Below are 56,944 nucleotides of genomic sequence, written 5' to 3' on the forward strand. Positions count from 1 at the left end.
GGGACCTGGCGTGCGGGGCGGGTGCCGGTGGTGTCCGGGTTCGCGCGATGGCCCGTCGACGGCTCGCCCAAAGCGGAGGGCAAGGCGCTGCGCAAGCGCGTCGCGCGGTCCGCGCACGCCGCGTTCGAGGCGGACGCCGGCCGCCCGGACGCACTCACGGCCGTCGAGGAGTCCAATCAGGACCGCATCCCCGAGCTGACGCCGATCCGGGTCGGCCGGATGGCGGCGACACCGTTCGCGTTCCTGCGCGGTTCGGCGGGCCTGATGGCCTACGACCTCGCGCGCGCCCCCATGACCGGCGTCGGCGCCCAGATCTGCGGTGACGCGCACGCGGCCAACTTCGGTCTGTACGCAGACGCCCGCGGCGGCCTGGTGATCGACCTCAACGACTTCGACGAGACGGTCCACGGTCCCTGGGAGTGGGACCTCAAGCGGCTCGCGGCCTCACTCGTGCTCGCGGGCCGGGAGGCGGGCTGCGACGAGGACAGCTGCCGTGCCGCCGCCCAGGACGCGGTGGGCGCCTACCGGCGCACCATGCGGCTGCTGGCCCGGCTCCCGGTCCTGGACGCCTGGAACGCCATCGCCGACGAGGAACTCGTCTCCCACACCGACGCCCACGACCTGCTCGGCACGCTGGAGCGGGTCTCGGAGAAGGCGCGGGCCAACACCAGCGGGCGCTTCGCGGCCCGCTCGACGGAACGGGCCGCGGACGGCGGGCGCCGTTTCGTGGACGCCCCTCCGGTCCTGCGGCGGGTGCCGGACGCGCAGGCCGCGGCGGTGGCGGCGTCGCTGGAGCAGTACCTGACCACGCTCTCGGAGGACCGGCTCCCCCTGCTGGCCCGCCACGCGGTGCACGACGTCGCGTTCCGGGTGGTCGGCACGGGCAGCGTGGGCACGCGGTCGTACGTCGTGCTGTTGCTGGACCACCGCGGTGAGCCCCTGGTGCTGCAGGTGAAGGAGGCCCGGCTGTCGGCGCTGGTGCCGCACCTGGTGACCGCCGGTTTCGCGACGCCGGAGGTGGACCACGAGGGCCGCCGGGTGGTGCTCGGGCAGAAACGGATGCAGGTGGTCAGCGACATCCTGCTGGGCTGGACGACCGTGGAGGGCCGGCCGTACCAGGTACGGCAGTTCCGCAACCGCAAGGGCAGCGTCGACCCGGCCGCCCTCCCCGCCGACCAGATCGACGACTACGGCCGGATGACCGGCGCGCTCCTGGCCCGGGCACACGCCCACAGCGCGGACCCGCGGCTGATCGCCGGTTACTGCGGCAAGAACGAGGAGCTGGACGAGGCGATGGCCGCGTTCGCCGTCGCCTACGCCGACCGCACCGAGGCGGACCACGCGGACCTGGTGGCTGCGGTGCGGGCGGGGAGGATCGCGGCCGAGATCGGGGTGTAGCCGACTGGGGCGGGCGCGCCTCTCCGAGGCCGGTGCGGCTTCCGGGAGGTGTAACTCCCTGAGGGATACGGAGGTCCGGTCGTCGGCGGGCGCGGCGCTACGCTGGTCGGGTGACGACCCCGGAAGCTGAGCAGGGTGACGTCGCCGGAGCGGATCGGGCGACGTCACAGGGCGCTGCGGCGCGGCCCGAGGCGCGGTTGGAGCGGGCCGTGCGGGCCGCCGAGCAGGCGCTCATCGAGTACGAGATCGCGGTGGAGACCTTCCGGGTGGAGGTGGAGAACTTCTCCCGGCTGCACCAGCAGAGACTCGGCCCCCTCTACGCCCGTCTCGACGAGCTGGAGGCGCAGATCGCCGAGGCCCGGGCCGCGCGCACCGGTGATCCCGAGGACCTGCGCCAGGCACAGGAGGCGCGGGCCCGGCTGCAGCCGATCCCCGGCGTCGAGGAACTGCTGCACGGCTGGATGGACGGGGACGGGCTGTTCCCGGAGGCCGTCGCGATGCTCACCGACCAGCCGGTGCGGCCCCCGCAGCGGGTCCGTCCGAGCGAGGAGGCCCGCAGCCTCTACCGGGAGCTGGCCCGCAAGGCCCACCCCGACCTGGCGCAGGAGGACGACGAGCGCAAGCGGCGCGAGGAGTTCATCACCCGGGTCAACGCCGCCTACGCCCGTGGCGACGAGGAGGAGCTGCGCCGGCTGGCCGAGGAGTGGGCCGCCGGCCCCCGGCCCGCCGAGCAGGGGCCGAGCCACAGCGAGGAGCTCTACGCCCGCCTGGAATGGCTCGCCCAGCGCAAGGAGATGCTCACGCTCGTCGCCAAGCAGCTGGAGGACAGCGCGATCGCCGCGATGCTCCGGCTGGCACCGGACGACCCCGACGGCCTTCTCGACGAGATCGCCGCACAGCTGCGCGACGACGTGGCGAAACGGGAGTCGGAGCTGGCGGAGCTGCTGGCCGGCGGCTGACAGGCTGCCCGGGCTCGACCGGCCCGGGCCCTGCCCGGCGCCCATAGCCGCGTGGTGATCGCCCCGGCTCGCGCTTCGGGTGCTCCGTGCGCTTCGGGTAGCGTCGGAGCATGCATTTCGGAGCTGGTGTACCCACGGTCGAGGTCCAGGACCTCAAGGACGGCGACTTCCTGCTGGACGTCCGCGAGGACGACGAGTGGCAGGCCGGCCACGCCGAGGGGGCACTGCACATCCCCATCAGCGAGTTCGTGGCCCGCTACGGCGAGCTGACGCAGGCGGCTCCCCAGGACGGGCGGGTTCATGTGATCTGCCGCTCCGGCGGTCGTTCGGCCCAGGTCGCGATGTACCTGGTCCAGCAGGGCGTCGACGCGGTGAACGTCGACGGCGGCATGCAGGTGTGGGCGGCCGTGGGCCGGCCCGTCGTGACCGACGAGGGAAAGCCCGGCCACGTGCTCTGACACGGCCCGGTCCATGCGTCCCCGGACCTCGCGCGGGTGGCGAGTTCGGTGTCGTGCACGGCTGAGCAACCCGCCGCTGCCTTCGCCGTTCCAGCGCGAAGCCGCGGCTCGTCACCGGCACCGACGTTGATCCTCTGCCTGCGTGCGGGCCGTGTGCACCGCCTCACCGTCATTCGGGCGAAGGCGGACATCGCGGTACCGAACGTGGTGCGGGTCCGATCGTCGACCGAAGTCGGGGCTGTGCCCGGCGGACGGGTCTGAGTACCGTTCCGTGCGGCGCCGGGGAGTGGCGCGTGTGGGCAGAGCGGGATCGGGAAACGGGGCGGCGGAATGGACGCGCACGACGAGGACTCGAACGCCCCGCACGGGCCGGGCGGGCGGCACGGGCCGGGTGGGGCTGGCCGGACCGGTGAGCCCGATGCGCCCGGAAGGGCTGATGGGAACGATGAGCTTCGCGGGACCGACGAGCCCCACAGGACCGACGGGGCCGGTGATCTGCTCAACAGGTCCGACAGGGCCGGTGCGCTGCCCCACGGGACTGACCAGACCGGTGATCTGCCCCCCAGGACGCAGGTGACCGGCCGGGCCGAGGCGACCGACGTGATGGCCGCCGGCTTCCAGGACACGGACGTCGAACCGCAGGACGGTCCCGAGACACTCGCCGGTACCCGCCTCGGTGTCGCTGCGCTCTCCCCGCGCTACCAGGTGGGCGTCGCGCTGGCGCTCGCGGCGGTGGCGGCGGTCACCTGTGTGCACCTCGGCATGGTGTTCCTGCACGTCGCACCCTCGAACACGGTGACGAAGCAGCACGGCAAGGCCATCGACGACTGGATATACCCGGAGTTCGAGCAGAACTGGAAGCTGTTCGCGCCGAACCCGTTGCAGCAGAACGTCACGGTCCAGGTGCGCGCCGAAACCCGCGCCGCGGACGGCGGCACCGCCACCACCGGCTGGTACGACCTGTCCGCGGAGGACGGCCGGGCCATACGCGGCAACCTGCTGCCCAGCCACACCCAGCAGAACCAGCTGCGCCGCGCCTTCGACTACTACGCCGGCACGCACGACAAGGACAACCGCCCGGTGGGCCTGCGCGGCGCCCTGTCCGAGGAGTACATGCGCCGCATCGTCGTGATGCGTCTGGACCGCGACCACGCGGCCGGCCGGGGCGGCACCCTCGAGCGTGTCCAGGTCCGCATCCGCACCGCCGCCGTGCCACCGCCCGGGTGGAGCGGGGAGAAGGTGTCGTCCGCGCCCGTGGACCGGGTGCTGCCGTGGTGGACGGTCTCGGCCGGTGAGGCCGGGGGAGGTGTGCGGTGAACCAGCTAGCCCTCTCCGTCTCCCGGGGGATCGCCCGGATCACCGAGGCGGCCCTGGGTCCCTTCCAGACGGCCGTCATACGCGTCGGCTTCTCCGCGACCTGGCTGCTGTTCCTGCTGCGTGAGTATCCGCACCGCCAGGAGCTGTACGGCCCCGACGGCCCGTGGAACTGGGACCTCGGCCGGCAGCTGACGGGGGACAACGGCGCGTTCACCGCCCTGTTGTGGTTCAGGGGCCAGTTCTGGTTCGAGACCGCCTATGCGCTGGCCGTGCTCGCGAGCCTGCTGCTGATGCTGGGCTGGCGCACCCGCACGATGTCCGTGCTGTTCATGCTGGGCGTGCTCTCGCTGCAGAACCGCAGCGTGTTGGTGGGCGACGGCGGCGACAACGTCCTGCACCTGATGTCGCTGTACCTGGTCTTCACCCGCTGCGGCCGGGCGTGGTCGCTCGACGCACGGCGGGCCGGGCGGATCCGGGCGGCCCGCGCGCGAGGGGAGCGGGTGCCGCCCGACCGGGCGGGTCCCCTGCTGTGGGGCGTCCTCGGAGCGGTCCTCGTCGGGGTCACGGCGGCGGGCAGGATGCAGGGCGAGTGGCTGGTGCCCGTGCTCCTGTGGGGCGTGTGGGTGGCGCAGGCCCTGCGGTGGGTCGTCGAGCGGCGCGCGAGGTCGGCCGAGCCGAGGGTCCTGCTCGACGTGATCGCCAACATCATGCACAACGCCGCCCTGTTGGTGATCATGACCGAGGCGTGCCTGATCTACGCGACGGCCGGCTGGTACAAGATCCAGGGTTCGCGCTGGCAGGACGGCACCGCCGTGTACTACCCGCTCCACCTGGACTACTTCTCGCCCTGGCCGGCCCTGGGCGACCTGCTGTCCTCCAGCGGGACGATGCTGATGCTCGTCACCTACGGGACGGTGATCGTGCAGGTCGCCTTCCCCTTCACGCTGTTCAACCGGCGAGTGAAGAACGTCCTGCTGGTGGCCATGATGACCGAGCACGCCGTGATCGCGGTCGTCCTGGGCCTGCCCTTCTTCTCGCTGGCGATGATCGCGGCGGACTCGGTGTTCCTGCCGACGTCGTTCCTGCGCCGGCTGGGCGAGGGGGCGGCACGCGCGCGTGCCCGGCTGCCGCGGGGCGGTGGCGGCCGTCCCTCCCCGGAGGAGCCGCGCTCGCCCGGGGACAGCGAGCCGGCGCGCGTAGGCTTCCCGGCATGACGGACCCCGCACCCGACCCCGTGCGCGCCTGGCGCCGGCTCGCCGACGCCGCCGCGCCCACCGTGCTGCTCGACGGCTTCCATGCCCTCAAGCACGCGCTGCGCTTCGGGGCCGAGGTGCCGGTGGCGGTCACCGCCGACCGGCGGGCGGCGCTCGCCCTCGCCGAAGAGCTGGCCCCGGACGTGCGGGACACCCTGGACGCCCTGCTCGCCGAGGTGCCGCGGGACACGTACGCGTCGCTCGTGCCGCGTCCGCATCCCACCGCCGTGGCCGCGCTCGCCCTGCGGCCCTCCCGCGAGGCGAATCTGCGGACGCTGGCGCGCACGCCCCGCAGCGCGCCGGTCCTCGTCCTGGACCAGCCGCGCAACCTGGGCAACGCGGGTGCGGTGATCCGGCTGGCCGCCGGTTTCGGAGTGACCGGGGTGGTCACCACCGGCACCCTCGACCCCTGGCACCCGACGGTGGTGCGCGGCGGGGCGGGGCTGCACTTCGCGACCGCCGTGGAGCGGCTGGCCGTGGACGAGCTCCCGCGCGGGCCGCTGTTCGCGCTCGACCCGGAGGGCGAGGACATCCGCGGGCTGAAGCTGCCCGACGACGCGGTGCTCGCCTTCGGCTCCGAGCGCAGTGGTCTGTCCGCCGAGCTGCGGAAGCGCACCGACCATCTGGTGGCCCTGCCGATGCGCCCCCAGGTCTCCAGCTACAACCTCGCCACCAGCGTGGCGATGACGCTCTACCACTGGAGTGCGACCGGGGGCGCACCCTGACGGGCGGCCGAGACGGTCGGTGACAGGCCCTACGCCTCGCGGCGGACCTCCACGACGCGGAAGCGGTTCGCCACGAACGCGCCGTCGCACAGGGCCGCGTTGGCCGCCGGGTTGCCGCCGGAGCCGTGGAAGTCGGAGAAGGCGGCCGTCTGGTTGACGTACACCCCGCCGATGAGGTTCAGCGACAGCTGGGCGGCCTCCTCCAGGCACACCTCCTGCACCGCCCGCTCGACCTCCTCGTCGGTCGTGTAGGCGCCCACCGTCATGGCGCCCTTGTCGCGGATCGTGCGCCGCAGCAGCTCCACCGCGTCGGCGGCCGAGTCGACGGCGACGGCGAAGGAGACGGGGCCGAAGCACTCGCTCATGTAGGCGGCCTCGTCGTCCGGCTTGGCGCCGTCCAGCTTCACGATCACCGGCGTACGGACGACCGCGCCCGGGAAGTCGGGGTTGGCGACCTCGCGGGATGCGAGGGCGACCTCACCGAGGGCCGCCGCGGCCTCCAGACGGGCCTTGACGTCCGGGTTGACGATCGCGCCGAGCAGGGCGTTCGCCCGTGCGTCGTCGCCGAGCAGGCCCTCGACCGCCTTCGCGAGGTCGGCCGCCACCTCGTCGAAGGACTTGGGTCCCTCGTCGGTGCGGATGCCCGCCCGGGGGATCAGCAGGTTCTGCGGGGTGGTGCACATCTGGCCGCTGTACAGGGACAGCGAGAAGGCCAGGTTGGAGAGCATCCCCTTGTAGTTGCCGGTGGACTCCACGAGCACCGTGTTGACGCCGGCCTTCTCGGTGTAGACCTGAGCCTGGCGGGCGTTGGCCTCCAGCCAGTCGCCGAAGGCCGTCGAGCCCGTGTAGTCGATGATCCTGATCTCCGGGCGGGTGGCGAGCGTCTTGGCGATGCCCTCGCCCTGGCGCTCGGCGGCGAGCGCGACCAGGTTCGCGTCGAAGCCCGCCTCGGTCAGCACCTCGCGGGCGATCTTCACCGTGAGCGCGAGCGGCAGCACCGCGCGCGGGTGCGGCTTGACCAGGACCGCGTTGCCGGTGGCCAGGGAGGCGAACAGGCCCGGGTAGCCGTTCCACGTCGGGAAGGTGTTGCATCCGATGACCAGGGCGACGCCCCGGGGGACCGGCGTGAAGTTCTTGGTGAGGACGAGCGGGTCGCGCTTGCCCTGCGGCTTGGTCCACTCGGCGGTCTCGGGCGTGCGGACCTGCTCCACGTACGCGTACGCCACCGCCTCCAGGCCGCGGTCCTGGGCGTGCGGGCCGCCCGCCTGGAACGCCATCATGAAGGCCTGGCCGGAGGTGTGCATGACCGCGTGCGCGAACTCGTGCGCCCGGTCGCTGATCCGCTTGAGGATCTCCAGGCAGACCACGGCGCGGATCTCCGCGCCCGCGTCGCGCCACGCGCCCTGGCCGGCCTTCATGGCGGGCAGCAGCACGTCGATGTCCGCGTGCGGGTACGTCACGCCCAGCTCGATGCCGTACGGCGAGATCTCGCCGCCCACCCAGTCGTCCGTGCCGGGCTGGCCGAGGTCCAGGCGAGTGCCCAGGAGGGCGTCGAAGGCCGCCTTGCCGGCGGCCGCGTCCAGGCTGCCGTGCTCCCCGTAGGCCTTGGGGTGCTCGGGGTGGGGCGACCAGTACGCGCGCGTGCGGATCGCTTCCAGGGCCTGGTCGAGAGTGGGCCGGTGGCGGGCGATCAGCTCGTGCGTGGTCAGTTCGGCGGCCATGCGGGACCAACTCCTTGTCTCAAGAGCTCCTCGTCGAGCTCATGACCTGGCAGAAACATGGGCAGGGACAGCCGGTCAGAGTTAGAGTAACCGAACGATCGGTCGGGGCAAGTGGTCCGCCGCGTCTGTGGAAAAGTCGGACCAGAGGGGGTCCGCCGCATCTGTGGGAAACGCCGTGCGGGAGGATCGCGCACATGACAGCACTCGACCTCAGCAGCCCCGTGGCCGTCGTCGGCACCGGCACCATGGGCCAGGGCATAGCCCAGGTCGCGCTGGTCGCCGGCCACTCCGTGATCCTGTACGACGCCGCGACCGGGCGGGCCCGTCAGGCGGCCGCCGCGATCGGGGCCCGGCTCGACCGGCTCGTCGAGAAGGACCGGCTCACCGGCGCCGACCGGGACGCCGCCCGTGCCCGGCTGAAGCCCGCCGAGAGCCTCACCGAGCTCGCGGACTGCGCCCTGGTCGTGGAGGCCGTCCTGGAGCGGCTGGACGTCAAGCAGGAGCTGCTGAAGGAACTGGAGGGCATCGTCACCGACGACTGCCTGCTCGCCACCAACACCTCGTCCCTCTCGGTGACCGCCATCGGCGGGGCGCTGCGCAACCCGGGCCGCTTCGTGGGCCTGCACTTCTTCAACCCGGCCCCGCTGATGCCGCTGGTGGAGGTCGTCTCCGGGTTCGCCACCGACGTCACGTCGGCCACGCGCGCGTACGAGACGGCCCGCGCCTGGGGCAAGACCCCGGTCGCCTGTGCCGACACCCCCGGCTTCATCGTCAACCGCATCGCGCGCCCCTTCTACGCCGAGGCCTTCGCCGTCCTGGAGTCCCAGGCCGCCGATCCCGCCACGATCGACGCGGTCCTGCGCGAGTCCGGCGGCTTCAAGATGGGTGCCTTCGAACTGACCGACCTCATCGGCCAGGACGTCAACGAGTCCGTGACGCACTCCGTGTGGCAGTCCTTCTTCCAGGACGTGCGTTTCACGCCGTCGCTCGCCCAGCGCCGCCTGGTCGAGTCCGGCCGGCTCGGCCGCAAGAGCGGCCACGGCTGGTACGACTACGGCGACGGCGCCGAGCGCCCCGAGCCGCACACCGCCGAGCGGGCACGGCCGCCCGCGTACGTCGTCGCGGAAGGCGACCTGGGACCGGCCTCGGAGCTGCTCTCACTGATCCGCGAGGCGGGCATCCCGGTCCGCGAGGAGGACGAGGACAACGGCACCCGACTGGTGCTGCCGGGCGGAGGCCAGCTGGTCCTCGCCGACGGGCAGACCTCCGTCGAGTTCCGGGACGTCGTCTACTTCGACCTCGCGCTCGACTACCGCCGGGCCACGCGGATCGCCCTGTCCGCCTCCCAGGACACCGCCCCGCAGACCCTCGCGGAGTCCACCGGCCTCTTCCAGGCACTCGGCAAGGACGTCAGCGTCATCGGCGACGTCCCCGGAATGATCGTCGCCCGGACGGTCGCACGGATCGTCGACCTGGCGCACGACGCCGTTGCCAAGGGCGTGGCTACCGAGGAGGACATCGACACGGCGATGCGCCTGGGCGTCAACTACCCCCTCGGCCCCTTCGAGTGGAGCCGCCGGCTCGGCCGGACCTGGGCCTACGGGCTGCTGGACGACCTGCACCTGCGTGACCCGTCCGGACGCTACGCCCCCTCCCTCGCGCTGTACCGCCACGCCTACGCCTCCGAGAAGCGGGAGGGCACCTCATGACCACCGCACGGCGCGACACGTACACGCCCGAGACGCTGCTGTCCGTGGCGGTGCGGGTCTTCAACGAGCGCGGCTACGACGGCACCTCCATGGAGCACCTGTCCAAGGCCGCCGGCATCTCCAAGTCGTCGATCTACCACCACGTCACCGGCAAGGAGGAGCTGCTGCGCCGGGCCGTCAGCAGGGCGCTGGACGGGCTCTTCGCGATCCTCGACGAGGAGCACGCGCGCGTGGGGCGCGCCGCCCAGCGCCTGGAGTACGTCGTGCGGCGCATGGTCGAGGTGCTCATCGCCGAACTGCCCTACGTGACGCTGCTGCTGCGCGTGCGCGGCAACACCGCGACCGAGCGCTGGGCGCTGGAGCGCCGCCGCGAGTTCGACCACCGGGTGGCCGAACTGCTGAAGGCGGCGGCCGCGGACGGGGACGTGCGCGGTGACGTGGAGGTGCGGCTGGCGACCCGCCTCGTCTTCGGGATGATCAACTCGATCGTGGAGTGGTACCGGCCCGACAGCCGGGGGATGAGCGAGCAGGACGTGGCGGACGCGGTGGCGCAGCTGGTCTTCGGCGGTCTGCGCAAGGACGGCTGATCACGCACGCGTTCACCGCTGCGGTTCCAGGTCCTCCTCCTCGAACACCAGCAGCGTGCGGGTGCTGAGCACTTCGGGGATCGCCTGGAGCCGGGTCAGCACCAGCTCGCGCAGCGCCCGGTTGTCCGGCGTGTGCACCAGCAGCAGGACGTCGAAGTCGCCGCCGACCAGGGCGATGTGGGAGGCGCCGGGCAGCCGGCGCAGCTGCTCGCGCACCGTGCGCCAGGAGTTCTGCACGATCTTGAGCGTGATGTACGCGGACGTGCCGTGCCCGGCGCGTTCGTGGTCGACGCGGGCCCCGAAACCGCGGATGACACCGTCCTCGACGAGGCGGTTGATCCGGGCGTAGGCGTTGGCGCGCGAGACGTGGACCCGTTCGGCCACCGACCGTATCGAGGCGCGGCCGTCGGCCTGGAGCATCTGCAGGATGTCCTGGTCCACGGCGTCCAGCGGGCGGGGCGGCGGCTGGGCGGCGCTGTCCGGGCTCTCGGCCATTTGTTCAGGAGCCATGTCCCCCCGCCTCTCTGCCATGGACGTACTGCGTCCATACCATGCTGTGGAGAACCGTTTGTCCACAGCCCGGGGCCGCCTGTAGCCAAAATGTGCCGACGACCGAACAATCGGTAGGTGAGGCGGGTCACGGCCGACGCGCCTCCCGTAGCCGCTCCCACGAGGAGGTCCGTCATGACGGTCATGGAGCAGCGGGGTGCCTACCGGCCATCGCCGCCGCCCGCCTGGCAGCCCCGTACCGACCCCGCGCCGCTGCTGCCCGACGCGGAGCCCCACCGCGTCCTGGGGACGGAGGCGGCCGCGAAGGCCGACCCGGAGCTGCTGCGCCGCCTGTACGCGCAGGCGGTGCTCGGCCGTCGGTACAACACACAGGCCACCGCCCTGACCAAGCAGGGCCGGCTCGCCGTCTACCCGTCCAGCACCGGCCAGGAGGCCTGCGAGATCGCCGCCGCGCTCGCCCTCCAGGAGCAGGACTGGCTCTTCCCCAGCTACCGCGACACGCTCGCCGTCGTGGCACGCGGTGTGGACCCCGTCGAAACCCTCACGCTGCTGCGCGGTGACTGGCACACCGGCTACGACCCCTACGAGCACCGGGTCGCCCCGCTGTCCACCCCGCTCGCCACCCAGCTGCCGCACGCCGTCGGCCTCGCCCACGCCGCCCGCCTCAAGGGCGACGACGTGGTGGCGCTGGCCATGGTCGGCGACGGCGGCACCAGCGAGGGCGACTTCCACGAGGCGCTGAACTTCGCCGCCGTCTGGCACGCCCCGGTCGTCTTCCTGGTGCAGAACAACGGCTTCGCCATCTCCGTCCCGCTCGCCAAGCAGACCGCAGCGCCCTCCCTGGCCCACAAGGCCGTCGGGTACGGCATGCCGGGCCGCCTGGTCGACGGCAACGACGCCGCCGCCGTCCACGAGGTGCTCACCGACGCGGTACGGCACGCGCGCGAGGGAGGCGGCCCCACCCTGGTCGAGGCGGTGACCTACCGCATCGACGCCCACACCAACGCCGACGACGCCACCCGCTACCGCGGTGCGGCCGAGGTCGAGGCCTGGCGCGACCACGACCCGGTCCAGCTGCTGGAACGGGAGCTGACCGGCCGCGGACTGATCGGCGAGGACGAGATTGCGGCCGTCCGCGAGGAGGCCGAGACGATGGCCGCGCGGCTGCGCGAGCGCATGAACCAGGACCCGGTGCTCGACCCGATGGACCTGTTCGCCCACGTCTACGCGGAGCCCACCTCCCAACTGCGCGAGCAGCAGGCCCTGTTGCGGGCCGAACTGGAGGCCGAGGCGGAGGAGGGCACCGCCCGATGAGCACCGTCGCACTCAAGCCGGCCACCATGGCCCAGGCCCTCACGCGCGCCCTGCGCGACGCCATGGCCGCCGACCCCGCCGTGCACGTCATGGGCGAGGACGTCGGCACCCTCGGCGGTGTCTTCCGCGTCACCGACGGACTCGCCAAGGAGTTCGGCGAGGACCGCTGCACCGACACCCCGCTGGCCGAGGCCGGCATCCTCGGCACCGCCGTCGGCATGGCGATGTACGGCCTGCGCCCGGTCGTCGAAATGCAGTTCGACGCCTTCGCCTACCCCGCGTTCGAACAGCTCGTCAGCCATGTGGCGAAGATGCGCAACCGTACGCGCGGGAAGATGCCCCTGCCCCTGACCATCCGCATCCCCTACGGCGGCGGCATCGGCGGGGTCGAGCACCACAGCGACTCCTCCGAGGCCTACTACATGGCGACTCCGGGGCTCCATGTCGTCACGCCCGCGACCGTCGCCGACGCCTACGGGCTGCTGCGCGCCGCCATCGCCTCCGACGACCCGGTCGTCTTCCTCGAGCCCAAGCGGCTGTACTGGTCGAAGGACTCATGGAACCCGGACGAACCGCAGACCGTTGAACCGATCGGCCGCGCGGTGGTGCGGCGCACCGGCAGGAGCGCCACGCTCATCACCTACGGCCCGTCCGTGCCCGTCTGCCTCGAAGCCGCCGAGGCGGCCCGGGCCGAGGGCTGGGACCTGGAAGTCGTCGACCTGCGCTCGCTGGTGCCGTTCGACGACGAGACGGTGTGCGCGTCGGTCCGGCGTACCGGACGCGCGGTCGTCGTTCACGAGTCGGGCGGGTTCGGCGGCCCGGGCGGAGAGATCGCCGCCCGTGTCACGGAGCGCTGCTTCCACTATCTGGAGGCGCCGGTGCTGCGCGTGGCCGGGTTCGACGTCCCCTACCCGCCGCCGATGCTGGAGCGCCACCACCTGCCCGGCGTCGACCGGATCCTGGACGCCGTGGCGCGTCTGCAGTGGGAGGCCGAAAGCCGATGACACAGGTGCTGGAGTTCAAGCTCCCCGACCTCGGGGAGGGGCTGACCGAGGCGGAGATCGTCCGCTGGCTCGTCGACGTGGGCGACGTCGTCGCCGTCGACCAGCCGGTCGTCGAGGTCGAGACGGCCAAGGCGATGGTCGAGGTGCCCTGCCCGTACGGCGGCGTGGTCACGGCCCGCTTCGGCGAGGAGGGCACGGAACTGCCCGTGGGCGCCCCGCTGCTGACGGTCGCCGTCGGGGAGGCCGCCGAACCGCCCGCCGAGGGCGAGACCGGCGGCTCCGGCAACGTCCTGGTCGGCTACGGCACAGGGGCGCCACCGGCGCGCCGTCGCAGGGTGAGGCCCGCCCCGGACACGTCGGGACCGGACGGTGGAGCAAGCGGCTCGGCCCCCGGCGTGGACCAGCGCCCCGTGCTCGTGCCGGCGGCGGTGGCCGAGCGCGCCGCCCGGCCCGCCGACGGCCCCGTCCCCGTGATCTCCCCGCTGGTGCGCCGGCTCGCCCGGGAGCACGGCGTGGACCTGCGGCAGCTGTCCGGCTCCGGACCCGACGGGCTGATCCTGCGCGCGGACGTCGAGGACGCGTTCACGGCCGGGACGGCACCGAGCCGCGCGGCGAAGACGCCCGTCACACCCGCCGCGACCGCCGCCTCGGGTGCGTCCGCGCCCGCCCCGGCGAACACCCCGGCCGCCGCCGGCACCCGGATCCCCCTCAAGGGTGTCCGAGGCGCCGTCGCCGACAAGCTCTCCCGGAGCCGTCGCGAGATCCCGGACGCGACGTGCTGGGTGGACGCCGACGCGACGGAACTGATGCGCGCCCGGGCGGCCATGAACGCGGCAGCCGGGCCGAAGGTCTCGCTGCTCGCGCTCCTCGCCCGGATCTGCACCGCCGCGCTCGCCCGCCACCCCGAGCTCAACTCCACGGTCGACACCGAGGCCAGGGAGATCGTCCGGCTCGACCAGGTGCACCTGGGCTTCGCCGCGCAGACCGAACGCGGGCTCGTCGTCCCCGTCGTACGGGACGCGCACGAGCGGGACGCCGAGTCGCTGACCGCCGAGTTCGCCCGGCTGACCGAGGCGGCCCGCGCGGGCACGCTGACGCCCGGCGAACTCACCGGCGGCACCTTCACGTTGAACAACTACGGGGTGTTCGGCGTCGACGGCTCCACGCCGATCATCAACCACCCCGAGGCCGCCATGCTCGGCGTCGGCCGTATCGTCCCCAAGCCGTGGGTGCACGAGGGCGAGCTGGCGGTGCGGCAGGTCGTCCAGCTCTCGCTCACCTTCGACCACCGGGTGTGCGACGGCGGCACGGCCGGCGGATTCCTGCGCTACGTGGCCGACTGCGTGGAGCAGCCGGCGGTCTTGCTGCGCACACTCTGAGGCCGGAACAGGTCCTGAGGCCCCGCCCACGTTCCCTGTGATCGTGGGTGGGACGCATACTCGGGGGGTGAGCGCCTACGAGCCCCCCGTCTACGACGCCGTCGTGCTCGCCGGAGGCGCCGCCCGGCGGCTCGGCGGCGCGGACAAGCCCGGTGTGCGGGTCGGTGGCCGTGCCCTGCTCGACCGTGTCCTCACCGCCTGCGCCGACGCGCGCACGACCGTCGTCGTCGCCGACCCCAGACCCACCGCCCGGCCCGTGTGCTGGACGCGCGAGGAACCGCCCGGCGGCGGCCCGCTCGCCGCGCTCGGCGCCGGGCTGCGCCCCACCACGGCGGAACACGTCGTCGTCCTCTCCGCCGACCTGCCGTTCCTCGAACCGGCCACCGTAGCGCGGCTCTTGGGCGCCCTGCGCACGGGCCGTGCGGACGGTGTGCTGCTCACCGACGCCGACGGCCGTGACCAGCCGCTCGTGGCGGCCTACCGTGCCCAGGCGCTGCGCCGTGAACTGACGGCACTCACCCAGGAACACGGCGCCCTCACCGGGCTGCCGCTGCGCCGGCTCACCGCCGCGCTCGACCTCACCCACGTCCCCGACCACGTCGCGTCCTTCGACTGCGACACCTGGGACGACATCGCCACCGCCAGAGCACGCATCAGGGAGCATGGGCACGTGTTGGATGAATGGATCTCCGCAGTCAAGGACGAACTGGGCATCGACCTGGACGTCGACACCCGTGTGCTGCTCGACCTCGCCCGTGACGCCGCCCATGGCGTGGCCCGGCCCGCGGCACCCCTGACCACCTTCCTCGTCGGCTACGCCGCCGCACAGGGCAAGGGCGGCCCCGAAGCGGTCGCCGAGACCGCCCGTAAGGCCGCCGCCCTCGCCCTGCGCTGGGCGGAGGAGGACACCGCCGCGGCCAAGCCCGACGTGGCTCCCGACGCCACTCCCGACACCCGGCCGGACGCAGGATGACCGCCCGCGGTGTGCATGCCGGCGAGGACGCCGAGGATTTCGACGTCGAGGAGGCCCTCGCTCTCGTGAAGGGATCCGGCAACGGCATCGGTCCGGCCCACGGCGGCTTCCCCGGCCCCGGACCCGCCTCTCCGCAGGGGCAGGGCTTCGAGCACGGGCTGCCGGCGAACGGCCACGGCACCACGCACCACCCACACCCCGGACACTCCTCGGACGTCCACCACCAGGCCGCTCCCTGGCCCCAGGCCCGCGATACCGCCGCCCGCGCCGCCCGCGCCGGCGCCCGTCGTGCTCCCGTCTCCGTCCCCCTGGAAGCCGCCCTGGGCCTGGTCCTGGCCGAGCCCCTGGCCGCACTCACCGACCTGCCCTCCTTCGACACCTCCGCGATGGACGGCTGGGCGGTCGCCGGCCCCGGCCCCTGGGACGTGCGCGAGGAGGGTGCCCTGGCCGGACACGCGCAACCCGAGCCGCTGACCGACGGCGAGGCCGTACGGATCGCGACCGGCGCCCGCATCCCGCAGGACACCACCGCCGTGCTGCGCACCGAGCACGGCCGCACGGACGCCAAGGGCAGGCTGCACGCCACGCGCGAGGTGAACCACGGCCAGGACATCCGCCCACGCGCACAGGAGTGCCGTGGCGGGGAGCAGTTGCTGCCCGTCGGGACCCTGGTCACCCCCGCGGTGCTGGGTCTCGCCGCGGCCGCCGGGTACGACACCCTCACAGCCGTTCCCCGGCCCCGCGTCGACGTCCTCGTCCTCGGCGACGAACTGCTCACCGAGGGCCTGCCGCACGGCGGCCGGATCCGCGACGCGCTCGGCCCGATGCTGCCGCCCTGGCTGCGGGCACTCGGCGCGGAGACGGCCACCGTGCGCCGGATCGGCGACGACGAGAGGGCCCTGCACAGGGCGATCAGCAGATCCGAGGCCGACCTGATCGTCACCACCGGGGGAACCGCATCCGGCCCCGTCGACCATGTTCACCCCACGCTGAGCCGGCTCGGCGCCGAACTGCTGGTCAACGGCGTCAAGGTACGCCCCGGCCACCCCATGCTGCTGGCCCGCCTCAAGGAGAACCAGCACCTCGTCGGTCTGCCCGGCAACCCCCTCGCCGCCGTCTCGGCCCTGCTCACGCTCGCCGAGCCCCTGCTGCGCACGCTGGCCGCGCGCCCGGCCCTCGAGCCGTACACGCTGCCACTGAAGGACACGGTGCACGGGCACCCCTACGACACCCGGCTCGTGCCCGTCGTGCTGCGCGGCGACCACGCGGTCCCGCTGCACTACAACGGCCCCGCGATGCTGCGTGGGGTCGCGGCGGCCGACGCCCTGGCCGTCGTACCGCCGGGCGGCGCCCGTGCGGGCCAGGAGGCGGAACTGCTCGATCTGCCCTGGGCCGCCGCCGGGATCGGGGTGTGTTTCACGTGAAACTTCCGGGCCATGACGCGATCGCCCGCCAGGCGGGCGAACATCTCGTGACCCATCGGGTGAAACTCCCGAAGAAACTGGTGGAACGCCCGATACGCCAGGTCGGCAAGCGGCTGGCCATGGCCCTGCTGGTGCTGGTCGTGACGGTCGTCGTCGTCTACGCCGACCACGACGGCTACCACGACAACGCCGACAGTTCGGTCGATCTCCTCGACGCGGCCTACTACGCCACGGTGACCCTCTCCACCACCGGGTACGGCGACATCACCCCGGTCAGCGACAGCGCCCGGCTCACCAACATCCTCGTCATCACGCCACTGCGCGTGCTGTTCCTGATCATCCTCGTCGGCACCACACTCGAAGTCCTCACCGAACGCACCCGTGAGGAGTGGCGCCTGAGCCGCTGGAGGTCCGCCTTGCGCGATCACACCGTCGTCGTCGGCTTCGGCACCAAGGGGCGGTCCGCGATCCAGACCGTCTGCGCGACGGGACTGAAGAAGCAGCAGGTCGTCGTGGTCGACCCGAGCGCCAAGGTGATCGATGCGGCCACGGCGGACGGGTACGCGGGAGTGATCGGGGACGCGACCCGCAGCGAGGTGCTGAAACGGGCGGAGGTGCAGCGGGCGCGGCAGATCATCATCGCCACCCAGCGGGACGACACGGCCGTGCTGGTGACGCTGACGGCCCGGCAGCTCAACCGGGCGGTCAAGATCGTCGCCGCGGTCCGGGAGGAGGAGAACGCGCCGCTGCTCAGGCAGTCCGGCGCCGACGCCGTGATCACCAGCGCCAGCGCGGCGGGACGGCTGCTGGGGCTGTCCGTGCTCAGCCCGGCCGCCGGCATGGTCATGGAGGACCTCATCCAGCAGGGCAGCGGGCTGGACATCGTCGAACGGCCCGTCATACGGGCCGAGGCGGGCAGGAGCCCGCGGGACATCGACGACCTGGTGGTGAGCGTCGTACGCGGACACCGCGTCCTCGGCTACGACGATCCCGCCGTCGCCACACTTCAGTTGACGGACCGTCTGATCACGATCGTCCGCGCCACCCCGGCCACGCAGATCACCCCGGACACCAGGCCGCTGCCCCAGGACTGACCGCTCGGACCGGCCTCCGGCACCGGCCTCGGAGGCCCGCTGTCCGACATGCGTGTGGACGCGTGCCGCGACCCGATGCGGGCCGGACGGTGAGGAGTAGCGTCGCTTCCATGCATGCGATCACGATTCCCGAACCCGGTGGACCCGAGGCGTTGGTGTGGGACGAGGTGCCGGACCCGGCACCCGGCGAGGGGGAGGTGCTGGTCGACGTGGTGGCCAGCGCCGTCAACCGCGCCGACATCCTGCAGCGGCAGGGCTTCTACAACCCGCCTCCCGGTGCCTCCCGGTACCCCGGCCTGGAGTGCTCCGGGCGGATCGCCGCGCTCGGGCCGGGGGTGTCCGGCTGGGCGGTCGGCGACCAGGTGTGCGCGCTGCTCGCGGGCGGCGGCTACGCCGAGAAGGTCGCCGTCCCGGCAGGTCAGCTGCTGCCCGTGCCCGAGGGCGTCGACCTTCGGCAGGCCGCGGCACTGCCCGAGGTGACCTGCACCGTCTGGTCCAACGTCTTCATGGTCGCCCACCTGCGCCCCGGTGAGACCTTCCTCGTGCACGGCGGTTCCAGCGGCATCGGCACCATGGCGATCCAGCTCGCCAAGGCCGTCGGAGCGAAGGTCGCCGTCACGGCGGGCACCAAGGAGAAGCTCGACTACTGCGCCGAGCTGGGCGCCGACATCCTGATCAACTACCGCGAGCAGGACTTCGTCGAAGAGGTCAAGCGGGCCACGGACGGAGCCGGCGCCGACGTCATCCTGGACAACATGGGCGCCAAGTACCTGGATCGCAACGTCCAGACCCTCGCGGTCAACGGCCGGCTCGCGATCATCGGCATGCAGGGTGGCGTCAAGGGCGAGCTGAACATCGGCGCCCTGCTGAACAAGCGGGCCGCGATCAGCGCCACTTCGCTGCGCGCCCGTCCGCTCGGCGAGAAGGCGGCGATCGTCGCGGCCGTACGCGAGCACGTCTGGCCGCTGCTCGCCGACGGGAACGTCCGGCCGGTGGTCGACCGGGAGATGCCGATGAGCGACGCCGCGGCGGCCCACCGGGTCGTGGAGGAGAGCGGCCACATCGGCAAGGTGCTGCTGGTGACGAACTGACCCGGACGTCTCGCCGGGAAGGACCGCACCTCAGGTTCTGGCGGGCGGAGGGCGATGCCCCAGGTCCTGGGCAGGAAGAGGGCCTGGCCTGACCCCTGGGCCGTGGGCAGGTGGAGGACCTGGCCTCTGGACCCTGGGCCCATGGAGGGCGACGAGCGGCCCCTAGGCCCTCGGCAGGCGGAGGGCGATGAACGCGGTCCCCAGGCCGAGACCTATCAGGACCAGTCCGCTGCCCAGAGGCAGGAGCCGCCGGGCGGGCCCGGACTCGGCGACCGGCCGGGTGGCGGGCGGGTCAGGAGATTCGGACGCCGGCTGAACGGCTGCCTCGGACGACTCCGAGGCAGCCGTCGTCGGTATGCCGGTCATTTCATCGGCGTCCGAGTTCCCGTCCCCGTTCCCGTTCCCGTCCGCCTCGGGCCCGTCGCTTTCCGGTCCGTCAGAGTCGTCGCCCTCCACCTCCGCCTCATGCCGGTGCGGACGCCCGGGCCGCTCCCGCCCCTCACCCGCCGGACTCCCGGCCCGCGACGGCTCTGTGGAGGACGGGGACGGCGACGTGGGCGGGGCCGAGGACTCCGACACGGGGAAGGATGAGACGAACGCCACAGAGGATGCGGAGGCCGAGGACGCGGAGCCCGAAGAGGTGGAAGCCAGGGACGCGGAGCCCGAGGACGCGGAGCCCGAAGAGGTGGAAGCCGAGGGCGCGGAGCCCGAGGACGCGGAGCCCGAGGGCGAAGAAGGCGAGGTGGGCGGCCGGGACGGACCGGACGGCCGAGAGGGCTTCGACGGCTTGGGCGGCTTGGGCGGCTTGGACGAACGCCCAGGGGCCGGACGGGAGGCGGTACCGGCGGTTGGAGCCGACGCGGTGTCCGAGGCCGCCGAAGCGTTGCCGGGGGCGGAGGCGGAGGTGGAAGCAGAGGCCGGGGCCGAGACGGGGGCGAAAGCGGTGGCGGAGGTGGTCGCTGCGGCGGTGGACGGCCTGGACGCCGGGCCGCACGCCGAGGCGTGGCCATCGGGCAGGGCTATCGCGCCCAGCCCTATGAGCAGTCCCGTCGCGCGCAGTGTGGTGACGCGCAGCCATGGAGTCACGTCGGAGTCCCTCACGATGCCCGGTTGGTGGAGGAGCACTGATTCACAGGAGCACTGATCCAGTGGAACAACACTCACATCGCTGAGCCAATCCGGCATTTCCTGTTGACCCGCCAGGTCGAATCGGGCGAAGTGGCTGCACAATCCGGATATGTCGATACGCCACGGGCTGCTGGCGCTTCTGGAGGCCGGTCCCCGCCACGGATCCCGGTTGCGGGCCGAGTTCGAGGAGCACACGGGAGGCGCGTGGCCGTTGAGCATCGGTCTGGTCTGTTCCACGCTCGGCCTTCTGGAGCGGGACGGCCTGGTCGCCCGGGAGGGCGTGGACGAGGCAGGACGGGTGACGTACGCGCTGACCGAGGCGGGCCGCGGCGAGCTGTGGTCCTGGTACACGCGGCCCGTGGAGCGGGCGGGGCCACCGCGTGAGGAGCTGGCCCTCAAGCTGGTGCTGTCGGTGGCGGCGCCCGGCGTCGACGTGCGCGAGGTCGTCGACGTACAGCGCCGGCATCTGTCCGAGGCGCTGCACGGCTACGTACGCCAACGCGCCGAGATCCTGGCCGGCCGGCCCGAGCGTCCCGAAGAGGTGGCCCGGCTGCTGGTCCTGGAGCAGCTGATCTGCGACGCGGAGGCCGAGTCCCGCTGGCTGGAGCACTGCGCCGCCCGTCTGCTGCGCCTGCGCCCTCCGCAGGAACACGGCCGGCTTCCGCACGACGCGGACAGCGCGCGCACGGTGGATCACCTTCCGCAGGGGGCACCAAGGAGGTGAGATGTATGGGTGCGAGAGAATGGCGACATGGAGATGCCGAGGAACGAACGATCGCCGGAGAATCCGCAGATCCTGGTCGTGGGCCAGGACGGCATGGCGCTCGGCGGCGGTGACGACGACTCCCGTGAGACCCCGGTGACGGAGCAGGTGGAGCAGCCTGCGAAGGTCATGCGGATCGGCAGCATGATCAAGCAGCTGCTCGAGGAGGTGCGCGTCGCTCCTCTCGACGAGGCCAGCCGGGTCCGGCTCAAGGAGATCCACGCGAGCTCGGTGAAGGAGCTCGAGGACGGCCTGGCTCCGGAGCTCGTCGAGGAGCTGGAGCGGCTCTCCCTGCCGTTCACGGACGAGGGGACCCCCAGCGACGCGGAACTGCGGATCGCGCAGGCTCAGTTGGTGGGCTGGCTGGAAGGTCTCTTCCACGGGATCCAGACGACGCTGTTCGCCCAGCAGATGGCCGCTCGCGCCCAGCTGGAGCAGATGCGCCGCGCCCTCCCGCCGGGCGTCGGCCGCGAGGGCGAGGACGGCCACCCGGGCCCCCGCTCGGGCGGCCCGTACCTGTAGGACGGCCCGTACCTGCCGGAGACGACAGGGGACGACTGGGACGACCGGGACGACCGGACGTCAGAACGACACAAGGGCGTGGGAAGCGCATCGCGCGCGACCCACGCCCTTCTACCGTTCCGGGACGGTCGACAGACCGATCGTTTCGGCGTTGCTAGGACGGATTCCCGGTGGAGATGTCGAACTGGATGTCCGGCGGGTTGTTCGGGTCGAAGTCGGTGTCCGCCTCGGGCGACTGCCGCATGACCGTGTCCTTGCCGTAGGTGTTCTCGTCCACCGGTCGCTTCTTGTAGTGCCATCCCGCGGCCTGGAGGCAGGCGAGGACCGAGTCCCAGTTCTTGAAGGTGAAGTCGGGCATCTTCACCTGCTTCGGGTCGTCGTAGGACTCCTGCGGCTCGGTGCACTCGGTCTTCTCGATCGTCTTCGACGTGTCCGGCCCGCGGAAGCCCGCCGGGTGGCTCGACACCGAGGCGCTGGTGCTGCCGCCGCCGCCCTTGGCGTCGTCACCGCCGCCGCCGTTCGCCAGCAGCGCTGCGATCAGACCGACGACCGCGATGACCGCCACGGCCACCGATCCCATGATCACCGGCCTGTTGCTCTTGCCGCCGCTCCCCGGGCCGCCTGCCGTGGCCTGGGGCGGGTGGGTGTACGGCGGCGGGGTCGACGCCTGCTGCGGGGCGTACGGCGAGGCGGCGGGCGCCGGGTAGCCGGCCGCCGGCTGGGCGGTCTGCTGTGGGTAGCCGTACGCGGGCGAGGGCATCGCGGGCGGCGGCGTGCCGTACGGGTTCGGCGTGGCCGGAGCCGGCTGGTACGGAGTCTGGACGTTGCCCACGGGCGGCGGGGTCGCGTCGACCGGCGGGAAGACCGCGGAGCCCACGCCCGCGCCGCTCGACGTATGGGCGCCCGGCACGATGCTGGGCGGGGCCGCATGGAAGGAGGCCGCCACCCGCAGGCACTCGTCCCGCATGGCCACGGCGCTGGGGAAGCGCTCGTTCGGGTTCTTCTTCAGCGCACGGGCGACCAGCGCGTCCACCGCGGGCGGCAGGGAGCGGTTGACCGACGAAGGAGCCACCGGCTCCTCCTGTACATGCGCGTACGCGATGGCCAGCGGTGAGTCCGCGTCGAACGGCAGCCGTCCGGTGACGAGCTGGAACAGCATGATGCCGACCGAGTACAGGTCGGAGCGCGCGTCCACGCCCCGGCCCAGGGCCTGCTCCGGGGAGAGGTACTGCGGGGTGCCGACGACCATGCCGGTCTGGGTCATCGAGGTGACGCCGGACTGCATCGCGCGGGCGATGCCGAAGTCCATCACCTTGACCACGCCGCGCTTGGTCATCATCACGTTGCCCGGCTTGATGTCCCGGTGGACCAGGCCCATCTCATGGCTGATCTCCAGGGCCGCCAGCACGTCCGCGGTGACCTTCAGGGCCTTGTCGGCGGGCATGGCGCCGTGCCCGCGTATGTCCTCGTCGAGCACCGAGCCCAGCGGTCGGCCCTCGACGTACTCCATGACGATGTACGGCGTGGTCATGCCGTCCACATCGTCCTCGCCGGTGTCGAAGACCGAGACGATGTTCGTGTGCGTGAGCTTCGCCACTGCCTGGGCCTCGCGGCGGAACCGCTCCCGGAAGGCCTGTTCCCGGCCGAGCTCGGTGTGCAGCGTCTTGATCGCGACCTGCCGGTCGAGCACGGAGTCGTAGGCGAGGTGCACCGAGGCCATGCCGCCCTGGCCGAGCAAGTCACGCAGCTGGTAGCGGCCACCGGCCAGTGCCCGCCCCGCGAACCGGCCCCGTGCGCCGTCCTGGCTCATCTTCTGCGTCCCCCATAGGCCCGCGCCGAGCAACGGCTGCTGTGCTCGCGCGATCGGCTGTCCGTCGACCGGTCCCGGGATCGGACTGACCTGACCTCATGTCCGGATCTCGTTGATCGATTGTGTTATTCCCGGCCAAGTCTGCCCGAGGGCACTGACACGTCAAGCTCGGTGCCCGTTCCGTGACCGTACGCGAAAGAAGCGTCGCGGAAGCGTTACAGCGGGAGTGCGACCGGTACACGGAATTTGCACGACGGCGGCCGTACCGGGTTTGATGGCCGGTCCGGTCCCGGACCGGTCCCCGCGGCGAACCTGGACCGGCGTCTTGCGCCGAGCCTGTAGCGTGGCCGAGGGAGACCGTGACAACACCGCACACCGCGGGCAGAAACGACGGCGAGGACTGATGGCACAGACGCAGAGCGCCCAGGGCCCGTCCGACCCCGAGGCGACTGGCGGCGGCATGTCGGACGCGCCGGAGACGTGGGGCAACGGCGGCCTGGTCGGCGACGGCCGGTACCGGCTGACCCGCAGGCTCGGCCGGGGCGGCATGGCCGAGGTGTTCGCGGCCGAGGACGTGCGCCTGGGCCGTACGGTCGCGGTCAAGCTGCTCCGCGCCGACCTGGCCGAGGACCCCGTCTCCAAGGCCCGTTTCACGCGCGAGGCCCAGTCCGTGGCCGGCCTCAACCACCACGCGATCGTCGCCGTGTACGACTCCGGCGAGGACATGGTGGGCGGTCAGTCCGTGCCGTACATCGTGATGGAGCTGGTCGAGGGCCGCACCATCCGCGACCTGCTGCTCAACGCCGAGGCGCCGGGCCCCGAGCAGGCGCTGATCATCGTCTCCGGAGTCCTGGAGGCGCTGGCCTACTCGCACCAGCACGGCATCGTGCACCGTGACATCAAGCCGGCCAACGTCATCATCACGGACAACGGTGCCGTGAAGGTGATGGACTTCGGCATCGCCCGCGCTCTGCACGGGGCGTCCACGACGATGACGCAGACCGGCATGGTGATGGGCACGCCGCAGTACCTCTCCCCGGAGCAGGCCCTCGGCAAGGCCGTCGACCACCGCTCCGACCTGTACGCGACGGGCTGCCTGCTCTACGAACTCCTCTCGCTGCGGCCGCCGTTCATCGGCGAGACCCCGCTGTCGGTGGTCTACCAGCACGTCCAGGACGCACCGGTGGCGCCGTCCCAGGTCTCCGAGGCCGGCTGCCCGCCGGAACTCGACGGCCTGGTCATGCGCTCGCTCGCCAAGGAGCCCGACGACCGTTTCCAGACGGCCGAGGAGATGCGCGGCCTGGTCCAGTACGCGCTGCAGATGCTGTACGAGCAGGGTGGCCACACCGGTACCTGGAACACCGGCCCGGTGGACGCGCACGAGGGCCGGCACACCCCGGCGGCCGGTTTCGCCGGCACGACGGTGATGCCGCACCCGGGCGACTCCGGCTCCGGCACCACGCAGATCCCGCAGCCGATCCTGCCCTCCGGGTACGGCAACCGCGACGACGGCGGCTTCGAGGGCCACGGCAACCAGGGCAACGGCCGCGGCAAGCTGTGGATCCTCGCGGTGCTCGCGGTGATCGCCATCGCGGCGGGTGTCGCGCTGGCGCTGCACAACACCGGCGACGAGGGCGGCGGTGGAGACACCGGCACCACCAAGTCGCCGTCGGTCTCGCAGTCCAGCAAGGACGACCAGCCCAGCTCCACTCCGAGCCAGTCGTCGCAGAGCCGGCCGTCGGACAGGTCGACGGACAACGGCAGCAATACGAGCGGCGGCTCCGGCTACGACTCCCCGCCGTCGCAGGAGCCGTCGCACACGCAGTCCGAGACGGCGTCGAACGAGCCGTCCAACGAGCCGTCGAACCCGCCGAGTTCCAACCCGCAGACGACCCCGTCGGGCCCCGCGTCCCCTCCGGACACCAGCGGCGGGGGTACGACCGACGGCGGCACGAGCGGCGGCAACGCCGGCACGGGCAACGGGGGCACGGACACCGGCGGCACCGGCGACACGGCCGGTACGGCCGCCGGGGCGGCCAACACCGGAGTCACCGGCGGCTGAGCACTCTTCACGCGCGCGTGGAGCCCGATCACGGCTCCACGCGCGCTTCGCATGCACCGCGCCCCGCTCGGGCCGCTCACTCCGCGAGCGCCCCGCACACCGCGTCGTACTCCTCGGTCCACCACACCACGAGCGCCGAGGCGGCCGGGAACTGCGGGTCGGCGCGGGTGTCGCCGCGCTCGTAGTGCCAGCGCAGCATCCAGAAGTCGTTCAGGCGCCGAGGCGCCTGCACTGGCCGGTGGTGAGCTGGCCGCCGTGGCGGTGCCGGCCGTCGATCCAGGGGTGCAGGGCGTAGGCGTGGCCGCCGATCACAGCGACGGTGCGTCCGTCGCGGCCCGCGAGCGCGGGGGCCACCGGGACACCCAGGTCGGCCAGGCGCTGGGTGGCTCGGTGCTGCCGGGCGATCGCCGCGGGGTCGGCGGTGTCGGGGTCGAAGTGGTGTTTGAGGAAGTAGCGGCCGCGGGTCGTGCACAGTCGGTAGCCGCGGTTCAGCAGGCCCTGGTCGACGGGCTCACAGGTGAGGGCGGAACCGGCGGCGTACTGGCGCAGCAGGGCGCTCAGAGGGGGCGCGTGGGGTGCGGGGGGTGGTACACATGGGCGCGGCACGCGCCAGATGCTAGGGCAATGGCCGAGGCTGTGAGCTGGGGCTTGTCACAGACTGTCTTCATCAGTCGCTTTCGGTCACATGAGGTCATCGTGCCGGGCGGTCTCCCGGGCGCGCCCCCCGGGCCGTCGCCCACAGGGTGGCGTCATCCATCAAGAGCAGTTCCGGCCACTCTTCAGCCCTTCCCGACCCAGGGGTGAGCGGGATACCGTGCCGGTGTTCCGGCCCCCTGCAAGGCTGTGACCAGCGGCTGCCCCGCGGCCCGCGCAAGTACTTGGACGTCCAAGCGGAAAATACTTGGAAATCCAAGGAAACACGCAGGTCAGGAGGGGTTTCCCAGAAATGTGGAGCACTGGGTAACGTGGCTGTTGCAGGGCGCTCGCCGGGGCACCTGTCACGCCTGTTCCCGGCCGAGTGGCACCCACCCCGTGCCTCGGTGGTCGGTTTCAGGTGAGCCGCACTGGCCTACCGGCAACCCCGGGGGCCGGACCGACGGAGGAGCACACGTGACCGTGGAGAGCACTGCCGCGCACACACCGCGACGCAGCGCCGGAAGCAAGGCCGGCGCCACCGGCGCCAAGAGCAAGAGGAGCACCGGCGCGAACGCCAGGAAGAGCGCCGACCCCGAACTCGTGCAGTTGCTGACCCCCGAGGGGAAGCGCGTCAAGAACGCCGAGTACGACAAGTACGTCGCCGGCATCACTTCGGAGGAGCTCCGCGGTCTGTACCGCGACATGGTGCTCACCCGCCGCTTCGACGCCGAGGCCACCGCCCTGCAGCGCCAGGGCGAACTGGGACTGTGGGCCTCGCTGCTCGGCCAGGAGGCCGCCCAGATCGGCTCGGGCCGGGCCCTGAACGACGACGACTACGTCTTCCCGACCTACCGCGAGCACGGCGTCGCCTGGTGCCGCGGGGTCGACCCCACCAACCTGCTCGGCATGTTCCGCGGCGTGAACAACGGCGGCTGGGACCCGAACAGCAACAACTTCCACCTCTACACGATCGTCATCGGCTCCCAGACGCTGCACGCCACCGGCTACGCGATGGGCATCGCCAAGGACGGCGCGGACTCGGCGGTCATCGCCTACTTCGGCGACGGCGCCTCCAGCCAGGGCGACGTGGCGGAGTCCTTCACCTTCTCCGCGGTCTACAACGCCCCCGTCGTGTTCTTCTGCCAGAACAACCAGTGGGCGATCTCCGAGCCCACCGAGAAGCAGACCCGGGTCCCGCTCTACCAGCGCGCGCAAGGCTTCGGCTTCCCCGGCGTCCGCGTCGACGGCAACGACGTACTGGCCTGCCTCGCGGTCACCAAGTGGGCGCTGGAGCGCGCCCGCGGCGGCGAGGGCCCCACCCTGGTCGAGGCGTTCACCTACCGCATGGGCGCCCACACCACCTCCGACGACCCCACCCGCTACCGGGGCGACGAGGAGCGCCTGGCCTGGGAGGCGAAGGACCCGATCCTGCGCCTTCGCCGCTACCTGGAGGCCGCGAACCACGCGGACGAGGGATTCTTCGCGGAACTCGAGGCCGAGAGCGAGACGTTGGGCAAACGAGTGCGCGAAGCCGTCCGGGCCATGCCCGACCCGGACCACTACGCCATCTTCGAGAACGTGTACGCGGACGGGCATGCGCTCGTCGACGAGGAACGCGCCCAGTTCGCCGCCTACCAGGCGTCGTTCGCGGACGTAGAGGGGGTCTGAGCATGGCTGCGGAGAAGATGGCCCTGGCCAAGGCGATCAACGAGTCGCTGCGCCGCGCCCTGGAAACCGACCCCAAGGTCCTGATCATGGGCGAGGACGTCGGCAAGCTCGGCGGTGTGTTCCGGGTGACGGACGGCCTGCAGAAGGACTTCGGCGAGAGCCGCGTCATCGACACCCCGCTCGCCGAGTCCGGCATCGTCGGCACGGCGATCGGCCTCGCCCTGCGCGGCTACCGCCCGGTGGTCGAGATCCAGTTCGACGGCTTCGTCTTCCCGGCGTACGACCAGATCGTCACGCAGCTGGCGAAGATGCACGCCCGCTCCCTGGGCAAGGTCAAGCTCCCGGTCGTGGTCCGCATCCCCTACGGCGGCGGCATCGGCGCGGTCGAGCACCACTCGGAGTCCCCCGAGGCACTGTTCGCGCACGTCGCGGGACTGAAGGTCGTCAGCCCGTCCAACGCGTCGGACGCGTACTGGATGATGCAGCAGGCCATCCAGAGCGACGACCCGGTGATCTACTTCGAGCCCAAGCGGCGCTACTGGGACAAGGCCGAGGTCAGCACGGAGGCCATCCCTGACCCGTTGCACAAGGCGAAGGTCGCCCGGGAGGGCACGGACCTGACGCTGGCGGCCTACGGCCCGATGGTGAAGCTCTGCCACGAGGTCGCCGCCGCGGCCGCCGAGGAGGGCAAGTCCCTGGAGGTCCTGGACCTGCGCTCGGTCTCCCCGATCGACTTCGACTCCATCCAGGCGTCGGTGGAGAAGACCCGCCGCCTGGTGGTCGTCCACGAGGCCCCGGTCTTCCTCGGCTCCGGCGCGGAGATCGCCGCCCGGATCACCGAGCGCTGCTTCTACCACCTGGAGGCCCCCGTCCTGCGGGTCGGCGGCTACCACGCGCCGTATCCGCCGGCGCGCCTGGAGGAGGCATACCTGCCGGACCTGGATCGCGTGCTCGACGCCGTCGACCGCTCGCTGGCGTACTGAGGGAGAGGTTCGTGACGACGATGACCGAAGCGTCCGTGCGTGAGTTCAAGATGCCGGATGTCGGCGAGGGTCTGACCGAGGCCGAGATCCTCAAGTGGTACGTCCAGCCGGGTGACACGGTCACCGACGGCCAGGTGGTCTGCGAGGTGGAGACGGCCAAGGCCGCCGTCGAGCTGCCGATCCCCTACGACGGCGTGGTCCGCGAGCTGCACTTCCCCGAGGGCACCACCGTCGACGTGGGCACGTCCATCATCGCGGTGGACGTGGCGGGCGGAGCCGCGCCCGAGGTCCCCGCGCAGGCCCCGGCGGCCGAGCCGGCGCAGGAGGAGCCGAAGCCGGAGGGCCGCCAGCCGGTCCTGGTGGGGTACGGCGTCTCGACGTCCGCCACCAAGCGCCGTCCGCGCAAGGGCCCGGAGGTCGCGACGCCCCAGGCGTCGACGGCACTCCAGGCAGAGCTGAACGGCCACAGCGCACAGGCTGTGGCCGCCCCCGCCACTGCCGCGGTCAAGGACCGTCCGCTGGCGAAGCCGCCGGTGCGCAAGCTGGCGAAGGACCTGGGCGTGGACCTGGCGACGGTGGTCCCGTCCGGTCCGGACGGCATCATCACGCGCGAGGACGTCCACGCGGCGGTGCCGGCGACGGCCGCTCCGCAGGCGCCGGAACCGGTGCCCGCACAGGCCCCGGCGGCCGCGGCCCCGGCTCCCGCGGTGACCTACGACGGAGCGCGGGAGACCCGCGTCCCGGTGAAGGGCGTCCGCAAGGCGACGGCGGCGGCGATGGTCGGCTCGGCCTTCACGGCGCCGCACGTCACGGAGTTCGTGACGGTCGACGTGACGCGCACGATGAAGCTGGTCGAGGAGCTCAAGCAGGACAAGGAGATGCAGGGCCTGCGGGTCAACCCGCTCCTGCTGATCGCCAAGGCCCTGCTGGTGGCGATCAAGCGCAACCCGGACATCAACGCGTCCTGGGACGAGGCCAATCAGGAGATCGTGCTCAAGCACTACGTCAACCTGGGCATCGCCGCGGCCACCCCGCGCGGCCTGATCGTCCCGAACATCAAGGACGCCCACGCCAAGACGCTCCCGCAGCTCGCCCAGGCACTCGGCGAGCTGGTGTCGACGGCCCGCGAGGGCAAGACGTCCCCGGCGGCCATGCAGGGCGGCACGGTGACGATCACCAACGTCGGCGTCTTCGGCGTCGACACGGGCACGCCGATCCTCAACCCCGGTGAGTCCGCGATCCTCGCGGTCGGCGCGATCAAGCTCCAGCCGTGGGTCCACAAGGGAAAGGTCAAGCCCCGCCAGGTCACCACCCTGGCCCTGAGCTTCGACCACCGCCTCGTGGACGGCGAGCTGGGCTCCAAGGTCCTGGCGGACGTCGCCGCGATCCTGGAGGAGCCGAAGCGACTGATCACCTGGGCCTGACGCCCTTCGGGCAGGCCGGGGCCGAGCACAGAACGGGCGTCGCAAGGTCGAGTTGCGGCGCCCGTTCTGCGTTTCCCGCAGCTGTGCTCCGGGGCGGGCCCGGTCACATCGCCGGGAACCTTTCCGTGCCACCCCGACTCCTGGGAGGCCGATGCGGGACCGACAGGGGACCGCGCCGGTTCGAGAGGGGGCGCGCATGGCGCCGCACGCAGTGGTGGGACCCGAGCGGCCGATGCCGGGGGACGCGACGGCCGGGCACCGATGGGCGGAGGTGCGGGACACCCGCCTGCACGTCGCCGAGTTCGGCTCGGGTGAGGCCGTGCTCATGCTGCACGGATTCCCGCAGCACTGGTTCGCCTGGCACAAGGTCGCCGAGCTGGTCGGTGGCGGACACCGGCTGATCTGCCCCGATCTGCGCGGCTTCGGCTGGTCCGGGCAGACGCGGCGCGGCTACGACACGGACGGCCTCGCCGAGGACATGCTCGCGCTGCTCGACGCGCTGGGCCTGGAGAAGGCGTGGCTCGTCGGGCACGACTGGGGGGCTCATCTGGGGTTCCGGCTGTGCCTGCGGGCGCCGGAGAGATTCTCCGGGTACCTGGCGCTCAACATGTCCCATCCGTGGCCGCGGCACCGGGCCGTACTGCCGAATCTGTGGCGGATGTGGTTCACCGCCCTCGTCGAGTACCCGGTCCTCGGGCGGGCCGTGCTGCGTCACTGGCCCGCCTTCACCCGCTTCCTGCTCCGGCACCAGGCCGCCGACGCCTCCGTCTGGCAGGAGGCGGAACTCGCCGAGTACTCCGCCGCCGCCTCGGCCTGCGCCCATGCCGGGCAGGCCCTGTTCTGGCAGTACGTGCTGAGGGACATCCCGGCCCTGGTACGCGGTTCCGCACGGCGGCAGCGACTCACCGTGCCGACTCTGCTGCTCGGCGGCGAGCGCGACAACGTGATCCCGCCCTCGCTGCTGGCCGGTGCCGAGCCGTACGCGGACGACCTGACCGTGCGGATCGTGGCCGGCGCCGGTCACTTCCTGCCCCAGGAGCGGCCGCAAGCCGTCGCCGACGCCATGAAGGAGTTGTTCGGAGCCGACGCCTAGCGCAGCTGCGCCCGCTCGGCGACCCTGCGGACGAAGGCCCGGCCGCGCCGCTCGCCGAGCAGGTGCCCGTACAGCCACTGAGCCGGACGCAGGGCGATGGGCCGCGTCGCACCGAGGACCGCGAACCGCGTCCCATCGCCCTCCGGCACGGCCGCCATGCCGCCCACCACCAGGCGCGACTGCATCAGGCACCAGCCCGGGGCAAGCCGTACCGTGAAGTTCTCGCGGAGCCCGGGCATCCCGACGGCCAGGGCCGCGACGCGATCGCCGTCGCCCGGCGGGACGCGGAACTCCCGCAGGAACGGCACCAGGTGCGGCAGTTCGGCCCGCAGGTCCGAGGCGACCGCCCATACCCGGTCGTACGGCAGGTCGATGCGCTGCTCCGCGTACATGCCCGCACGCAGGCCCGCAGCCATCACCCGGAGGCGGAGCACCGGGTCCCCGGGCCCGTAGGCCGTCGACGTCGAGTTCATCGCGACCACGCCTTCCGGAAGGACGCGCGGGCCCGGTGCAGTCGGGACTTGACCGTGCCGGGGGCGACGCCGAGCAGGTCGGCGACCGTGCGTTCGTCGAGGCCCTCCAGTTCCCGGAGGACCAGGACCGCGCGATGACGGACCGGCAGGCGGGCGAGGGCGTCCCGTATGTCGGCGGACAGCTCCCCGTCCCGGTCGGCTCGCAGGCCGGCCGGCCGTACGAGGTCCTCCGGAGCGGCCGGCTGTTCGACCGCCGTACGCCGCGCCATCCTGACCGCCTCACGGACCGTCACGGTGCGCATCCAGCCGTAGAGGGCCTGTGGGTCGCGCAGTCCCCGAAGTCCCTTGAAGATCGCCACCAGTGACTCCTGCACCGCGTCGGCCGTGTCCGTGACGGCGATCGGCCGGCACAGGCGCGTCACATACGGCGTCACCAGCGTCAACAGCTCGTCCATGGCCAGGGCGTCCCCGTCCTGGGCGGCCCGGACCAGCGGGGCCGCCACCTCCCACGGCTCGGCGCCGCCGCTCTCACCCTCCCCCTGGATGCGCATGTCGCGATCAGCCTATGCTCCCCCGACGTGCCGAAGGGCCTGCCGCGGATCCATCGCGGCAGGCCCCTCGGGCGGTTGCCGGCGTCAGCCCAGGCGGGCGAAGCCGTAGTTCAGGATCTTCGTGGCGTCCGTGGCGCGCTGGCTGATCGACGACGAGGCGAGGACCGTGCCGATGACGGTCTTGGTGCCCCGGGTCGCGGCGAAGACCAGGCAGTACTTGGCCTCCGGGCCCGAGCCGGTCTTCACGCCGATGGCGCCGCTGTAGCTGCCCAGCAGCGTGTTGGTGTTCGTCCACGTCGCCATCGTGCGGGTGCTGCCCGTCTTGGTGATGGTCTTGGCCGTGTACGACTTCGTCTTCACGACCGTGCGGAACGTGGAGCTCTTCATCGCGCTGCTCGCGATCTTCGTCAGGTCACGCGGCGTCGAGTAGTTGCTGCCGTTGCCGATGCCGTCGAACGAGTCGAAGTGCGTGTTCTTCAGGTTGAGGGCCTTCGCGGCGCTGTTCATCTTGCCGATGAAGGACTTCACGCGCGCGTCCCGGGTCGAGCCCGAGCCGAACTTGTCGGCCAGCGCGTAAGCGGCGTCGCAGCCGGAGGGCAGCATCAGCCCGTACAGCAGCTGACGGACGGTCACCTTGTCGCCCACGATGAGGTGAGCCTGGGAGGCGTTGTTCCTGACGACGTAGTCGCTGTACGCCTTCTGGATGGTGACCTTGGCGTCGAGGTTGAGGTTCGACTGGGCGAGCACCACCTTCGCGGTCATGATCTTCGTGGTGGAGCCGGTGGACAGCCGTGTGTCCGCGCTCTTCGTGAACAGAGTCGAGCTGTTGGCGTTGTTCATCGCGTAGCCGCCCTTGGCCACGATCGACGGCGCGCTGACCGCCTGCGCGGGTACCGCGGTGAGAGCTCCGGTGGCGAGCACGGCTCCGGCGGTCAAGGCGACGGCGGTGGCTCTGCGAAGGCGGCCGGCCTGGATGCGGGTTTTCAAGTGATGTACCCCGATTACGTTGAATGCCCCTAGGGTGCGGCCGAGTTGAGTCTCCACAGAGTGGGGCCGCACCTATGTGACTTGTGACGGGCGCAGATGGTTGTGCGGTTGCCAGGGTGAATTTCCGCGGGCCGTCGCGAGGCCCGTGTGCCGGGGGTCGTCATGGTCCGCATGCTGGACGGCGCGCGTCATGCGTACGTGTTGTATCTATGCTGTGGGCATGAGCCTGGCCGTGAAGCAGCCCCCCGCCGCCGACCGCGTGTACACCCACGTCAAGCAAGCCGTACTGGAGCGCCGCTACGAAGGCGGAACGCTGCTGACCGAGGGTGAGCTGGCCGAGGCCGTCGGCGTCTCCCGCACACCGGTGCGCGAGGCGCTGCTGCGACTCGAGGTCGAGGGGCTGCTCAAGCTCTACCCGAAAAAGGGAGCGCTCGTGCTGCCGGTCTCCGCGCAGGAGATCGCCGACGTCGTCGAGACCCGGCTGCTCGTCGAGGAGCACGCGGCCAGAAAGGCCGTACCCGCGCCGCCCGGACTCATCGAGCGCCTGGAGCAGCTGCTGGCGAAGCAGAAGCAGCAGGCCGCCGAAGGGGACTTCGCCGCCGCCGCCGTCACCGACCGCTGCTTCCACGCCGAGATCGTCCGCAGCGGAGGCAACGAGATCCTCTCCCGTCTCTACGACCAACTGCGCGACCGGCAGCTGCGCATGGGCGTCGCCGTCATGCACTCCCACCCCGACCGGATCGCCAAGACGCTCGCCGAGCACGAGGAGATCCTGAACGCACTGCGCTCCGGGGACGCGGAGGCGGCCGTCGGCCTCGTCAACCGGCACATCGGCTGGTTCTCCCACCTGGCGCGGGGTGAGGTGCGATGAGTTCCGGGTCCGGCTCCCCATCCGGTTCACCCGCCGCCGTCCTGCCCGGTGATCCGCCCGGCGGGCGCCGCGCCGTCGCCGTCTGGAGCATCGGCGTCGCCGTCTACTTCGTGGCCGTCATCTTCCGCACGTCGCTGGGCGTCGCCGGCCTCGACGCCGCCGCCCGCTTCCACGTGGGCGCCTCCGCGCTGTCCACCTTCTCCATCCTCCAGCTGCTCGTCTACGCGGGCATGCAGATACCCGTCGGCCTGCTGGTCGACCGGCTCGGCACCAAGAAGGTCCTGGGCCTGGGGGTCGTCCTCTTCACGGCGGGGCAGCTGGGGTTCGCCCTGTCGTCGTCGTACGGCACCGCACTCGCCTCCCGTGCGCTGCTCGGCTGCGGCGACGCCATGACGTTCATCAGCGTGCTGCGGCTGGGCACCCGGTGGTTCCCCGCCCGGCGCGGGCCGCTGGTCGCCCAGCTCGCCGGACTGGTCGGCATGGCGGGCAACCTGGTCTCCACGCTGGTGCTGGCCCGGCTGCTGCACGGCTTCGGCTGGACCCCCGCCTTCGCGGGCAGCGCGCTGGCCGGTGTTCTGGTGCTGGTCCTGCTGGTGTTCTTCCTCAAGGACCACCCCGAGGGCCACGAGCCCGAACCGCTGCCGCACCAGGGCGCCGCTTACGTGCGCCGGCAGATCGCCGCATCCTGGCGGGAGCCCGGCACCCGGCTGGGCATGTGGGTGCACTTCACCACCCAGTTCCCGGCGATGGTGTTCCTGCTGCTGTGGGGGCTGCCGTTCCTGGTGGAGGCCCAGGGGCTGTCGCGGGCGACGGCCGGGGAACTGCTCACCCTCGTCGTGCTGTCGAACATGGGCATCGGCCTCGTCTACGGGCAGATCGTCGCCCGGCACCACGCGGCGCGGCTCCCGCTGGCGCTCGGCACCGTGGCGGCGACGGCGGCCATGTGGGCGGCCACCCTGGTCTACCCCGGTGAGCGGGCCCCGATGTGGCTGCTGGTCGTGCTGTGCCTGGTGCTCGGCGCGTGCGGGCCCGCCTCGATGCTCGGGTTCGACTTCGCACGGCCGGCGAATCCGCCGGAGCGTCAGGGAACGGCGTCGGGGATCACCAACATGGGCGGTTTCATCGCCTCGATGACGACGCTGTTCGCCATCGGCGTGCTGCTGGACGCGACCGGGGACAACTACACCGCCGCCTTCTCCGCCGTGTTCGTGCTGCAGGCACTCGGCGTCAGCCAGATCCTGCGCCTGCGGAGACGGGCGGCCCGCAGGGAGCGGGAGCGGCTCGTGGCGAGCCGGGTGGAGACGGTGCACGTTCCCGCCTGAGGCGCCTCGCGCCGCTGCGGGCGGGTGCGTGCGCCCGCCCCGCCACGCGGGTCATCCGGGCGCTCAGCGCCGCGGGAGGCACGACCGCCCGCGACCACGCACGCGTCCCCTACTGCGTCACCGTGAAGTTGCGCAGGATCGCCGCCGTCAGGTCCGGCTCGCCCTCCGTCTTCACCCGGTCCGCCACCGCCTCCGGCGCCACGCGGCCGCAGGCCAGACGGACATAGGTCTCCCAGTCGAGGGTGAGGGCCGCCGCCGGGCCCAGCGCGGGAGCCGTCTCCAGGGTGCCGCGGCCCTGGATGTCGACGCGGATCGTACGGAGGAACTCCACGGGGCCGTGGACGTCGAAGACGATCGCCGAACTGCGCGGCGCGTCCGTCTTCTCGGCGACCACACCCGGGAGGGCGTCGAGCAGATAGTCCCGGGCGACATGGGCGCCGGGCGAGTCCAGGTTGCCGGGGCGGCCGAGGGCGGCGCGCAGGTCCTGCTCGTGCACCCAGATGTCGAACGCGCGGTAGCGCATGGACTCTTCGAGGGTCTGCTCGGCACCGAGCGGGCCGCGCACCTTGGTGCCGGGGTCACGGGACTCGTTCCGCAGCTGGCGATTGCGGCGGATGACCGTGTACTCCAGCTCGGACGTCATCTCCGGCGCCGTGTGATGGCGGCGGACGTCGACCTGCATCTCCATGTAGCGCTGGTGCTCGTTGGTGACGTGGAACAGGTCACGCGGCAGCGAGTGGATGGGACGCGGGTCGCCGAGCGCCTCGCAGTCCATGCCGATGACGTGCGAGACCACGTCACGGACCGACCAGCCCGGGCACGGGGTCCGCCGGTTCCACTCGCCCTCCACGAGGGGCTGCACCAGCTCGGATATCGCCTCGACGGAGTGGGTCCAGGCGTCGGCGTAGGGCTGGAGGGTGGGATGCAGACTCACGGAACGGGACCCCTCGGCGGTCGATACATGGGCAGGTTGTGACGTTGTGGCGGCATTGCCGGTGGGAGGTGGCGGCGGTCGGCGGGCGTTTTCGGCACCCCCCGAGCTCTCGCTCCGCTTCGAGCAGGGGGGACCCCCAAGTTACGCTGCTGTGAGGCACCCCGGCAGTGCTTTCGTGTGACGATCGTAGGCCCGTGTGGACAACTCCAATGCCAGGACGGTGGTAGTGTGCGCGCCTCGCTGATCCAGATCGCCGTGGACGAGGGCGAATCGGTCGAAACCCGGCGGCGGCGTGCGGCCGCGCTGGTACGCGAGCAGACCGGCGCCGACCTCGTCGTGCTGCCCGAACTGTGGACCACCGGCGCCTTCGCCTTCGAGGACTTCGGACGCGAGGCCGAGCCACTGGAAGGGCCGACGTACGAGGCGATGGCCAAGGCGGCGAGCGACGCGGGCGTATGGCTGCACGCCGGCTCGATCCCCGAACGGGACCCGGACGGCCCCCTCTACAACACCTCCCTCGTCTTCACTCCCACCGGCGACCTGGCCGCCGCCTACCGCAAGGTCCACCGCTTCGGCTTCGACAAGGGCGAGGCCGTGCTGATGGGCGCGGGGCGGGACCTGGTGACGGTCCGTCTGCCGGACACCACCCTGGGACTGGCCACCTGCTACGACCTCCGTTTCCCCGAGCTCTTCCGCGGACTCGTCGACGCCGGGGCCCAGACCCTGGTGGTCCCGGCGGGCTGGCCCGAGCGCCGGCGGGCGCACTGGACGCTGCTGGCCCGGGCGCGGGCGGTGGAGGACCAGGCGTTCGTGCTCGCGTGTGGAACGGCCGGCACGCACGCCGGGGTTCCCCAGGCGGGTCACTCGATCGTGGTCGATCCCTGGGGCGAGGTCCTGGCCGAGGCCGGACACGACGAGGAGATCCTCACCGTCGACTTCGATCCGGGGAAGGTCGCGACCACACGGGAGCAGTTCCCGGCCCTGAAGGACCGGGTGCTGGGCCTGGAGCCGCCGCGCCGCTGAGCCGGCCCGGTCCCTCCGGGCGGCTACTCGGCGGCCCCGGCGTGGCGCTCCTCCCGCTCCTTCTCCGCCAGGTGGATCACGCACACCGCCACCGCGATCAGCAGCGCCGGGTCCGCGTCCTCCCGTACGACGTCGACACCGTAGGTGTCCACGACGCTGAGCCGGCGCCGGGAGATCACCGCCAGCAGCTCCCCGTCGTACTCGACGGCGAACTCCCGGTCGAGGATCTTGCCGCTGACGTCGAGCTCGGTGCCGTCCACCAGGGATACCCGGTAGTGGTTGCGCAGCAGGGACAGCCGCTTGCGCCGGATCTTCGCCAGCGCCTCCCCACCCCGCTCGATCACCATCGTGTCCCGTAGGGAGAACATCTTCTGGTGGATGTCGATCAGGACCCTGCCCTGGTCGTCCTTCAGCTCGAAGGTGTCGCGCAGCCGCATGGCCTTGCCGTCGACGAGGAAGACCTTGCTGCCGTGCTCGTCCTCGATCCAGTAATCGTCACCGATGCCGAGGATCCGGTCGCGTACGAGGAATCTCATGCCCTCACCGCTTCCCCGGCGACCGCCCGAAAACCCCGCCGATAGCCCGACGGGCCGAGTGGTGGTCCACGGACTGAGCGGGGCAGGCGCCGCTTCCGGTGTCGGTGGCGAGTGGCACCCTTGATCCATGAGTGAATCGTCCCCGGCCCCGACCCCCCGCCGCGCCCGTGTCCGTGCGCCCGAGCTGACCGGCAAGGGCGGTTGGCTGAACACGGGCGGCAAGCAGTACACCCTCTCCGACCTGCGCGGACGCATCGTCGTTCTGGACTTCTGGACCTTTTGTTGCATCAACTGCCTGCACGTCCTGGACGAGCTCAGGGAGCTCGAGGAAAAGCACCGGGACACCGTGGTGGTCATCGGGGTGCACTCGCCGAAGTTCGTGCACGAGGCGGAGCATCAGGCGGTCGTGGACGCCGTGGAGCGGTACGGGGTGGAGCATCCTGTGCTCGACGACCCCGAGCTCGCCACCTGGAAGCAGTACGCGGTGCGGGCCTGGCCCACGCTCGTCGTGATCGACCCGGAGGGGTACGTCGTCGCGCAGCACGCCGGTGAGGGGCATGCGCACGCCATCGAGCGGCTGGTGGAGGAGCTGGAGACCGAGCACGCCGGGAAGGGCACCCTGCGGCGCGGCGACGGTCCGTACGTGCCGCCGGAGCCGCAGCCCTCGACGCTGCGCTTCCCGGGCAAGGCCCTGCTGCTGCCGTCCGGCAACTTCCTGGTCAGCGACACCACCCGGCACCAGCTGGTGGAGCTGGAGGCGGACGGGGAGACGATCGTACGGCGGATCGGTCAGGGTGGCCGGGGGCTGACCGACGGTGCTCCGGACCGGGCGCGCTTCCAGGAGCCGCAGGGGCTGGCGCTGCTGCCGGACGGCACCGTCGTGGTCGCGGACACGGTCAACCATGCCCTGCGGTGCTTCGACCCGGAGACGGGGCGGACCACGACCCTCGCCGGAACCGGGCACCAGTGGATGCAGGGTGAGGCCACCTCCGGTCCCGCGCGGGAGGTGAAGCTGTCCTCGCCGTGGGACGTCGCCTGGTGGAACGGCAGGGTGTGGATCGCCATGGCGGGCGTGCACCAGCTGTGGGCGTACGACCCGGCCGACGCCGTGGTGTCGGTCGCCGCCGGGACCACCAACGAGGGGCTCGTCGACGGTCCGGGCGAGCAGGCCTGGTTCGCGCAGCCCTCAGGGCTCGCGGCCACGCCCGAGCGGCTGTGGCTCGCCGACTCCGAGACCTCCGCCCTGCGCTGGGTGGACCCGGGCGGCGAGGTCCACACCGCCGTCGGCACCGGGCTGTTCGACTTCGGCCACCGCGACGGGGCCGCCGGTCAGGCGTTGTTCCAGCACCCGTTGGGCGTGACCGCCCTGCCGGACGGCTCGGTCGCGGTCAGCGACACCTACAACCACGCCCTGCGCCGCTACGACCCGGCGACCGGCGAGGTCACCACGCTCGCCACCGATCTGCGCGAACCCAGCGACGCCGTGCTCGTCGGCCAGGACATCGTGGTGGTGGAGTCGGCCCGGCACCGGCTGACCCGGCTGCGCCTGCCGGAGGAGGCGGTACGGGTCGAGGCGGTCGCCCACCGCACGCAGCGGGCCGCCACGGAAGTCGCGCCGGGGCGACTGCGGTTGGACGTGATCTTCCAGGCGCCGGCGGGTCAGAAGCTGGACACGCGCTACGGCCCGTCCACCCGTCTGCTGGTGTCCTCCACCCCGCCGGAGCTGCTGCTGGACGGCGAGGGAGCGGGCACGGACCTGTCCCGTGTCCTGGAGCTCGACCCTGCCGTCCCGGAGGGCGTCCTGCACGTCTCCGCGATGGCGGCCTCGTGCGACGACGACCCGGCCAACGAGTACCCCGCCTGTCATGTGCACCAGCAGGACTGGGGCGTCCCGGTCCGCCTGACCGGGGCCGGCGCGGACCGGTTGCCGCTGGTCCTGGCCGGCATGGACGCCTGATCCGGCACGCGGTCACATGCCGTACCCGCCGTCGATGTAGCCGTCGCGGTGGTGGTGCCGTTCCTCCTCGACCACGGTGGTGGATGGCGGCACCATGACCCGGCGGCGCCGGTAGATGCTGCTGAACGTCGTGACCCCGATCAGGCCCACGATCATCAGGATGATGCCGACCACATGCAGGTTGACCCCCTGCATGTGCCAGTCGGTCGCGAATGTGAGGATGGCTCCCACGGCGATGAGGATGATGCACCCGCCGAGGCCCATGAGTGTCGCCTCCTAGTCCGGTGTCGCATCCGGTGGTTCCGGCGTGTGCCGGTCCCTCCCGGTCAACTGCGGGTACCCGCAACCGGGGTGCGCATGCGAAGGCGGCCCCTCATGGGCCCGGCGGTCGGCGCGCTCAGCCCTCCAGGAACGCCACGAGCGCGTTGGCCAGCAGGAACGGGTCGTCGGCGGCGCAGAGTTCGCGGGCGCTGTGCATGGAGAGGATGGCCACACCGATGTCGACCGTGCGGATGCCGTGCCGGGCCGCTGTGATCGGGCCGATGGTCGTTCCGCACGGCATGGAGTTGTTGGAGACGAACGACTGGAAGGGGACGCCGGCCTTCTCGCAGGCCGCCGCGAACACCGCCCGGCCGGAACCGTCCGTGGCGTAGCGGTTGTTGACGTTGACCTTGAGGATGGGGCCGCCGCCCGCGCGCGGGTGGTGCGTCGGGTCGTGCCGCTCGGCGTAGTTGGGGTGCACGGCGTGCCCGGTGTCGGAGGACAGGCAGATCGTGCCGGCGAAGGCGCGTGCCCGGTCCTCGTACGACCCTCCGCGTGCGAACACCGAGCGCTCCAGCACACCGCCGAGCAGCGGGCCGTCCGCGCCGGTGTCGGACTGGGAACCGTTCTCCTCGTGGTCGAAGGCGGCCAGCACCGGGATGTAGGGCAGTTCGCCCGCCTCCGGTGCGGTCGCCACGGCCGCCAGGGCGGCGGTGCCGGCGTGCACCGAGAGCAGGTTGTCCATGCGGGGGCCGGCCATCAATTCGCGGTCGCGACCCAGGTAGGCGGGCGGCTCCACGGAGTGCACCATCAGGTCCCAGCCGGCGACCTCGCCCGCCGTCAGGCCGGTCTCCTGCTCCAGGAAGGCGATCAGGTCGCCGTCGCGGACGTCGTCGCCGAGGCCCCACACCGGCTGCAGGTGCCGCTGCTTGTCGAGCTTGAGGCCCTCGGTCGAGACCGAGCGGTCCAGGTGGATCGCCAGCTGGGGGACCCGGAGCAGCGGGCGGTCGATGTTCACCAGGCGCGTCGAGCCGTCCCGGAGGGTCAGCCGGCCGGCCAGGCCCAGGTCGCGGTCGAGCCAGGAGTTCATCAGCGGGCCGCCGTAGATCTCCACGGCGACCTGGCGCCAGCCGTGCGCCCCGGAGTCGGGCAGCGGCTTGACGCGCAGGTTGGGCGAGTCGGTGTGGGCGCCGACGATGCGGAAGGGCGTGTGCGGCGCTGCGCCCTCGGGGACGTACCACGCGATGATCGCCCCGCCGCGCAGCACGTACTTCCCGCCGCTCGTGCCGTCCCACGCGTCCGTCTCGGCGACCTGGCGGAAGCCGGCCTTCTCCAGCCGCTCGGCCGCGTTGGCGACGGCGTGGTACGGCGACGGGCTCGCCGCCAGGAAGGACATCAGGTCGTCGGTGTGGCCGCGGTCGAAGCGCTGGCTTGTACTCATGGGTTCACCTTAACGACGGATGAGGGTCCGCTCCCGGTGGTGGGAGCGGACCCTCGTGAGGACGATGTGGAGGTGCGGACTAGAACGCGGCCTCGTCCAGTTCCATCAGGTCCAGGTCGACGTTCTCCGACAGCTTGCGGGCCAGGGTGACGCCGGGCAGGACGTTGGCGGCGAAGAACTTCGCCGCCGCGATCTTGCCGGTGTAGAACGCCCGGTCCTTGGCGGAGGCCGTCTCGAGCTTCTCGGCGGCGACCGCGGCGCCCTTGAGCAGCAGGTAGCCGACGACCACGTCACCGGAGGCGAGCAGCAGGCGGGTGGTGTTCAGGCCCACCTTGTAGATGTTCTTGACGTTCTCCTCGGTGGCCGCGAGGTCGGTCAGCATCAGGCCGACGACGGCCTCCAGCTCGACGGCGGCCTTGGCGAGGTGCTCGCGGGCGCCGGCCAGCTCCTCGCCGCCGGTGCCGAGCGCCAGGAACTTCTTGATGTCCTCGGCGAGCGAGTTCAGCGCGGCGCCCTGGTTGCGGACGATCTTCCGGAAGAAGTAGTCCTGGCCCTGGATGGCGGTGGTGCCCTCGTACAGGGTGTCGATCTTGGCGTCGCGGATGTACTGCTCGATCGGGTACTCCTGCAGGAAGCCGGAGCCGCCGAAGGTCTGCAGGGACTGGGCGAGCTGCTCGTAGCCCTTCTCGGAGCCGTAGCCCTTGACGATGGGCAGGAGCAGGTCGTTGAGCGCGTGCTCGGCCTTGGCGTCCTCGCCGCCCGCCTCCTTGACCGCGATCGCGTCCTGGACGGAGGCGGTGTAGAGGACGAGGGCGCGCATGCCCTCGGCGTACGCCTTCTGCGTCATCAGCGAGCGGCGCACGTCGGGGTGGTGGGTGATGGTGACCTTGGGCGCGGTCTTGTCCATGAACTTCGCCAGGTCCGGGCCCTGGACGCGCTCCTTGGCGTACTCCAGCGCGTTGAGGTAGCCGGTGGAGAGCGTGGAGATCGCCTTCGTGCCGACCATCATGCGGGCGAACTCGATGATGCGGAACATCTGGCGGATGCCGTCGTGCTTGTCGCCGATCAGCCAGCCCTTGGCGGGGTGGCGGTCGCCGAAGGTCATCTCGCAGGTGTTGGAGGCCTTCAGGCCCATCTTGTGCTCGACGTTGGTGGCGTAGACGCCGTTGCGCTCGCCCAGCTCGCCGGTCTCGAAGTCGAAGAGGTACTTCGGGACGAGGAAGAGGGACAGGCCCTTGGTGCCCGGACCGGCGCCTTCCGGCCGCGCGAGCACGTAGTGGAGGATGTTCTCCTCCATGTCGTGCTCACCGGAGGTGATGAAGCGCTTCACGCCCTCGATGTGCCAGGAGCCGTCCTCCTGCTGGACCGCCTTGGTGCGGCCGGCGCCCACGTCGGAGCCCGCGTCGGGCTCGGTGAGCACCATGGTGGAGCCCCAGGTCTTCTCGACCGCGATCTCCGCGATCTTCTTCTGCTCCTCGGTGCCCTCCTCGAAGAGGATGCGGGCGAACGCCGGGCCGGAGGAGTACATCCAGATCGCCGGGTTCGAGCCGAGGACGAGTTCCGCGTAGGCCCAGATCAGGGACGGGGGAGCGGTGGTGCCGCCGACCTCCTCGGGCAGGCCGAGCCGCCAGTACTCGGAGTCCATGAAGGCCTTGTAGCTCTTCTTGAAGGACTCCGGTATCGGCGCGGTGTTTGTCTCGGGGTCGAAGACCGGCGGGTTGCGGTCGGCGTCGGCGAAGGACTCCGCCAGCTCGTTCTCCGCGAGGCGGGTGATCTCCTCGAGGATGCTCTTGGCGGTCTCGGTGTCCATCTCCTCGAACGGTCCGGTGCCGTACAGCTTGTCGCGTCCGAGGACTTCGAAGAGGTTGAACTCGATGTCGCGGAGATTGGACTTGTAGTGCCCCATGGCCACGGCTCCCGTTGAGGACTCGGCGAGGCACTGACTCCTCGCATCTGGTTCACGTACCAACTAGTAGCTCAGATGATGCTACCCGTCGGTAATAAGAAGCAACCCCTGACGGTGTGGTCTGTGACGCGTCTCCCGTGAGACCGGTTCCGGGTGCCGGTTCAGGCCGCCGTCCGCGGACCGTAGGTCCGGCGCCGGACGCGTCGGTACCCTGGGCGCATGTACGGATACGGCCAGCCGATGGACGGGGGCGCCGCGCAGCAGCAGTACGCGCCGCCGCAGGAGCAGATGCCGGGCGGCATGGCGGGGGGCTACGGGCAGCAGCAGCCGCTGTACCCCGAGCCGTCGCCGCCCTCGCTCGCGGACGCGGTCCGTGCGTTCACCACCGGGCAGATGGCCGCGGAGGACTTCCAGCAGATCTTCGCCACGTCGAAGGTGTACTGCCCGCGCGGCGACACCCCGGGCTTCCTGGCGCTGCACAACACCCAGCAGCCGGTGATCCCGATGTTCACCTCGCTGAAGGAACTGCGCCGGTACGCCGGCAAGGAGTCCAAGTACTTCGTGATCACCGGCGCGGAGGTGATCGACCTGCTGCCGACCGGGTACGGCTTCGTCCTGGACATGGAGGGCGAGCACCGGATGGTGTTCGACGCCAAGGCCGTGGAGCAGATGGTCGACTTCGCGATGCGCAGGATGTACGGCTGAGCCACTCCCTGTGCCGGAGGCCTCGCGGGGCCGCCCCTTGGGGCGCCCGTGACCTCGATCGACACCTCGCCGCCGGTCCTTCACGCCGGCGGCGTTCTGCTGCCCGGCGGCCGGGCGGCCCCGATGAGCTGCGGTCGGCGGCCCGACCTCCTGCCGGGCCGCCGGCCGCACGCCGACCGCCGGTCCGCGGCCCTGCCCCTGGGGGCTCCGGGCTTGCGGCGGCGTACTCCCGCGCCTCCCGGGGCGCGTCCGGCGCGGTGATGCGCCGCCCCGCGGACGGTGTCGGAGGGTGTCGGGGATTCGGGAATGTCCTCCTGGCTTCTGCCGTTGTGCTTGGCAAGAAGTTGAATGCTCAACTAGAGTGGCCGCACAAGGAGGTACCGACATGCCTGCAGTGACCGTCGAGAACCCGCTGGCTCTGCCCCGTGTGGCCGCGCCGGCCGACGCCGTGGCACGGCCCGTGCTCGCAGTGACGACCGCGCCGAGCGGTTTCGAGGGCGAGGGTTTCCCGGTTCGCCGGGCGTTCGCCGGAATCAACTACCGCCATCTCGACCCGTTCATCATGATGGACCAGATGGGCGAGGTGGAGTACGCGCCGGGTGAGCCCAAGGGCACCCCCTGGCACCCCCACCGCGGCTTCGAGACCGTGACCTACATCATCGACGGCATCTTCGACCACCAGGACAGCCAGGGTGGCGGCGGCACCATCACCAACGGCGACACCCAGTGGATGACGGCGGGCAGCGGCCTGCTGCACATCGAGGCTCCGCCGGAGTCCCTCGTCATGTCCGGCGGCCTCTTCCACGGCCTGCAGCTGTGGGTGAACCTCCCCGCCAAGGACAAGATGATGTCGCCGCGCTACCAGGACATCCGCGGGGGCAACGTGCAGCTGCTCACCTCCCCCGACGGTGGTGCGCTGCTCCGCGTCATCGCCGGTGAGCTGGACGGCCACACCGGTCCGGGCAGCACGCACACGCCGATCACGATGATCCACGCGACCCTCGCCCCCGGTGCGGAGGTCACCCTGCCCTGGCGCGAGGACTTCAACGGCCTGGCGTACGTGCTGGCCGGCAAGGGCTCGGTCGGTGCCGAGCGGCGGCCGATCCACCTCGGCCAGACCGCCGTCTTCGGCGCCGGCTCCTCGCTGACCGTCCGCGCGGACGAGAAGCAGGAGTCCCGTACGCCGGACCTGGAGGTCGTCCTGCTCGGCGGCCGGCCGATCCGTGAGCCGATGGCCCACTACGGTCCGTTCGTCATGAACACCCGGGACGAACTCATGCAGGCCTTCGAGGACTTCCAGAAGGGCCGCCTGGGGACGATCCCGGCGGTCCACGGAATGACGGAGACGGGCCCGCAGGGCTGACCGCTCGTCACACCGCTCACCCGGGCGGGCTGTCCGTGCAGGACAGCCCGCCCGGCGCATGTTCCGCTGGTGGGGTGCACCTGCTGCCCGAGCCCATGAGACGTCTGGCCGCCTGGTGTGCCGTCGTGCTGCTGGTCTCGGGGGTGGTGTGGATCGTGGTGCGGCTGTGCGTGACGTTCCGTACGACCGTGACGCCCGTGCTGCTGGCGCTGTTGGGGAGCGCTCTGCTGCGGCCCCTGTACCGGCGGCTGGTGCGGGCGAAGGTCAACCGGTCGCTCGCCGCCGGGATCACCTGTGCCGCCGTCCTGGTCTGCGTCGGCGGCGTGGGGTACATCGTGGTCCTCGCGCTGATCGACAGCGGGCAGCAGATCGCCTCCTCCCTGGAGCACGCCGCCAGGTCGCTCGCCGTCCACCTCGGGGCGGCCGGTGCCTCCCTGAAGGACCTCGCCTCCCACGGCCGGGACCTGCTGTCGAAGTTCGGAGGGACGGCCGTCTCCAACGTCATCAGCGGGGTCAGCCTGGTCGCGGAGTACATCGCCATGGCCGTGCTGGCCCTGGTGCTGGTGTTCTTCTTCCTGCGCGACGCGGACCGGGCCATGCTCGCCCTGCGCTCGATCGCCCCGGGTGATTCCGCCGACGTGGCCGAGGCCATGGCCCGGCGGGCCTTCGCGGCCGTCGAGGGCTTCATGCGCGGCACCACGCTCATCGCGCTCATCGACGCCGGCTGCATCACCGTCGGCCTGGTCGTGCTCGACGTGCCGGGCGCGCTCGGACTCGGCGCGCTGGTCTTCGTCGGCGCCTACATCCCCTACCTGGGCGCGTTCATCTCCGGTGCCGTGTCCGTGCTGGTCGCGTTCGCCGACCGAGGGCTCGTCATCGCGCTCTGGGTGCTCGGTGTGGTGCTCGCCGTGCAGGTGCTGGAGGGGCATGTGCTGCAGCCGGTGATCCAGAGCCGGACCGTCCAGCTGCACCCGGCTGCGGTGCTGCTGGCGATCGCGGCGGGGGCGTCGGTCGCCGGGATCGTCGGGATGCTGCTGGCGGTGCCGCTGACGGCGGCGGCGTCCGGGATCGCCCACGAACTGCGCGAGCGGTACACCTAGGGACATGGTCACGCGCCCGCGTGCCGTGGCCCGCTCGCCGGGTCAGAGTTTGTCGCGCGGCGGCTCGTACAGCTCGAACCAGATGCTCTTGCCCACCCCCCGAGGCTCGACCCCCCACGCGTCCGCCAGCAGCTCGATCAGCACCAGCCCGCGCCCGGAGGACGCCAGCTCCCCCGGTCGGCGCTTGTGCGGCAGCTCCTCACCGGCGTCGTTGACCTCCACCCGCAGCCGCCGTTCCCCCTTCTCGCCGCTCATCTCGGCGAGCAGCAGCGCGTCGGTGTCGGTGTGCACGAGGACGTTGGTCAGCATCTCGGACAGCAGCAGCACCGCCGAGTCCAACTGGTCGGGGGACGACCAGTCGTGCAGCAGCTCCCGCAGCTGCTGCCGGGCCACCGAGATCCGCTCGGGCTCCGCCTGCGCCACCGTGAGCAGGGTGCGCCGGATCTCCGGCCGGACCGCCACCGCCCCGCCGTCGGGACGCCGCGTCAGCAGCAGCACGGCTATGTCGTCCTCGCGGCGGTCGGCGAGCGGGCCGGTGGTGTGGTGCGAGGACGGCCCGTGCACGGCCTGGACGAGCGCGTCGGCCAGTTCCTCGGTGTCGCCCTCGTGCCGCTCCAGGAGCGTACGGATGCGCTGCCAGCCGGTGTCCAGGTCGTGACCGCCGGTCTCGATCAGGCCGTCCGTGCAGATCATCATGGTCTCGCCGGGTTCCAGGGTGAACCGGGTGGTGGGGTAGTCGGCGTCCGGGTCGACGCCGAGGGGCAGGCCGCCCGCCGTCGGGCGCATCAGAACCGTTCCGTCCGCCATGCGGATCACCGGGTCCGGGTGCCCGGCGCGAGCCACCTCCAGGACCCCGGTGCGGGGGTCGACCTCGGCGTACAGACAGGTCGCGAAGCGCAGGTCGGAGAGCTCGTCGCTCTCCTCGCCGTCGTCGACGATGCCGTGCAGGAACCGCGAGGCCCGGGAGAGCACCGCGTCCGGGCGGTGGCCCTCGGAGGCGTAGGCGCGCAGGGCGATGCGCAGCTGGCCCATCAGACCCGCCGCACGCACGTCGTGGCCCTGGACGTCGCCCATGACAAGGGCGAACCGTCCCGCCCCGGCCTTGTTGCGGCTCCGGGCCGGCCCGCCGGGCAGCGGAATCATGTCGTACCAGTCGCCGCCGACCTGGAGGCCGCCGCCGGTGGGGACATAGCGGGCGGCCACGTCCATGCCGGGGACCTCGGGGCCCAGCGTGGGCATCATCGAGCGCTGCAGGCCCTGGCTCAGCTCCCGCTCGGTCTCGGCGGTCCCGGCCCGCGTGAGCGCCTGGGCGAGCATCCGGGCCACCGTCGTCAGCACCGAGCGCTCGTCGGGCGTGAACGCCACCGGGTAGGCGAAGGCCGCCATCCAGGCGCCCATGGTGCGGCCCGAGGCGGTCAGCGGCAGGAACGCCCAGGAGCGGCGGTTGAAGCGCTGGGCGAGCGGCCAGGTGAGCGGATAGCGGGCCCGGTACTGCTCCGGCGAGGAGAGGTAGACGGCCCGGCCGGTGCGCACCACCTCGGCGGCCGGGTAGTCCGTCTCCAGCGCCATGTGGACGAAGGGGCCCTCGTCGCCGGGGCGCTGCCCGTGGTGACCGATGATCGTCAGCCGGTCGCCCTCCACACCGAACACGGCGAGACCGTCCGGTGAGAAACCTGGCATCGACAGCCCGGCCGCCACCCGCAGCACCTCCGCCGTGGACCGCGCCTCGGCCAGCGCCCGTCCGGCGTCCAGCAGGAACGCCTCCCGCGAGCGCCGCCAGTCGCCGGTGACAGCGCTGCGCCCGGCCGGGGAGCCCGGCGTCGGCTCGGTGACCTCCTGAAGGGTGCCGAGCAGCTCGTAGGCCTTGCGGCGCGAGTCGAACGTCGGCCTGGAGCGGCTGCGCACGACCCGGATGATCCGGCCCCGCTCGTCCATGACCCGGATGCGCACCTCGGCGAGGGTGCCCTCGGCGGCGGCGAGCTGCACCACACCTGTGATCTCGTTCCAGTCGACGGGGTGCAGACGGGCGCGCACCTGGGCCTCCGTCAGGGTGGCCTCCTGGGCGGGCAGCCCGAGCAGCCGTGCCGCCTCGGCGTCGACCGCGACCAGCCCAGTGGAGGTGTCCCACTGCCACAGCCCGGTCGCGAGGGCGGCGAGGACGTCCCCCACTCCGGGCAGGGGCTCACCAGTGCGCATTGCCCCACTGTAAGAACAGGCTCTCGAACACTGCCACCGAAGGCGTACGGGCACGTGGTCCGCGAACCGCCGCCGACGCCCCGCGTGAATGGGGGAGAGCCGAGCGTGGGGCGGCCGGTACCCTTGGTAGGTCCGGGCCGGCCCGTGTCCGCGCCCCGGTGATCCCCGATCCGCGAAGACTGGATGAACGACGATGCATCGGTACAGGTCCCACACCTGCGGCCAGCTCCGCTCCTCTGACGTCGGCACCGACGTCCGCCTGAGTGGCTGGCTGCACAATCGGCGCGACCTGGGCGGCATCCTCTTCATCGATCTGCGCGATCACTACGGCATCACGCAGCTCGTCGCCCGTCCCGGCACGCCCGCGTACGAGGCGCTGGACAAGCTGTCCAAGGAGACGGTGGTCCGCGTGGACGGCAAGGTCGTTTCACGTGGAACCGAGAACGTGAACCCGGACCTGCCCACCGGCGAGGTGGAGATCGAGGTCGGCGAGGTCGAGGTGCTGGGCGCCGCGGCTCCGCTGCCCTTCACGATCAACGCCGAGGACGGGGTCAACGAGGAGCGGCGCCTGGAGTACCGCTTCCTGGACCTGCGCCGCGAGCGCATGCACCGCAACATCATGCTGCGTACGGCCGTGATCTCGGCCATGCGCCAGAAGATGGCCGCGATGGGCTTCAACGAGATGGCGACGCCGATCCTGTCCGCCACCTCCCCCGAGGGCGCCCGTGACTACGTGGTCCCCTCCCGTGTGCACCCGGGCAAGTTCTACGCGCTCCCCCAGGCGCCGCAGCAGTTCAAGCAGCTGCTGATGATCTCCGGCTTCGACCGCTACTTCCAGATCGCGCCCTGCTTCCGTGACGAGGACGCCCGCGCGGACCGCTCGCCGGGCGAGTTCTACCAGCTCGACGTGGAGATGAGCTTCGTCGAGCAGGAGGACGTCTTCCAGCCGATCGAGAAGCTCATGACGGAGCTCTTCGAGGAGTTCGGCAACGGGCGCCACGTCACCTCCCCCTTCCCTCGCATCCCGTTCCGCGAGGCGATGCTCAAGTACGGCTCCGACAAGCCGGACCTGCGCGCCCAGCTGGAGCTCGTCGACATCACCGACATCTTCGAGGGCTCGGAGTTCAAGGCGTTCGCGGGCAAGCACGTGCGCGCGCTGCCGGTGCCGGCGGTCCAGGACCAGCCGCGCAAGTTCTTCGACCAGCTGGGGGACTACGCGGTCGCGCAGGGCGCGAAGGGCCTGGCCTGGGTGCGTGTCGGCGAGGACGGCTCCCTGAGCGGTCCGATCGCGAAGTTCCTCACGGAGGACAACGTCGCGGAGCTGACGAAGCGCCTGTCCCTGTCGGCCGGCCACGCCGTCTTCTTCGGCGCGGGCGAGTTCGACGAGGTCTCGAAGATCATGGGCGCGGTGCGGGTGGAGGCCGCGCGCCGGGCGGGTCACTTCGAGGAGAACGTGTTCCGCTTCTGCTGGATCGTCGACTTCCCGATGTACGAGAGGGACGAGGAGACGGGGAAGATCGACTTCTCCCACAACCCCTTCTCGATGCCGCAGGGCGGCCTGGAGGCCCTCGAGACCCAGGACCCGCTGGACATCCTGGGCTGGCAGTACGACATCGTCTGCAACGGTGTCGAGCTCTCCTCCGGCGCCATCCGGAACCACGAGCCGGACATCATGCTCAAGGCCTTCGAGATCGCGGGCTACGACCGTGAGACCGTCGAGGACAAGTTCGCCGGTATGCTGCGCGCCTTCCGCTTCGGCGCCCCGCCGCACGGCGGCATCGCCCCGGGCGTCGACCGCATCGTCATGCTGCTGGCCGACGAGCCCAACATCCGCGAGACCATCTCCTTCCCGCTCAACGGCAACGCCCAGGACCTGATGATGGGCGCCCCGACCGAGCTGGACGAGCCCCGCCTGCGCGAACTCCACCTGTCGGTGCGCAAGCCGCAGCCGAAGTAACCGGCGCCCGCTCGTGAAACGGCCCGGAACCATCTCGGTTCCGGGCCGTTTTCCGTCCGGGAAGCTCCGCGTCCCGAGGGCGGCTATGCGCCGGGCTTCTCCTCCAAGCGGGGGAAGAGGACCGCGCCCTTGGTGACCGTGGAGCCGGCCGGGAGGCTGCCCCACTCGCCGGCCTCCTGGACCTTCTGGTCCGCCAGGGCGCCCAGGGACGCGTCCGCGCCCAGGGAGTCCCACAGCTTCTGGGAGGTCTCCGGCATGACCGGGTTCAGCAGGACGGCGACCGCGCGGAGGGACTCCGCCGCTGTGTAGAGGATCGTGGCGAGGCGGGCCTTGCCCTCGTCGCTCGTGTCCTTGGCGACCTTCCAGGGCTCCTGCTCGGTGATGTAGCCGTTGACCTGCTTGACGAAGTCGAAGACGGCGAGGATGCCGCCCTGGAAGTCCAGCTCGTCGCCGATCTTCCGGTCGGCCTCCGCGACCGCCCTGGCCAGGCCGTCGTGAATCGCCTTCTCGGCCTCGCCGTCCGCCGTCGCCTCCGGCAGTGTGCCGCCGAAGTACTTGCCGACCATGGCCGCCACACGTGAGGCGAGGTTGCCGTAGTCGTTGGCCAGCTCGCTGGTGTAGCGCGCGGAGAAGTCCTCCCAGGAGAAGGAACCGTCCTGGCCGAAGGCGATCGCCCGCAGGAAGTACCAGCGGTAGGCGTCCACGCCGAAGTGCGAGGTCAGGTCCTGTGGCTTGATGCCGGTCAGGTTGGACTTGCTCATCTTTTCGCCGCCGACCATCAGCCAGCCGTTGGCCGCCACCTTGCGGGGCAGTGGCAGGCCCTGGGCCATCAGCATGGCCGGCCAGATGACCGCGTGGAAGCGGAGGATGTCCTTGCCCACCAGGTGCACGTCGGCCGGGAAGGTCGACTCGAACTTCTCCGGGTTCTCGTTGTAGCCGACCGCCGTGGCGTAGTTCAGTAGGGCGTCGACCCAGACGTAGATCACGTGCTTGGGGTCCCACGGGATCGGGATGCCCCAGTCGAAGGTCGAGCGGGAGATCGACAGGTCCTGCAGGCCCTGCCGGACGAAGTTCACGACCTCGTTGCGGGCCGACTCGGGCTGGATGAAGCCCGGGTTCGCCTCGTAGTGGGCGAGCAGCTTGTCGCCGTACTCGCTCAGCTTGAAGAAGTAGTTCTCCTCGCTGAGGGTCTCCACCGGCTTCTTGTGGATCGGGCACAGCTTCTGGCCCGCGTACTCGCCCTCGCCGTCGAGCAGCTCGCCGGGGAGCTTGTACTCCTCGCAGCCCACGCAGTACGGGCCCTCGTAACCGCCCTTGTAGATCTCGCCCTTGTCGTGCAGGTCCTGGACGAATTCCTGGACGCGGTCGGTGTGCCGCTTCTGCGTCGTACGGATGAAGTCGTCGTTCGCGATCTCCAGGTGCTCCCACAGGGGGCGCCAGGACTCGGTGACGAGCTTGTCGGCCCACTCCTGGGGCGTGACCCCGTTGGCCTCGGCCGTGCGCATGATCTTCTGACCGTGCTCGTCCGTGCCGGTGAGGTACCACACCTTCTCGCCGCGCTGACGGTGCCAGCGCGTGAGCACGTCGCCTGCGACGGTCGTATAGGCGTGGCCCAGGTGAGGAGCGTCGTTGACGTAATAAATGGGGGTGGAGACGTAGAACGCCTTGCCACCCTGCTTCTCGGATCCAGTGGCCGCCATGGTCGAAATCCTACTGGCCCCGTGAAGATCGACTCACATGCGTTTCGGGGGGTGGACGGACCGGGCCGTCCACCCCCCGGCGCATCCTACGGGCGCCAGGCCGCCAGTACGCCCTCGTAGAGCTCCTTGTCCGTGAGCTCGCGGGGGGTGGGGCCCGCGTGGAAGAAGGAGGTGTTGTCGGACTTCAGTTTGCGGAGGTAGTCGAACGCCTTGTTGTCGTGCTCGCCGAAGGCGACGAAGGAGAAGAAGACGGCGGGGTGGTTCTTCGCCGCCTCGGTGAGGGCCTGGGTGGCGGGGGTCTTGGCGTCGGGGGCGCCGTCCGTCTGGAAGATCACCAGTGCGGGGGTGGCGGTGTCGTCCGTGGACTTCTGGTGGTGGGTGAGGACCTCCTCGACCGCCGCGTGGTAGCTCGTACGACCCATGCGGCCGAGGGAGGCGTGGACCTCGTCGATCCTGTTCTCGTGGTCGGCGAGGGTCAGGTCCGCGGTGCCGTCCACTTCGGTGGAGAAGAACGTCACGTGGACCGTGGCCTCGGGATCCAGGTGAGCGGCGAGCGCGAGGGTCTGCTCGGCGAGGGCCTGGGCGGAGCCGTCCTTGTAGTACGGGCGCATGGAGGCCGAGCGGTCGAGGACGAGGTAGACCTTGGCGCGGGCGCCGGTCAGGTCGTTCTTCCCGAGGGCGGCGGTGGCGGCCTTGTAGGCGGTGGTGAGGCCGGGGGCGCCGGACTTCACGCGGGCGAGGGGGACGGCGGGCTTGGCGGACGTCTCCGTCTCGGACGTGGGTTCCGCTGCGGGCGCGGGTTCCGCCGTGGGAGGAATTTCGGCCTCGGCTTCGCCGGCGACCGGGTTCTCGCTCCCACCCGCACCACCGGGGCGGCCTTCGTCGCCCGGTGCGGGTGGCCCCTGCGGGGCTTCCACCGCGTCGGCGGCTTGCGGTTCGTCCGTCTTCGCCGTCCCCGCCTCCGGCTCCGTCTCCGGTTCCGGCTCGGCCTGCGGTTCCGGCGTCGGTTCCGTCACTGTGGCTGTCGCCGTCTCCGTCCCAGGCTCCGGCTCCGGTTGCGTCTCCGCTTCCGGTTCCGCCTCTGTCTCCGGCTCCGGTTCTGCCGCGGCAGACGCCTCCGGCTTCGGGTCCGCCGCGGTGGCCGGATCCGTCACTGTCTCCGGTTCCGGCTCCGAGTGCTTCTCCGCCTCCGGCTCCGCCGCCGCTTCCGGCTCGGGCGCTGGCTCAGCAGATGCTTCCGGTTCCGCCTCAGCGGACGCTTCCGGCTCTGCCTCAGCGGATGCTTCCGGTTCCGCTTCAGCGGACGCTTCCGGCTCTGCCTCCGCCGACGCCTCCGTCGACGCCTCCGGCTCCGGTTCGGGCGTCGGCTGTTCGGCCGGGGGATCCTCCGGGGCTGGGTCCTCGGCCGTCGGGGTCTCGTTCGGTGGGGTCTGCGTCGTCGGTTCCACCGGCTTGGCCGGCTTGGGGACCGTGATGTTGTCGAAGGCCGCTGCGACCAGTTCGTGTTCCTCGCGCTCTGCGGGAGGGGACGTGCGGGGGTCCGGCACGTGGGCCGAGGCCGAGGTCGACGGCCTGGGGTCCGGGGTGGGCTCCGGGGCCGGTGACGGGACCTGGACCCTGGGCTCCGGCTGCTGCGCAGCTGTGGGGGAGGGCTCCCGGGTCGGAACCTGTTCCGCACCCTCTGCTTCGGCCGTACGCCCCTTGCGTGAGCGGCCGAACGCGTTCCGCAGGCGAGTGAGAATGCCCATGTGCGCAACCCTTCGCGTGAGTTGTTCCCGTCAATCCCTGGCCAGGACGGACACGTAAGGTTAGCGGCCCCTGGTAGTGATCTTGGGCAGGGGAGAGAGTCGGGGGACGGGCCGTGTCAAGGCCGGGTCGCCGTGGACCGGGGCATGTGCATCGTGACGTCGACCAGCAGGGCCCGGTGATCGGTGTCGGCCAGCCGCAGGAAGCGGGCATGGGCCGCGGAGAACTCCTCCGAGACCAGCACGTGGTCGATCTGGGCGCCCAGGGTCGGCGTGGTGCGGGCCGGCCAGCTGGGGGTGCGGTCGGAGCCGGCGAGGCGGGCCGCGTCGTGCAGGCCGGTGCCGAGGATGCGGCGGAAGGCCGCGTGGTCCTGGGAGGCGTTGAAGTCACCGGCCAGGACGGTGGGCGTTCTGTGGTCGGCCGCCGCGAAGGCCCGCAGCCTGCCGAGTTCCCGCTGCCAGAGTGCGACCTGGCCGGCGAGCGGCGGCATGGGGTGCGCCAGCTGGAGCCGTACGGTGTGCCCGCGGACGTCGGCGAGCGCGCCCGGCATGCCCATCGTGCCGCGAACGCCGTCGGTGCCCTTGAGCGCGTACCTGCTGAGGATGATCGAGCCCTTCGAGCTACCGGCCGCCACCGCCCGCCGGTAGGGGTAGTCGCCGCCGACCTCCCGCCGCAGCGAATCCTGGCACGTGTATTCGCACTCCTCCACGAACACGATGTCCGGCCTCTCGCGGCGGATCACCGGGACGAGGGCGGGCGTGCCCCGGCCGAACTCCACGTTCGAGGTGAGGACCCGAATGTGGGCGACCGGGGCGCCCGCCGGTTCCGCCACCCTGCCGTAGGGCTCGATGAACCACGCCAGCAGACCGAGCGCCGCCATGCCCCACACCACCCCGAACCACCAGCGGCCGAGCAGGGCCAGCGCCAGTCCCAGGCCGGTGGGGACGAGCAGCCAGGGGAGGAAGGCGAGCAACTGCGGTACGGGCGTCATGCCGTCGCTGTCGGCGAGCCGGCAGCCGACGACCACGCTCACCCCGGCGAACAGCACTCCCGCGCACCAGGCCCGGGCCTTCAGGCGCCGTCCGGGTCGCCCTTCCTGATCCGTGCGATCGGTCTCGTACTGGGTCGCGGCCACGGGCCCCGAGCCTACGAGGGGTGGTCCGCGCGCGCCAGGAGATCAGGCTTCGACGCGTGTCGGTTCCTGGGGCGGGGTCTGGGTGGGGGCCGAGGCGGCGCGGCGGCGGCGTCCGAGGAGGAGGCGAAGGCGTGGGCGTGGGGGGCGGCGGCGTTTGGTGCGGCGGCGGGTGAGCCAGGTCAGGGCGGCCACGGCCAGCCCCAGGGCCATCAGCAGCCACGAGGCGGTGCGCAGGGTGGCCGTGAGGGCGTCGTAGACGGCGGCCGCGGCCGGCTGGGAGACCTCGTCGGGCAGGTCGGACAGGGTCAGGCTGCGGCCCACGGCGATGGCGACGGCGAGCAGCGCGCCGCCGAGGGCCGTGCCGAGCGCGGTGGCGGTGAGCGCGCGGCGGCGGCAGACGGCCAGGGTGATGCCGGCGACGGCGAAGGTGACGGCCGCGACGGGGAGCCAGAAGCCGGCGACTTCGAGCACGTGGAACCCCTTCCGCAGACGGCCCAGTTCCTGGGCCGGGAGCAGGGCGACCTCGGTGTGCTCGACGGGGATGCGGTTCGCGAGCGGCACGTGGTCCTGGGCGAGCTGGTCCTTGACGTGGGAGGCGACGGGGGCGAGGTCGACGGTGACCGGGCGGTCCTGTTCGCCGGGTTCGTCGCGTAGGGCGCGCAGGACGGCGTCGTGGGTGACCCGGTTGCCCTCGTTCCACGCCGTGCGGAAGGCCGCGGTCTGGGTGAAGGACCGGACCGCGTCGTGCACGAAGGGGGCCACGGTCGCGCGCATCACCCGGGCGTCCACCTGGTGGTCGATCTGGTCGAGGATCCCGTTCCCGACGGTTTCCGCGATCGCGTCGCGCACGTCCGGGTCGGCGGCGAGCGGGGCCATCGTGGTGACGTAGCGGCTGGTGTCCGTGAGCCCGTACGCCGCCCAGGCCGACAGCAGGCCGAGCGGCACCAGCAGGCACGAGAGGGCGATCAGCACGGCGGACAGGCCGCTTCGCAGGCGTCGGGACACCCTCTCAGCGAAGGCTCCCGGCACCGGCTCCGCCAGCGGAGAGGCGGCAATCGGGTGACCACGGTGATCACACGGACGTCAGCCCCCACTGGTTGCCGGTGTCACGCAAGTCCCTGCCCGTCACGCACGTCCACGGAAGGGGCCGGGCAGGCGGGGACGGCGGGTCCCGGGGTGTGCGCTGCCGGAGGCCCACGGCCGTGCGTTGTGGCCGCGGAAAGTCAGCGGACGGAGCGACCCTGCGCGTCCTCGTGCGTGTAGAACCAGTAGAAGCAGAACAGGCCGACGATGGCGCCGAACCCCAGTGACAGGCCGACGGTCAGCAGCAGGGACTCGCCGGACTGGTTGTACAGGAACCCGAAGGCCACGGCGGAGAAGAGGAACCACACGAAGGCGTGCAGCTCGCGCCGCAGCCGCGGGGCCACGTACAGCACGCCGGCCATGAGCACCGTGAAGACGATCACGGTCACGAAACCGAACACCAGGTTCCCGGTCGTGATCGGTCCGCCGGCACGCCGGTTGGCCGCGGCCCAGTAGCCGTAGACGAGTCCGATGACGAAAGGCACCGCCCACCGTCCCACGGTGTGCGCCCGGCCGCTGAAGAAGTCGGGCGTACGGGGCTCGATACGCGTGGTGCTGGTGGTGCGGGCGGGCACGGGTGCCGCGTGAGCCATGAGAGCGCTCCTCTCTCCTCGTCGCCCCCGCCTACCAGAGCACACCTGGGACGGACCCCTGGCAAGTCGGCGGAAGCACATCCGTACCCGTCTTCGCAA

General features: G+C 71.7%; 48 protein-coding genes and 1 pseudogene. 31 read left to right on the top strand and 18 right to left on the bottom strand.

The features are described 5' to 3' along the window. The first annotated feature begins 21 nt into the window (after positions 1 to 21). The 6 genes from BZY54_RS23415 to BZY54_RS23440 all read left to right on the top strand — a co-directional run bounded on the left by BZY54_RS23415 (position 22) and on the right by BZY54_RS23440 (position 6,110). Positions 22 to 1,398, top strand: a complete 1,377-nt coding sequence (locus BZY54_RS23415; protein ID WP_244217304.1) for a DUF2252 domain-containing protein — start codon at positions 22 to 24, stop codon at positions 1,396 to 1,398. 110 nt (positions 1,399 to 1,508) lie between these two features. Next, entirely contained in the window at positions 1,509 to 2,357 is an 849-nt protein-coding gene (locus BZY54_RS23420) for a J domain-containing protein (protein WP_086727302.1), read from the top strand. A 110-nt stretch (positions 2,358 to 2,467) separates the two neighbouring features. After that, positions 2,468 to 2,815: a rhodanese-like domain-containing protein gene (locus BZY54_RS23425; protein ID WP_086727303.1), complete on the top strand. Its 348-nt coding sequence runs from the start codon at positions 2,468 to 2,470 to the stop codon at positions 2,813 to 2,815. A 573-nt stretch (positions 2,816 to 3,388) separates the two neighbouring features. Beyond that, complete coding sequence (locus BZY54_RS52310; RefSeq protein WP_425276305.1) at positions 3,389 to 4,132, top strand: DUF5819 family protein; 744 nt, start codon at positions 3,389 to 3,391, stop codon at positions 4,130 to 4,132. Further along, positions 4,129 to 5,346, top strand: a complete 1,218-nt coding sequence (locus BZY54_RS23435; RefSeq protein WP_086727304.1) for an HTTM domain-containing protein — start codon at positions 4,129 to 4,131, stop codon at positions 5,344 to 5,346. Before BZY54_RS52310 ends, BZY54_RS23435 begins: the two co-directional genes overlap by 4 nt. After that, positions 5,343 to 6,110 carry a TrmH family RNA methyltransferase gene (locus tag BZY54_RS23440; RefSeq protein WP_086727305.1) on the top strand — a complete coding sequence of 256 codons (768 nt, stop codon included), beginning with the start codon at positions 5,343 to 5,345 and terminating at the stop codon, positions 6,108 to 6,110. The genes BZY54_RS23435 and BZY54_RS23440 overlap by 4 nt, the downstream gene beginning before the upstream one ends. A gap of 29 nt (positions 6,111 to 6,139) precedes the next feature. Here BZY54_RS23440 and paaN read toward each other — a convergent pair whose 3' ends face one another. Then, the gene (gene paaN / locus BZY54_RS23445; RefSeq protein WP_086727306.1) at positions 6,140 to 7,831 is read right to left on the bottom strand and encodes a phenylacetic acid degradation protein PaaN; all 1,692 of its coding nucleotides are present in this window, start codon (positions 7,829 to 7,831) and stop codon (positions 6,140 to 6,142) included. 194 nt (positions 7,832 to 8,025) lie between these two features. Here paaN and BZY54_RS23450 point away from each other — a divergent pair, with 194 nt between their 5' ends. Together BZY54_RS23450 and BZY54_RS23455 are read left to right on the top strand one after the other, a co-directional pair. Then, a complete protein-coding gene (locus BZY54_RS23450; RefSeq protein WP_086727307.1) occupies positions 8,026 to 9,540 on the top strand; it encodes a 3-hydroxyacyl-CoA dehydrogenase in 1,515 nt (504 codons plus the stop codon). Beyond that, positions 9,537 to 10,127, top strand: a complete 591-nt coding sequence (locus tag BZY54_RS23455) for a TetR/AcrR family transcriptional regulator (RefSeq protein ID WP_086727308.1) — start codon at positions 9,537 to 9,539, stop codon at positions 10,125 to 10,127. Before BZY54_RS23450 ends, BZY54_RS23455 begins: the two co-directional genes overlap by 4 nt. Before the next feature lie 12 nt (positions 10,128 to 10,139). Here BZY54_RS23455 and BZY54_RS23460 read toward each other — a convergent pair whose 3' ends face one another. Continuing rightward, entirely contained in the window at positions 10,140 to 10,622 is a 483-nt protein-coding gene (locus tag BZY54_RS23460) for an Lrp/AsnC family transcriptional regulator (RefSeq protein WP_086727309.1), read from the bottom strand. A gap of 189 nt (positions 10,623 to 10,811) precedes the next feature. Here BZY54_RS23460 and pdhA (BZY54_RS23465) point away from each other — a divergent pair, with 189 nt between their 5' ends. The 10 genes from pdhA (BZY54_RS23465) to BZY54_RS23515 all read left to right on the top strand — a co-directional run bounded on the left by pdhA (BZY54_RS23465) (position 10,812) and on the right by BZY54_RS23515 (position 21,329). Then, positions 10,812 to 11,951, top strand: coding sequence for a pyruvate dehydrogenase (acetyl-transferring) E1 component subunit alpha (gene pdhA / locus BZY54_RS23465; RefSeq protein ID WP_086727310.1), 1,140 nt, complete (start codon positions 10,812 to 10,814; stop codon positions 11,949 to 11,951). Then, on the top strand, positions 11,948 to 12,955 hold the full coding sequence (locus tag BZY54_RS23470) for an alpha-ketoacid dehydrogenase subunit beta (protein WP_086727311.1): 1,008 nt from the start codon (positions 11,948 to 11,950) through the stop codon (positions 12,953 to 12,955). Before pdhA (BZY54_RS23465) ends, BZY54_RS23470 begins: the two co-directional genes overlap by 4 nt. Further along, a complete protein-coding gene (locus tag BZY54_RS23475) occupies positions 12,952 to 14,334 on the top strand; it encodes a dihydrolipoamide acetyltransferase family protein (protein ID WP_086727312.1) in 1,383 nt (460 codons plus the stop codon). The genes BZY54_RS23470 and BZY54_RS23475 overlap by 4 nt, the downstream gene beginning before the upstream one ends. Positions 14,335 to 14,401: 67 nt before the next feature. Continuing rightward, positions 14,402 to 15,307 (top strand): NTP transferase domain-containing protein, encoded by a 906-nt coding sequence (locus BZY54_RS23480; RefSeq protein ID WP_244217301.1) that lies wholly within the window; start codon positions 14,402 to 14,404, stop codon positions 15,305 to 15,307. Continuing rightward, on the top strand, positions 15,304 to 16,731 hold the full coding sequence (locus tag BZY54_RS23485; protein ID WP_086727314.1) for a molybdopterin molybdotransferase MoeA: 1,428 nt from the start codon (positions 15,304 to 15,306) through the stop codon (positions 16,729 to 16,731). The genes BZY54_RS23480 and BZY54_RS23485 overlap by 4 nt, the downstream gene beginning before the upstream one ends. After that, positions 16,728 to 17,825 (top strand): potassium channel family protein, encoded by a 1,098-nt coding sequence (locus tag BZY54_RS23490; protein WP_086727315.1) that lies wholly within the window; start codon positions 16,728 to 16,730, stop codon positions 17,823 to 17,825. Before BZY54_RS23485 ends, BZY54_RS23490 begins: the two co-directional genes overlap by 4 nt. 110 nt (positions 17,826 to 17,935) lie before the next feature. After that, on the top strand, positions 17,936 to 18,916 hold the full coding sequence (locus BZY54_RS23495) for an NAD(P)H-quinone oxidoreductase (RefSeq protein ID WP_086727316.1): 981 nt from the start codon (positions 17,936 to 17,938) through the stop codon (positions 18,914 to 18,916). Positions 18,917 to 19,448: 532 nt separating this feature from the next. Further along, positions 19,449 to 20,060 (top strand): hypothetical protein, encoded by a 612-nt coding sequence (locus BZY54_RS23505; RefSeq protein WP_086727318.1) that lies wholly within the window; start codon positions 19,449 to 19,451, stop codon positions 20,058 to 20,060. 93 nt (positions 20,061 to 20,153) lie between these two features. Further along, entirely contained in the window at positions 20,154 to 20,768 is a 615-nt protein-coding gene (locus BZY54_RS23510) for a PadR family transcriptional regulator (RefSeq protein WP_086727319.1), read from the top strand. 27 nt (positions 20,769 to 20,795) lie between these two features. Further along, entirely contained in the window at positions 20,796 to 21,329 is a 534-nt protein-coding gene (locus BZY54_RS23515; protein WP_086727320.1) for a bacterial proteasome activator family protein, read from the top strand. A gap of 154 nt (positions 21,330 to 21,483) precedes the next feature. Here BZY54_RS23515 and BZY54_RS23520 read toward each other — a convergent pair whose 3' ends face one another. Next, a complete protein-coding gene (locus tag BZY54_RS23520; protein ID WP_086727321.1) occupies positions 21,484 to 23,139 on the bottom strand; it encodes a Stk1 family PASTA domain-containing Ser/Thr kinase in 1,656 nt (551 codons plus the stop codon). 403 nt (positions 23,140 to 23,542) lie between these two features. On the opposite strand from BZY54_RS23520, the gene BZY54_RS23525 reads away from it, so the two are divergent. Further along, positions 23,543 to 25,201, top strand: coding sequence for a protein kinase domain-containing protein (locus BZY54_RS23525; RefSeq protein WP_086727322.1), 1,659 nt, complete (start codon positions 23,543 to 23,545; stop codon positions 25,199 to 25,201). A 76-nt stretch (positions 25,202 to 25,277) separates the two neighbouring features. Here the strand turns inward: BZY54_RS23525 and BZY54_RS23530 are convergent. Further along, positions 25,278 to 25,807 (bottom strand): annotated as a pseudogene (locus BZY54_RS23530) (phosphotransferase). Positions 25,808 to 26,311: 504 nt separating this feature from the next. Between BZY54_RS23530 and pdhA (BZY54_RS23535) the strand changes: the two are divergent. The 4 genes from pdhA (BZY54_RS23535) to BZY54_RS23550 all read left to right on the top strand — a co-directional run bounded on the left by pdhA (BZY54_RS23535) (position 26,312) and on the right by BZY54_RS23550 (position 31,005). Next, on the top strand, positions 26,312 to 27,505 hold the full coding sequence (gene pdhA / locus BZY54_RS23535; protein WP_086727323.1) for a pyruvate dehydrogenase (acetyl-transferring) E1 component subunit alpha: 1,194 nt from the start codon (positions 26,312 to 26,314) through the stop codon (positions 27,503 to 27,505). Between the two features lie 2 nt (positions 27,506 to 27,507). Next, positions 27,508 to 28,488: an alpha-ketoacid dehydrogenase subunit beta gene (locus BZY54_RS23540; RefSeq protein ID WP_086727324.1), complete on the top strand. Its 981-nt coding sequence runs from the start codon at positions 27,508 to 27,510 to the stop codon at positions 28,486 to 28,488. An 11-nt stretch (positions 28,489 to 28,499) separates the two neighbouring features. Then, positions 28,500 to 29,912 (top strand): dihydrolipoamide acetyltransferase family protein, encoded by a 1,413-nt coding sequence (locus BZY54_RS23545; protein ID WP_086727325.1) that lies wholly within the window; start codon positions 28,500 to 28,502, stop codon positions 29,910 to 29,912. Between the two features lie 196 nt (positions 29,913 to 30,108). After that, complete coding sequence (locus BZY54_RS23550) at positions 30,109 to 31,005, top strand: alpha/beta fold hydrolase (protein WP_158103903.1); 897 nt, start codon at positions 30,109 to 30,111, stop codon at positions 31,003 to 31,005. Here BZY54_RS23550 and BZY54_RS23555 read toward each other — a convergent pair. From BZY54_RS23555 to BZY54_RS23565, 3 genes are all read right to left on the bottom strand, one after another. Beyond that, complete coding sequence (locus BZY54_RS23555; RefSeq protein WP_143668103.1) at positions 31,002 to 31,478, bottom strand: hypothetical protein; 477 nt, start codon at positions 31,476 to 31,478, stop codon at positions 31,002 to 31,004. The two genes, BZY54_RS23550 and BZY54_RS23555, sit on opposite strands and share 4 nt — an antisense overlap. Then, on the bottom strand, positions 31,475 to 32,029 hold the full coding sequence (locus BZY54_RS23560; RefSeq protein WP_086727328.1) for an RNA polymerase sigma factor: 555 nt from the start codon (positions 32,027 to 32,029) through the stop codon (positions 31,475 to 31,477). The genes BZY54_RS23555 and BZY54_RS23560 overlap by 4 nt, the downstream gene beginning before the upstream one ends. A gap of 84 nt (positions 32,030 to 32,113) precedes the next feature. Next, on the bottom strand, positions 32,114 to 33,016 hold the full coding sequence (locus BZY54_RS23565) for a D-alanyl-D-alanine carboxypeptidase family protein (RefSeq protein WP_086727329.1): 903 nt from the start codon (positions 33,014 to 33,016) through the stop codon (positions 32,114 to 32,116). Between the two features lie 220 nt (positions 33,017 to 33,236). Between BZY54_RS23565 and BZY54_RS23570 the strand changes: the two genes are divergently transcribed. Together BZY54_RS23570 and BZY54_RS23575 are read left to right on the top strand one after the other, a co-directional pair. After that, on the top strand, positions 33,237 to 33,887 hold the full coding sequence (locus BZY54_RS23570) for a GntR family transcriptional regulator (protein WP_086727350.1): 651 nt from the start codon (positions 33,237 to 33,239) through the stop codon (positions 33,885 to 33,887). Continuing rightward, the gene (locus BZY54_RS23575) at positions 33,884 to 35,209 is read left to right on the top strand and encodes an MFS transporter (protein ID WP_086727330.1); all 1,326 of its coding nucleotides are present in this window, start codon (positions 33,884 to 33,886) and stop codon (positions 35,207 to 35,209) included. The genes BZY54_RS23570 and BZY54_RS23575 overlap by 4 nt, the downstream gene beginning before the upstream one ends. 109 nt (positions 35,210 to 35,318) lie before the next feature. Here the strand turns inward: BZY54_RS23575 and BZY54_RS23580 are convergent, their stop codons facing one another. Further along, entirely contained in the window at positions 35,319 to 36,143 is an 825-nt protein-coding gene (locus BZY54_RS23580) for a maleylpyruvate isomerase family mycothiol-dependent enzyme (protein ID WP_086727331.1), read from the bottom strand. A gap of 228 nt (positions 36,144 to 36,371) precedes the next feature. Here BZY54_RS23580 and BZY54_RS23585 point away from each other — a divergent pair, with 228 nt between their 5' ends. Beyond that, entirely contained in the window at positions 36,372 to 37,166 is a 795-nt protein-coding gene (locus BZY54_RS23585) for a carbon-nitrogen family hydrolase (protein ID WP_086727332.1), read from the top strand. Positions 37,167 to 37,189: 23 nt separating this feature from the next. Here the strand turns inward: BZY54_RS23585 and BZY54_RS23590 are convergent, their stop codons facing one another. Next, positions 37,190 to 37,702 (bottom strand): LURP-one-related/scramblase family protein, encoded by a 513-nt coding sequence (locus BZY54_RS23590; RefSeq protein WP_086727333.1) that lies wholly within the window; start codon positions 37,700 to 37,702, stop codon positions 37,190 to 37,192. A gap of 127 nt (positions 37,703 to 37,829) precedes the next feature. On the opposite strand from BZY54_RS23590, the gene BZY54_RS23595 reads away from it, so the two are divergent. After that, entirely contained in the window at positions 37,830 to 39,659 is a 1,830-nt protein-coding gene (locus tag BZY54_RS23595) for a redoxin domain-containing protein (protein ID WP_086727334.1), read from the top strand. Between the two features lie 12 nt (positions 39,660 to 39,671). Here BZY54_RS23595 and BZY54_RS23600 read toward each other — a convergent pair whose 3' ends face one another. From BZY54_RS23600 to BZY54_RS23610, 3 genes are all read right to left on the bottom strand, one after another. Beyond that, positions 39,672 to 39,923, bottom strand: a complete 252-nt coding sequence (locus BZY54_RS23600) for a DUF6458 family protein (protein WP_030177544.1) — start codon at positions 39,921 to 39,923, stop codon at positions 39,672 to 39,674. A 133-nt stretch (positions 39,924 to 40,056) separates the two neighbouring features. Then, positions 40,057 to 41,361, bottom strand: a complete 1,305-nt coding sequence (locus BZY54_RS23605) for a M18 family aminopeptidase (protein ID WP_086727335.1) — start codon at positions 41,359 to 41,361, stop codon at positions 40,057 to 40,059. Between the two features lie 79 nt (positions 41,362 to 41,440). After that, complete coding sequence (locus BZY54_RS23610) at positions 41,441 to 43,267, bottom strand: acyl-CoA dehydrogenase (RefSeq protein ID WP_086727336.1); 1,827 nt, start codon at positions 43,265 to 43,267, stop codon at positions 41,441 to 41,443. Positions 43,268 to 43,486: 219 nt separating this feature from the next. Between BZY54_RS23610 and BZY54_RS23615 the strand changes: the two genes are divergently transcribed. The 3 genes from BZY54_RS23615 (at position 43,487) to BZY54_RS23625 (ending at position 46,435) form a co-directional block, all read left to right on the top strand. Beyond that, a complete protein-coding gene (locus tag BZY54_RS23615) occupies positions 43,487 to 43,972 on the top strand; it encodes an SseB family protein (RefSeq protein WP_086727337.1) in 486 nt (161 codons plus the stop codon). A 385-nt stretch (positions 43,973 to 44,357) separates the two neighbouring features. Next, positions 44,358 to 45,335: a pirin family protein gene (locus BZY54_RS23620; RefSeq protein WP_086727338.1), complete on the top strand. Its 978-nt coding sequence runs from the start codon at positions 44,358 to 44,360 to the stop codon at positions 45,333 to 45,335. Positions 45,336 to 45,409: 74 nt separating this feature from the next. Beyond that, a complete protein-coding gene (locus tag BZY54_RS23625) occupies positions 45,410 to 46,435 on the top strand; it encodes an AI-2E family transporter (RefSeq protein ID WP_086727339.1) in 1,026 nt (341 codons plus the stop codon). Positions 46,436 to 46,477: 42 nt separating this feature from the next. Here BZY54_RS23625 and BZY54_RS23630 read toward each other — a convergent pair whose 3' ends face one another. Next, positions 46,478 to 48,631 carry a SpoIIE family protein phosphatase gene (locus BZY54_RS23630; RefSeq protein WP_086727340.1) on the bottom strand — a complete coding sequence of 718 codons (2,154 nt, stop codon included), beginning with the start codon at positions 48,629 to 48,631 and terminating at the stop codon, positions 46,478 to 46,480. Between the two features lie 193 nt (positions 48,632 to 48,824). Between BZY54_RS23630 and aspS the strand changes: the two genes are divergently transcribed. After that, positions 48,825 to 50,588, top strand: a complete 1,764-nt coding sequence (gene aspS, locus BZY54_RS23635; RefSeq protein WP_086727341.1) for an aspartate--tRNA ligase — start codon at positions 48,825 to 48,827, stop codon at positions 50,586 to 50,588. A gap of 83 nt (positions 50,589 to 50,671) precedes the next feature. On the opposite strand, the gene metG is transcribed toward aspS, so the two are convergent. The 5 genes from metG to BZY54_RS23660 all read right to left on the bottom strand — a co-directional run bounded on the left by metG (position 50,672) and on the right by BZY54_RS23660 (position 56,845). After that, on the bottom strand, positions 50,672 to 52,288 hold the full coding sequence (metG, locus tag BZY54_RS23640) for a methionine--tRNA ligase (protein WP_086727342.1): 1,617 nt from the start codon (positions 52,286 to 52,288) through the stop codon (positions 50,672 to 50,674). Positions 52,289 to 52,374: 86 nt separating this feature from the next. After that, positions 52,375 to 54,036, bottom strand: coding sequence for a VWA domain-containing protein (locus BZY54_RS23645; protein WP_086727343.1), 1,662 nt, complete (start codon positions 54,034 to 54,036; stop codon positions 52,375 to 52,377). A 116-nt stretch (positions 54,037 to 54,152) separates the two neighbouring features. Continuing rightward, complete coding sequence (locus BZY54_RS23650; protein WP_425276306.1) at positions 54,153 to 55,169, bottom strand: endonuclease/exonuclease/phosphatase family protein; 1,017 nt, start codon at positions 55,167 to 55,169, stop codon at positions 54,153 to 54,155. A gap of 42 nt (positions 55,170 to 55,211) precedes the next feature. Next, entirely contained in the window at positions 55,212 to 56,174 is a 963-nt protein-coding gene (locus BZY54_RS23655; protein ID WP_086727344.1) for a hypothetical protein, read from the bottom strand. Between the two features lie 218 nt (positions 56,175 to 56,392). Beyond that, positions 56,393 to 56,845 (bottom strand): hypothetical protein, encoded by a 453-nt coding sequence (locus BZY54_RS23660; protein WP_086727345.1) that lies wholly within the window; start codon positions 56,843 to 56,845, stop codon positions 56,393 to 56,395. Between the last annotated feature and the right edge of the window lie 99 nt (positions 56,846 to 56,944).

Origin of the sequence: Streptomyces carpinensis (assembly GCF_002154505.1) — a bacterium.
GTDB lineage: Bacteria > Actinomycetota > Actinomycetes > Streptomycetales > Streptomycetaceae > Streptomyces > Streptomyces carpinensis.

Excerpts from the sequence above, each read along its gene's own strand:
- BZY54_RS23510 (WP_086727319.1), top strand. The coding sequence starts at position 20,154 with ATGTCGATACGCCACGGGCTGCTGGCGCTTCTGGAGGCCGGTCCCCGC.
- BZY54_RS23575 (WP_086727330.1), top strand. The coding sequence starts at position 33,884 with ATGAGTTCCGGGTCCGGCTCCCCATCCGGTTCACCCGCCGCCGTCCTG.
- BZY54_RS23660 (WP_086727345.1), bottom strand. The coding sequence starts at position 56,845 with ATGGCTCACGCGGCACCCGTGCCCGCCCGCACCACCAGCACCACGCGT.
- BZY54_RS23600 (WP_030177544.1), bottom strand. The coding sequence starts at position 39,923 with ATGGGCCTCGGCGGGTGCATCATCCTCATCGCCGTGGGAGCCATCCTC.
- BZY54_RS23455 (WP_086727308.1), top strand. The coding sequence starts at position 9,537 with ATGACCACCGCACGGCGCGACACGTACACGCCCGAGACGCTGCTGTCC.
- BZY54_RS23590 (WP_086727333.1), bottom strand. The coding sequence starts at position 37,702 with ATGAGATTCCTCGTACGCGACCGGATCCTCGGCATCGGTGACGATTAC.
- BZY54_RS23645 (WP_086727343.1), bottom strand. The coding sequence starts at position 54,036 with ATGGGCATTCTCACTCGCCTGCGGAACGCGTTCGGCCGCTCACGCAAG.
- BZY54_RS23570 (WP_086727350.1), top strand. The coding sequence starts at position 33,237 with ATGAGCCTGGCCGTGAAGCAGCCCCCCGCCGCCGACCGCGTGTACACC.
- pdhA (WP_086727310.1), top strand. The coding sequence starts at position 10,812 with ATGACGGTCATGGAGCAGCGGGGTGCCTACCGGCCATCGCCGCCGCCC.
- BZY54_RS23620 (WP_086727338.1), top strand. The coding sequence starts at position 44,358 with ATGCCTGCAGTGACCGTCGAGAACCCGCTGGCTCTGCCCCGTGTGGCC.
- BZY54_RS23550 (WP_158103903.1), top strand. The coding sequence starts at position 30,109 with ATGGCGCCGCACGCAGTGGTGGGACCCGAGCGGCCGATGCCGGGGGAC.
- BZY54_RS23595 (WP_086727334.1), top strand. The coding sequence starts at position 37,830 with ATGAGTGAATCGTCCCCGGCCCCGACCCCCCGCCGCGCCCGTGTCCGT.
- aspS (WP_086727341.1), top strand. The coding sequence starts at position 48,825 with ATGCATCGGTACAGGTCCCACACCTGCGGCCAGCTCCGCTCCTCTGAC.
- BZY54_RS23540 (WP_086727324.1), top strand. The coding sequence starts at position 27,508 with ATGGCTGCGGAGAAGATGGCCCTGGCCAAGGCGATCAACGAGTCGCTG.
- BZY54_RS23485 (WP_086727314.1), top strand. The coding sequence starts at position 15,304 with ATGACCGCCCGCGGTGTGCATGCCGGCGAGGACGCCGAGGATTTCGAC.
- BZY54_RS23475 (WP_086727312.1), top strand. The coding sequence starts at position 12,952 with ATGACACAGGTGCTGGAGTTCAAGCTCCCCGACCTCGGGGAGGGGCTG.
- BZY54_RS23555 (WP_143668103.1), bottom strand. The coding sequence starts at position 31,478 with ATGAACTCGACGTCGACGGCCTACGGGCCCGGGGACCCGGTGCTCCGC.
- paaN (WP_086727306.1), bottom strand. The coding sequence starts at position 7,831 with ATGGCCGCCGAACTGACCACGCACGAGCTGATCGCCCGCCACCGGCCC.
- BZY54_RS23610 (WP_086727336.1), bottom strand. The coding sequence starts at position 43,267 with ATGGGGCACTACAAGTCCAATCTCCGCGACATCGAGTTCAACCTCTTC.
- BZY54_RS23515 (WP_086727320.1), top strand. The coding sequence starts at position 20,796 with ATGGAGATGCCGAGGAACGAACGATCGCCGGAGAATCCGCAGATCCTG.
- BZY54_RS23605 (WP_086727335.1), bottom strand. The coding sequence starts at position 41,361 with ATGAGTACAAGCCAGCGCTTCGACCGCGGCCACACCGACGACCTGATG.
- BZY54_RS23495 (WP_086727316.1), top strand. The coding sequence starts at position 17,936 with ATGCATGCGATCACGATTCCCGAACCCGGTGGACCCGAGGCGTTGGTG.
- metG (WP_086727342.1), bottom strand. The coding sequence starts at position 52,288 with ATGGCGGCCACTGGATCCGAGAAGCAGGGTGGCAAGGCGTTCTACGTC.
- BZY54_RS23460 (WP_086727309.1), bottom strand. The coding sequence starts at position 10,622 with ATGGCCGAGAGCCCGGACAGCGCCGCCCAGCCGCCGCCCCGCCCGCTG.
- BZY54_RS23440 (WP_086727305.1), top strand. The coding sequence starts at position 5,343 with ATGACGGACCCCGCACCCGACCCCGTGCGCGCCTGGCGCCGGCTCGCC.
- BZY54_RS23470 (WP_086727311.1), top strand. The coding sequence starts at position 11,948 with ATGAGCACCGTCGCACTCAAGCCGGCCACCATGGCCCAGGCCCTCACG.
- BZY54_RS23615 (WP_086727337.1), top strand. The coding sequence starts at position 43,487 with ATGTACGGATACGGCCAGCCGATGGACGGGGGCGCCGCGCAGCAGCAG.
- BZY54_RS23525 (WP_086727322.1), top strand. The coding sequence starts at position 23,543 with ATGGCACAGACGCAGAGCGCCCAGGGCCCGTCCGACCCCGAGGCGACT.
- BZY54_RS23450 (WP_086727307.1), top strand. The coding sequence starts at position 8,026 with ATGACAGCACTCGACCTCAGCAGCCCCGTGGCCGTCGTCGGCACCGGC.
- BZY54_RS23425 (WP_086727303.1), top strand. The coding sequence starts at position 2,468 with ATGCATTTCGGAGCTGGTGTACCCACGGTCGAGGTCCAGGACCTCAAG.
- BZY54_RS23630 (WP_086727340.1), bottom strand. The coding sequence starts at position 48,631 with ATGCGCACTGGTGAGCCCCTGCCCGGAGTGGGGGACGTCCTCGCCGCC.
- BZY54_RS23560 (WP_086727328.1), bottom strand. The coding sequence starts at position 32,029 with ATGCGCATCCAGGGGGAGGGTGAGAGCGGCGGCGCCGAGCCGTGGGAG.
- BZY54_RS23520 (WP_086727321.1), bottom strand. The coding sequence starts at position 23,139 with ATGAGCCAGGACGGCGCACGGGGCCGGTTCGCGGGGCGGGCACTGGCC.